Source organism: Nonomuraea cavernae (assembly GCF_014646355.1).
GTDB lineage: Bacteria > Actinomycetota > Actinomycetes > Streptosporangiales > Streptosporangiaceae > Nonomuraea > Nonomuraea cavernae.
In genome coordinates, this window is sequence record NZ_BMNH01000012.1 from 169,455 (window position 1) to 213,264 (window position 43,810).

At 71.4% G+C, this 43,810-nt stretch carries 39 protein-coding genes (1 of these 39 running past the window's edge); 24 read left to right on the top strand and 15 right to left on the bottom strand.

Features of this window, described 5'->3' with window-relative positions; all coding sequences use genetic code 11:
• Positions 1 to 599 carry the 5' portion of an LLM class F420-dependent oxidoreductase gene (locus tag IEY82_RS20755; protein ID WP_225263445.1) on the bottom strand. It extends 301 nt beyond the left edge of the window, so the window shows 599 of its 900 coding nt (coding positions 1-599); its start codon is at positions 597 to 599; its stop codon lies off the left edge, out of view.
• A gap of 13 nt (positions 600 to 612) precedes the next feature.
• Positions 613 to 1,791, bottom strand: a complete 1,179-nt coding sequence (locus tag IEY82_RS20760; protein ID WP_189125813.1) for an acyl-CoA dehydrogenase family protein — start codon at positions 1,789 to 1,791, stop codon at positions 613 to 615.
• A gap of 45 nt (positions 1,792 to 1,836) precedes the next feature.
• Here IEY82_RS20760 and IEY82_RS20765 point away from each other — a divergent pair, with 45 nt between their 5' ends.
• From IEY82_RS20765 to IEY82_RS20790, 6 genes are all read left to right on the top strand, one after another.
• Positions 1,837 to 2,928: an acyl-CoA dehydrogenase family protein gene (locus IEY82_RS20765; RefSeq protein WP_225263447.1), complete on the top strand. Its 1,092-nt coding sequence runs from the start codon at positions 1,837 to 1,839 to the stop codon at positions 2,926 to 2,928.
• 167 nt (positions 2,929 to 3,095) lie between these two features.
• Positions 3,096 to 3,881 (top strand): sigma 54 modulation/S30EA ribosomal C-terminal domain-containing protein, encoded by a 786-nt coding sequence (locus IEY82_RS20770; protein ID WP_189125814.1) that lies wholly within the window; start codon positions 3,096 to 3,098, stop codon positions 3,879 to 3,881.
• Between the two features lie 143 nt (positions 3,882 to 4,024).
• Positions 4,025 to 4,816, top strand: a complete 792-nt coding sequence (locus IEY82_RS20775) for an SAM-dependent methyltransferase (protein ID WP_189125815.1) — start codon at positions 4,025 to 4,027, stop codon at positions 4,814 to 4,816.
• 425 nt (positions 4,817 to 5,241) lie between these two features.
• Positions 5,242 to 5,619: a hypothetical protein gene (locus IEY82_RS20780; RefSeq protein WP_189125816.1), complete on the top strand. Its 378-nt coding sequence runs from the start codon at positions 5,242 to 5,244 to the stop codon at positions 5,617 to 5,619.
• Positions 5,620 to 5,732: 113 nt separating this feature from the next.
• The gene (locus tag IEY82_RS20785) at positions 5,733 to 6,803 is read left to right on the top strand and encodes a hypothetical protein (RefSeq protein ID WP_189125817.1); all 1,071 of its coding nucleotides are present in this window, start codon (positions 5,733 to 5,735) and stop codon (positions 6,801 to 6,803) included.
• 226 nt (positions 6,804 to 7,029) lie between these two features.
• Positions 7,030 to 7,722, top strand: coding sequence for a hypothetical protein (locus IEY82_RS20790; protein WP_189125818.1), 693 nt, complete (start codon positions 7,030 to 7,032; stop codon positions 7,720 to 7,722).
• Positions 7,723 to 7,771: 49 nt separating this feature from the next.
• Here the strand turns inward: IEY82_RS20790 and IEY82_RS20795 are convergent, their stop codons facing one another.
• From IEY82_RS20795 to IEY82_RS20805, 3 genes are read right to left on the bottom strand one after another with little or no spacing between them, the layout of a single operon-like run.
• On the bottom strand, positions 7,772 to 8,938 hold the full coding sequence (locus IEY82_RS20795) for an ABC transporter substrate-binding protein (protein ID WP_189125819.1): 1,167 nt from the start codon (positions 8,936 to 8,938) through the stop codon (positions 7,772 to 7,774).
• Positions 8,939 to 8,996: 58 nt separating this feature from the next.
• Positions 8,997 to 9,827 (bottom strand): ABC transporter permease, encoded by an 831-nt coding sequence (locus IEY82_RS20800; RefSeq protein WP_225263469.1) that lies wholly within the window; start codon positions 9,825 to 9,827, stop codon positions 8,997 to 8,999.
• A gap of 5 nt (positions 9,828 to 9,832) precedes the next feature.
• Positions 9,833 to 10,678, bottom strand: a complete 846-nt coding sequence (locus IEY82_RS20805) for an ABC transporter ATP-binding protein (RefSeq protein WP_189125821.1) — start codon at positions 10,676 to 10,678, stop codon at positions 9,833 to 9,835.
• A gap of 108 nt (positions 10,679 to 10,786) precedes the next feature.
• Here IEY82_RS20805 and IEY82_RS20810 point away from each other — a divergent pair, with 108 nt between their 5' ends.
• The gene (locus tag IEY82_RS20810) at positions 10,787 to 12,013 is read left to right on the top strand and encodes a CaiB/BaiF CoA transferase family protein (protein WP_189125822.1); all 1,227 of its coding nucleotides are present in this window, start codon (positions 10,787 to 10,789) and stop codon (positions 12,011 to 12,013) included.
• Positions 12,014 to 12,062: 49 nt separating this feature from the next.
• Here IEY82_RS20810 and IEY82_RS20815 read toward each other — a convergent pair whose 3' ends face one another.
• Genes IEY82_RS20815 through IEY82_RS20825 form a run of 3 tightly spaced genes read right to left on the bottom strand, consistent with a single transcriptional unit; the run spans position 12,063 to position 17,234 of the window.
• On the bottom strand, positions 12,063 to 14,279 hold the full coding sequence (locus IEY82_RS20815) for a hydantoinase B/oxoprolinase family protein (RefSeq protein WP_189125823.1): 2,217 nt from the start codon (positions 14,277 to 14,279) through the stop codon (positions 12,063 to 12,065).
• Between the two features lie 28 nt (positions 14,280 to 14,307).
• Positions 14,308 to 16,404 carry a hydantoinase/oxoprolinase family protein gene (locus tag IEY82_RS20820; RefSeq protein ID WP_189125824.1) on the bottom strand — a complete coding sequence of 699 codons (2,097 nt, stop codon included), beginning with the start codon at positions 16,402 to 16,404 and terminating at the stop codon, positions 14,308 to 14,310.
• Positions 16,401 to 17,234 carry an SDR family NAD(P)-dependent oxidoreductase gene (locus IEY82_RS20825; RefSeq protein WP_189125825.1) on the bottom strand — a complete coding sequence of 278 codons (834 nt, stop codon included), beginning with the start codon at positions 17,232 to 17,234 and terminating at the stop codon, positions 16,401 to 16,403. The genes IEY82_RS20820 and IEY82_RS20825 overlap by 4 nt, the downstream gene beginning before the upstream one ends.
• Positions 17,235 to 17,307: 73 nt before the next feature.
• Between IEY82_RS20825 and IEY82_RS20830 the strand changes: the two genes are divergently transcribed.
• Entirely contained in the window at positions 17,308 to 19,461 is a 2,154-nt protein-coding gene (locus tag IEY82_RS20830; protein ID WP_189125826.1) for an acetate--CoA ligase family protein, read from the top strand.
• A 24-nt stretch (positions 19,462 to 19,485) separates the two neighbouring features.
• On the opposite strand, the gene IEY82_RS20835 is transcribed toward IEY82_RS20830, so the two are convergent.
• Positions 19,486 to 20,259, bottom strand: a complete 774-nt coding sequence (locus IEY82_RS20835; RefSeq protein ID WP_225263449.1) for an NIPSNAP family protein — start codon at positions 20,257 to 20,259, stop codon at positions 19,486 to 19,488.
• A gap of 118 nt (positions 20,260 to 20,377) precedes the next feature.
• Positions 20,378 to 21,034 (bottom strand): GntR family transcriptional regulator, encoded by a 657-nt coding sequence (locus IEY82_RS20840; protein WP_189125827.1) that lies wholly within the window; start codon positions 21,032 to 21,034, stop codon positions 20,378 to 20,380.
• Between the two features lie 395 nt (positions 21,035 to 21,429).
• Between IEY82_RS20840 and IEY82_RS20845 the strand changes: the two genes are divergently transcribed.
• Both IEY82_RS20845 and IEY82_RS20850 read left to right on the top strand, forming a co-directional pair.
• Positions 21,430 to 23,067 carry a flavin-containing monooxygenase gene (locus IEY82_RS20845; protein WP_189125828.1) on the top strand — a complete coding sequence of 546 codons (1,638 nt, stop codon included), beginning with the start codon at positions 21,430 to 21,432 and terminating at the stop codon, positions 23,065 to 23,067.
• 131 nt (positions 23,068 to 23,198) lie between these two features.
• Positions 23,199 to 24,149, top strand: coding sequence for an alpha/beta hydrolase (locus IEY82_RS20850; protein WP_189125829.1), 951 nt, complete (start codon positions 23,199 to 23,201; stop codon positions 24,147 to 24,149).
• Between the two features lie 69 nt (positions 24,150 to 24,218).
• On the opposite strand, the gene fxsT is transcribed toward IEY82_RS20850, so the two are convergent.
• Entirely contained in the window at positions 24,219 to 26,693 is a 2,475-nt protein-coding gene (fxsT, locus tag IEY82_RS20855) for an FxSxx-COOH system tetratricopeptide repeat protein (RefSeq protein WP_225263450.1), read from the bottom strand.
• Positions 26,694 to 26,901: 208 nt separating this feature from the next.
• On the opposite strand from fxsT, the gene fxsA reads away from it, so the two are divergent.
• From fxsA to IEY82_RS20890, 7 genes are all read left to right on the top strand, one after another.
• Positions 26,902 to 27,069, top strand: coding sequence for an FxSxx-COOH cyclophane-containing RiPP peptide (gene fxsA / locus IEY82_RS20860; RefSeq protein ID WP_189125830.1), 168 nt, complete (start codon positions 26,902 to 26,904; stop codon positions 27,067 to 27,069).
• A gap of 269 nt (positions 27,070 to 27,338) precedes the next feature.
• The gene (locus IEY82_RS20865) at positions 27,339 to 28,037 is read left to right on the top strand and encodes an SIR2 family NAD-dependent protein deacylase (RefSeq protein ID WP_189125831.1); all 699 of its coding nucleotides are present in this window, start codon (positions 27,339 to 27,341) and stop codon (positions 28,035 to 28,037) included.
• A 10-nt stretch (positions 28,038 to 28,047) separates the two neighbouring features.
• A complete protein-coding gene (locus IEY82_RS20870) occupies positions 28,048 to 29,697 on the top strand; it encodes an nSTAND1 domain-containing NTPase (protein ID WP_189125832.1) in 1,650 nt (549 codons plus the stop codon).
• A gap of 7 nt (positions 29,698 to 29,704) precedes the next feature.
• Positions 29,705 to 30,943, top strand: coding sequence for an FxsB family cyclophane-forming radical SAM/SPASM peptide maturase (locus IEY82_RS20875; protein ID WP_189125833.1), 1,239 nt, complete (start codon positions 29,705 to 29,707; stop codon positions 30,941 to 30,943).
• Positions 30,940 to 32,217 (top strand): HEXXH motif domain-containing protein, encoded by a 1,278-nt coding sequence (locus tag IEY82_RS20880; protein ID WP_189125834.1) that lies wholly within the window; start codon positions 30,940 to 30,942, stop codon positions 32,215 to 32,217. Before IEY82_RS20875 ends, IEY82_RS20880 begins: the two co-directional genes overlap by 4 nt.
• An 81-nt stretch (positions 32,218 to 32,298) precedes the next feature.
• Entirely contained in the window at positions 32,299 to 33,084 is a 786-nt protein-coding gene (locus tag IEY82_RS20885; protein WP_189125835.1) for a hypothetical protein, read from the top strand.
• 260 nt (positions 33,085 to 33,344) lie between these two features.
• Entirely contained in the window at positions 33,345 to 33,815 is a 471-nt protein-coding gene (locus IEY82_RS20890; protein WP_189125836.1) for an SPW repeat protein, read from the top strand.
• A 197-nt stretch (positions 33,816 to 34,012) separates the two neighbouring features.
• Here IEY82_RS20890 and IEY82_RS20895 read toward each other — a convergent pair whose 3' ends face one another.
• Positions 34,013 to 34,456: a LysE family translocator gene (locus IEY82_RS20895; protein ID WP_189125837.1), complete on the bottom strand. Its 444-nt coding sequence runs from the start codon at positions 34,454 to 34,456 to the stop codon at positions 34,013 to 34,015.
• Between the two features lie 98 nt (positions 34,457 to 34,554).
• The gene (locus IEY82_RS20900; protein ID WP_189125838.1) at positions 34,555 to 35,145 is read right to left on the bottom strand and encodes a helix-turn-helix domain-containing protein; all 591 of its coding nucleotides are present in this window, start codon (positions 35,143 to 35,145) and stop codon (positions 34,555 to 34,557) included.
• Between the two features lie 97 nt (positions 35,146 to 35,242).
• Between IEY82_RS20900 and IEY82_RS20905 the strand changes: the two genes are divergently transcribed.
• Positions 35,243 to 36,241, top strand: coding sequence for an NAD(P)/FAD-dependent oxidoreductase (locus IEY82_RS20905; protein WP_189125839.1), 999 nt, complete (start codon positions 35,243 to 35,245; stop codon positions 36,239 to 36,241).
• A gap of 6 nt (positions 36,242 to 36,247) precedes the next feature.
• On the opposite strand, the gene lnt is transcribed toward IEY82_RS20905, so the two are convergent.
• Entirely contained in the window at positions 36,248 to 37,780 is a 1,533-nt protein-coding gene (gene lnt, locus IEY82_RS20910) for an apolipoprotein N-acyltransferase (RefSeq protein WP_189125840.1), read from the bottom strand.
• 112 nt (positions 37,781 to 37,892) lie between these two features.
• Here lnt and IEY82_RS20915 point away from each other — a divergent pair, with 112 nt between their 5' ends.
• Together IEY82_RS20915 and IEY82_RS20920 are read left to right on the top strand one after the other, a co-directional pair.
• Positions 37,893 to 38,822: a metalloregulator ArsR/SmtB family transcription factor gene (locus tag IEY82_RS20915; protein ID WP_189125841.1), complete on the top strand. Its 930-nt coding sequence runs from the start codon at positions 37,893 to 37,895 to the stop codon at positions 38,820 to 38,822.
• Positions 38,819 to 39,418, top strand: a complete 600-nt coding sequence (locus IEY82_RS20920) for a dihydrofolate reductase family protein (RefSeq protein WP_189125842.1) — start codon at positions 38,819 to 38,821, stop codon at positions 39,416 to 39,418. The genes IEY82_RS20915 and IEY82_RS20920 overlap by 4 nt, the downstream gene beginning before the upstream one ends.
• 41 nt (positions 39,419 to 39,459) lie before the next feature.
• Here IEY82_RS20920 and IEY82_RS20925 read toward each other — a convergent pair whose 3' ends face one another.
• Positions 39,460 to 39,837 (bottom strand): ATP-binding cassette domain-containing protein, encoded by a 378-nt coding sequence (locus IEY82_RS20925; RefSeq protein WP_225263454.1) that lies wholly within the window; start codon positions 39,835 to 39,837, stop codon positions 39,460 to 39,462.
• A gap of 60 nt (positions 39,838 to 39,897) precedes the next feature.
• Here IEY82_RS20925 and IEY82_RS20930 point away from each other — a divergent pair, with 60 nt between their 5' ends.
• From IEY82_RS20930 to IEY82_RS20945, 4 genes are all read left to right on the top strand, one after another.
• Positions 39,898 to 40,092, top strand: a complete 195-nt coding sequence (locus tag IEY82_RS20930; RefSeq protein WP_225263455.1) for a hypothetical protein — start codon at positions 39,898 to 39,900, stop codon at positions 40,090 to 40,092.
• 179 nt (positions 40,093 to 40,271) lie between these two features.
• Positions 40,272 to 41,819, top strand: a complete 1,548-nt coding sequence (locus IEY82_RS20935) for a carboxylesterase/lipase family protein (protein WP_189125843.1) — start codon at positions 40,272 to 40,274, stop codon at positions 41,817 to 41,819.
• Positions 41,820 to 41,829: 10 nt separating this feature from the next.
• Entirely contained in the window at positions 41,830 to 42,921 is a 1,092-nt protein-coding gene (locus tag IEY82_RS20940) for a sensor histidine kinase (protein WP_189125844.1), read from the top strand.
• Positions 42,918 to 43,523, top strand: a complete 606-nt coding sequence (locus tag IEY82_RS20945; RefSeq protein ID WP_189125845.1) for a response regulator transcription factor — start codon at positions 42,918 to 42,920, stop codon at positions 43,521 to 43,523. The genes IEY82_RS20940 and IEY82_RS20945 overlap by 4 nt, the downstream gene beginning before the upstream one ends.
• The last annotated feature ends 287 nt before the right edge of the window (positions 43,524 to 43,810 follow it).

A 43,810-nucleotide genomic window follows, 5' to 3' on the forward strand; every position in this document is an offset into this window, starting at 1 on the left:
ACGCTGTGGCCGCCGATGTGGATCGGCACCGCGCCGCGCACCGGCTTGGGGTACGTCATGGCCCCGTCGAAACCGAAGAACTCCCCGTGGTGGCTGACCCCGTCCGGCGACTCACCGGACCACAGGGCGCGCATCACCCGGATCTGCTCGTCGGCCCGCCGCCCGCGCGTGGCGAAGTCGGTTCCGCAGGCCTCGATCTCCTCCTTCATCCACCCCATGCCGACGCCCAGGCGCAGCCGTCCGCCGGAGAGCGCGTCGAGGGTGGCGGCGCGCTTGGCCAGGACGACGGGATGGTGGTTGGGCAGGACCAGGACGCCCGTGGCCAGCCCGATCCGGGTCGTCCGGCCGGCCAGGAAGCCGAGCAGGTCGAGCGGGTCGGGGATGGCGCAGTCGTCGGCCAGCTCCATCCGCCCCGACCGGTCGTACGGGTAGACGCTGGAGTATCTGCTCATGACCACGGTGTGCTCGACCACCACGATGGACTCGAACCCGCACGCCTCGGCGTGCCGGGCGAAGCCGCCGATCCACTCGGGGTCGGCGGTGGTGTTCGCGGCGACCGGCGCCAGCACCGCGTATTTCATCGCCCGCTCCCCCTGCATCGCCTACTCCTCTTCATCGCCCGCTCCCGGGACGCGCCTCGCGGGGCAGCCCGAGCACGCGCTCGGCGATGATGTTGCGCTGGATCTCGTTCGAGCCGGCGTAGATCGTGTCGGACCGGGAGAACAGGTAGAGCCGCTGCGCGTCGCTCAGGTCGTACGGCGGCCCGTCGGCGATCATCCCGGCGGCGCCGAGCACGTCCATGGCCAGCTCGCCCAGCTCCCGGTGCCAGACGCCCCAGACCAGCTTGGAGATGGACGACTCGGGCCCCGGCGCGCCCGCCGCGATGCCCGCCATGGTGCGGACCGCGTTGAGCCGCATGACCCGCAGGCCCATCCAGGAGCGGACGAGCCGGTCGCGCAGCAACGGGTCGTCGATCGCGCCGGTGCGCCGGGCGACCTCGATGACGGCCTCCAGCTCGTGACGGAAGCCCACCTGCTGGCCGAGCGTGGCCACGCCGCGCTCGAAGCCGAGCGTGGCCATGGCGATCTTCCAGCCGTCGCCGGGCGCGCCGACGAGGTTGGCGGCGTCGGTCACCGCGTCGTCGAAGAAGACCTCGTTGAACTCACTGGTGCCGGTCATCTGCACGATCGGCCTGATCTCCACGCCGTCCTGGCGCATCGGCACCAGCAGGTAGGACAGCCCGTGGTGGCGGGTGGAGCCGGGCTCGGTGCGGCAGATCACGAAGCACCAGTCGGCCTCCAGGGCGAGGGAGGTCCACACCTTCTGCCCGCTGACGCGCCACCGGTCGCCGTCGAACTCGGCGCGGGTCTGCACGCCGGCCAGGTCGGAGCCGGCGCCGGGCTCGGAGTAGCCCTGACACCACAGCTCCTCGACGTCCACGATCGGCGGCAGGAACCGCCGGCGCTGCTCGTCGGTGCCGAACGCGATGATGGTCGGGCCGAGCAGGTTCTCGCCGATGTGACCGACCCGGGCGGGCGCGCGGGCCAGGGCGTACTCCTCGTGGAAGGCCACCTGGTCCTCGACGCTCGCGCCTCGCCCGCCATACTGCTCGGGCCAGCCCAGGCAGGTCCAGCCGGCCGCCGCCAGGTGCCGCTCCCAGGCCAGCCGGACGTCGAACGCCTCGTGCTCGCGGCCGGGTCCGCCCAGCCCGCGGGCTCCGGCGAACTCGCCCGACAGGTTGTCCTCCAGCCAGGCGCGTACCTCGGCTCTGAAGGTTTCGCTCCGGTTCACAGGTGGCACTCTACCAAACAGTTGTTAGAATAAGGATCCCGACCGTTGACCCTTGGGACGAACGTGATCAGCACCGACGAGCAGGAAGAGCTGCGGCGCACCGTGCGCGCCCTTCTCGCGCGCAACCCCCCGTCCCGGCCCGAGCCGGACGCCGAAGCGGGCTACGACGAGACCATCTGGCGGCTGCTCGCCGACCAGGTGGGGGCCTTCGGGCTGGCCGTTCCCGTGGAGCACGGCGGGGCGGGCTGCACGGCGGCCGAGACCCAGGTGGTGTGCGAGGAGCTGGGCCGCACCCTGGCCACGCTCCCCTACCTCGGCTCCGCCGTGCTCGCGACCGAGGCACTGCTCGCCTGCGGGGCCACCGATCCCCTGCCCGGCCTCGCCGACGGCAGCCGGGTCGGCGCCGTCGCCTGGGCGGAGAACGGCACCTGGGACCCGGCGGCGATCCGGGCGCGGGTGCGCGACGGCCGGCTCACCGGGGTGAAGGAGCACGTGCTCGACGGCGCGCGTGCCGACCTGCTCATCGTGCCCGCCCTCACGCCCGACGGCGACCTCGCCGTCCACACCGTCGAGCCCTCCGCTCCCGGCGTGCAGGTGGAGCCGCTGACCACGCTCGACCGCACCAGGCCGCAGGCGCGCGTGACGTTCGACGGGGCGCCGGCCCGGCTGATCGGCGCCGACGGGCACCGGGTCCTCGACCGGCTGCTCGCGGTCGCCGCCACCGCCCTCAGCGCCGAACAGCTCGGCGGCAGCGCCCGCTGCCTGGAGATGACGCTCGACTACGTGAAGGTCAGGGAGCAGTTCGGCCGGCCGATCGGCTCGTTCCAGGCGGTCAAGCACCGGCTGGCCGACCTGTACGTGCTGGTCGAGTCGGCCCGCTCCGTCAGCCACGACGCCGCCCTCGCGCTCGCCGAGAACGCTCCCGACCTGGGCGTACGCGCCGCGACCGCGCAGGCGTACTGCGCCGAGGCGTTCTCCGCCGTGACCGCCGAGACGATTCAGCTGCACGGCGGCATCGGCTTCACCTGGGAGCACGAGGCCCACCTCTACTTCAAACGGGCCCACTCCGCCGCCAGGCTGTTCGGCGACGCCGCCTGGCACCGCGCCCGCCTCGCCTCCCACGTCCTGGGCGGCTGACCCGGCGCCGAGGACGCCACCACGGGTACGGCCCCGTTCCATGGTCCGCGCGGACCCGAGGAACGCCTAGGGCCGGAGGTCCTTTGGACATGGTCTTTCTCCTCTACCCGCGACCTGCGGCTCAGCGATTGGCTGTGATCGCACGGAACGGCAGAAGGAGGCACGACATGAGACGCCGGAACACGCCGGTCGCCATAGACCCCGCCGACGTTCGCGTCGAGAGGCGCGGCCCGGTCCGCCAGGGAGCCGTCGAGCACGCCCGGCAGGCCATCGCCGCGCTGGCCCGGCTGGCCCACGAGCCCGTGCTGCACGCGCGGATCAAGCTGACGGCCCCCGCCGCCCCCGACGTGAAGCGGCCGTACACGGCACAGGCCAACCTCGACGTCAGCGGGCGCCTCATCCGCGCCCAGGCCGCGGGCTCGTCCATGTACCAGGCGCTCGATCTGCTGGAGGATCGGGTACGCACCCGGTTGCGGCGCACCGCCAGGCACTGGGGGGAGCTGCGCGGGCGCCACTGGCCAGAGCGGGAGTCCTCGCTGCCGGTCCTGCCGCGCCCGCGGCGCGGGCCGGACGCCGAGCAGGAGATCGTCCGGCACAAGACGCTGGGCGCCTACCGCGCCACGCCGGAGGAGGCCGCCTTCGACATGGAGCAGCTCGACTTCGACTTCTACCTGTTCACCGAGGCCGGCAGCGGGCAGGACAGCGTCCTGTACCGGGCCGGTGACGGCTACCTGCTGGCCCAGGTGGAGCCGCGGCCGGAGGCGCTCGGCGAGGTGATGATGCCGCTCACGGTCGATCCCGGCCCGGCGCCCCGGCTGACCACCGCCGAGGCGGTGGACCGGCTGAAGGTCAACGGCCGGGCGTTCGAGTTCTTCGCCGACGCGGAGACCGGCCGCGGCCGGCTGATCTACCACCGCTACGACGACGGCTACGGGCTGATCACGATCGGCTGACCGGGGCCGCGCGCCGGGCGGCGCCGGGACCTCCGCCCCGAGGTCCCGGCGCCTTCTCCGCTCTCCGCTCCGGGATGGAAGACTGACACTTCGGATCTTCCTCGCGTTAGGCTGTCGCGTACCCCCCTCAGGAAGGCACGACGATGACCGACGGTCCGCTCAGCCGTGTGAACACCGAGATCCCGAGTCCGGCCCGGATCTATGACCTGTGGCTGGGGGGCAAGGACAACTACGAGATCGACCGCGTGGTGAGCGCGCAGATCCTCCAGGCGGTCCCCGAGCTGCCCATCCTGGCCAGGACGAACCGCGAGTTCCTCGGCCGGGCGGTGCGCCACATGGCCGCGGAGGCGGGGGTCCGGCAGTTCCTCGACGTCGGCACCGGGATCCCCACGGCCGACAACACCCACCAGGTCGCCCAGTCGGTCTCGGCCGACTGCAAGGTCGTGTACGTGGACAACGACCCGGCGGTGCTGGCCCACGCGCGGGCGCTGCTGCGCACCTCGGGGCAGGGCGACACCTGGTTCGTCGACAGCGACCTGCGCGACCCCGACAAGATCATCGCTGCGGCGGGCGCGCATCTGGACTTCTCGCAGCCGATCGGGCTGGTGCTGCTCGGCGTGGTGGAGTTCCTGCCCGACAGCGACCGGCCCAAGGAGATCATCCAGCGGCTGATGGAGCCCATGGCCCCGGGCAGCCACCTGGCCATCTCCCACGGCCTGGTCGGCAAGCAGCTGGAGAAGGGGGTGCGCAGCTGGAACGAGAGCGGCGGCGCCCCGATCACGCTGCGCACCCACGAGGAGCTGACCGGCTTCTTCGATGGGCTGGAGCTGCTGGAACCGGGCGTGGTGGCGCTGCCGCGCTGGCGGCCCACGCCGGAGACGCTCTACGCCGACCGCGAGGCCGTCTACTACGCGGGCGTGGGTCGCAAGCCCTAGTCAGGAAGAACGCCCCGGCGTCCTCCCCGATCCACTCACGGAAGCTGCAGGTGACGGGACGGGGGCGCCCACCGGCGACAGCTCGATGACACAGGACACGGTCCTGCCCCCATTGGTCAATCTCTGACGCGGGCCTTCCTGCGACGACTGCGGTCGTGGATGCAGCGGACAAAGTGCTCCGCCACCTCTCACCGTTTGTCTGTGAATCTCATTCGGCGCACGAGAACCCCCTCCATGTCATGGAGAACATGTACCGGAGAGCCTCATAAATCTATATCAGGAAAGATGCGGTCCGCACACACTCCTTAACTCAACTTGATCTTCCAGCGACCTGGATCCCAAGTTAGGCTGCGATGATCCACGCGTATTTCAGACCAGCGCAGCTCTGCCGGTCAGCGATACGCCCATCGCCCCAGGGAGAAGAAGTGTTGCGACGCTGGCAAAGCTGCGCCTTATCCATCTCGATCGCAGCCACATCGATCATGGCGACCTCCACTCCTGCCCACGCCATAGAACGCTGCGTGAGCAACACGTGGGCCCTAGGCTGCTATGACGAAGTCGGCTATACGATCGAAGCCTGCGACAAGAATGCGGACGGCAGGCGATCCGGAACATCCATCGACTCTTCCGACGGCTATACGGAAGTCTTTGACACGGACGGCGCCAACAATGGATGCACAGGCGAGAGCGCGTGGTTTGCGGCTCCCTTTCCTGGAACCATCTACACTCTCAGAGCCTGGCGCCAGAACGGCAACTACGGTTCTCAGGAAAATCCCGTCCAAGGCACCTACACGGCGAGCTGAGAGGCAGCAGAGGCGTGCGATCTGAGAAATTACCCGAGGCGCCCCACCGCGAATCCAGCAGGCGGAGGAGGAACATCCTCGCTCCACTCGCCCTGGTCGCAACGATCGCCGTGATGACCGCGGGCGCCGTGACGCTGGTATCCGGCATCTCCCCCGACTCGCAGGCGACCGGCACACGTGCGGCTACGGGCGCGGCGCCCCACGACGATGTGCGCACCGACATGGGCAACGACCCTCCTCGCAGCCTCATCGCCGCCGGACGCGTGGCGATGTCCGCCTACTGGACAGGCTCCTGGCAGGAGGTCGGCAAGGCGGAGCACAAAGTAAGCCGGGGAACGCTCAACACGACTGTCAAGCGGTTGACCCGCACATGGTTTGTATACAGTCCGCTAAACGACACGTACGAACAGACGCAATGGTCATGGGTGGACGTCGCCCCAGGACTACAGAAGGCCGCCGTTCTGGAGGGAGAACTTCCGTCGAAGCGGCTCGGTGTTCTCGACCTGTCCACCCGCAAAGTGCTCTCCTGGATCGATCTCCCACAAGGGGCCGCGAGTGCGACCTGGTCGCCCGACGGAAAGAACATCCTGGCCACCAGCTATGACCGGCACCCCGACGAGATCGAGTTCGTGAACGCCAATACGCGCTACGGGACGAAAGGCGTGAGTCCACGTAGCGGGTTCTTCATCGTGGACGCGACCACGATGACGGCGCGGTTCAATCCAGTGCCACGAGGCGACAAGCAGGCGGCGCATCCGCGAAATGACTTCCGCTGGGCTTCGCCCAACCTCATCACCGGCGAAACCAACGACGCACTCTCCTTCGACCTGGACGGCGAGGCCCGTGCCATGCCCAGCGGCCACGTTGAGCTGTCGGAGGACAAGGCAGGGCGAGCCGGGCTGTCACCGAACGGAAAGCTGCTGGCGGGACCCGCGGGAATGCCGACCAAGGTCATCGACAGAGCCTCCGGCCTCGAAGCCGGAACCCAACCCGTTCTCGAGTTGCTCGCATGGGCCGACGACGAGCATCTGATCGCCCTCGGCTGCGAAGACAGGTGTGCGAACGAATTCCGCAACGCCCTCGTACTGGTCAGTGTGGACGGCAGGGAAGTCACCCGGCTGTCGTCCTATCGCGAGGACGGCGGTTCGGACGCGACGTGGCACCCCGTACTGACCCTCCGCTGACCCAGGCGCTCATTCCTGGTCGTCCATTCCTGGTCGTCCATTCCTGGTCGTCCTGCCTGTGTCGGGTGCACGAACGAGGTACGCGGAGGTCCGTCGCGGACGACGGCTCGCGCGGGGTCAGCTCAGCGGCTGACGGGGGATCAGCCCGGCGGCGGACGCGGCCGGGCGGGAGCGCTGCCTAACATCCAGCCGGACAGTGCCCCTCGGCCGGCCAGGAGGCCCCCGCATGCTCAACAACTCGGTCCGCTTCAGACGCGTCGCGACCGGCTCCCTGCTGATCGTCGCGCCGGCGCTCCAGCTGATCGCGGTCATCGTCGACCCGGGCACCTGGGGCGACGACCGCGAGGCGGTCAGCTTCGGTGACAACCCGGCGCTCGCCCAGCTGCAGTCGGTGCTCTACCACTGGAGCTGGGTGCTCACCGCGATCGCCGCGTTCGGCCTGCTGCACCTGGTGCGCCGCAAGGCGGTCGTGCTCGGCCACATCGCCGGCACGATGACGATCGTCGGCTACATCAACCTGTCCGCCCTGCTGCTCACCGACCCGGTGGAGTGGTGGTTCGGCCGGCGCTACCCGGCCGAGGAGGCCCAGCGGCTGGCCGGCGAGGTCCTCGACCTGCCCGGCGTGATCTTCGGCTTCACGCTGCCGTGGACCTTCTTCGCGCTGCTCGGCCTCCCGCTGCTCATGATCGCCGTGTGGCGGGCCGGCGCGGCGCACTGGTGGATCCCGCTCACCGTCACGCTCGGCGGGCTCGCCGCGCAGTTCGTCCCGTACGGCCCGCTGATGGTCCCGCTGTGGGCGCTGCCCGCGCTGGCGCTCGGCGCGCTGGGCGTGCGGGTGCTGCGCATGAGCGACGACGACTGGATGGCGTACTACCCGGTTCCCGCCCCGCGGGCCGCCACGGCCGGCTCTTCCGCGTGATCCCCGGCGGCAGGTGCCCCGTCACCTGCCGCCGGGGACGTGGTGACGGCTACGAACCGGTGTGACCCACGGCCCGGGCGTAGAAGGAGCGGTCCACGTAGCGATCCTCCGGCAGGATCTCCGTGTACTTCACCGTCTTGAAGGCGATGAACACCTTCTGCTCCTCCTCGCCCGTCCCCTTGCGGATCTCCCAGTCGAAGGTGAGCGCGGGGGTGCGGGTCAGCGACTCGCGGGGCTGCTGGGTGCCGGCCACGATGGCGGCCAGCACGTTCTCCTTCTTGATGTAGTCGCCGTCCAGGTGGGTGTTGATGGTCCGGATGTAGGCGCGGACGAACGCCTGGAGCACCTCCGGCCGCTCCTCCAGCATCGACTTGCCGGTGTAGAAGCCGCCGAGCGGCTCGCCGGGCGCCTGCCCGCCGACCAGCACGTACTTGTCCGGGCTGCTGGCGGCGGTCAGCCAGTACGGGTCCAGCAGCCACGCGGTGTCGATGGCCTTGTTGGCCAGGGCCGGCATCAGGTCCGTCGGCGGAAGCTGCTTGATCTGCATGTCCTGCAGCGAGGTGCCCGCCTCGGTCAGCGCCTTGTTCATCGGGTAGGCGATGGCCGAGGCGGCCCCCACGGTGGAGCCGAGGGTCTTGCCCTTCAGTTCGGCCAGTTTCGGGTTCTGCGGGTCGGAGAAGATGTCGCGGCGGGCCCAGAGCCCGGTCTGCGGCTGGGACAGGTCGGCCGACTTAGGCTCGATGAAGTTGCCCAGGACCCACTTGATGGCCAGGCCCTGGTTCACCGCGTTGAACAGGCCGGCCTCGGTGCCCCCGTAGGAGATGTCGACCCGGCCGGCGGCCAGTTGCGGCATCGCGTCGGCGAACGGCAGCACCGAGAACTCGACCTTCAGGTTCTCCTTCTCGAACTCGCCCAGCTCCATCCCGACGAAGATCGGCGCGAGGCTGCTGGACCTCGACGCGGCCGTCATCCGGATGGTGGCGGGCTCCTTCAGCGGCTGGGGGGCGGGGCTGTTCGCCGCGCACCGCGCGACCCTCCGGGTCGGGCTCAGGTCGGCGGGATCGACGTACGAGTCCGCCCCGCAGCCCTCGACGGGCACGACGGCGCCCAGATCGGCGCGGGCCGCCACCGGCTCGTCGTCAGCGGCGCAGGCGGCCGTCGAGAGCAGCAACGCCCCGACTCCCAGCGCCGCGGCCAGGACACGTAATCTCGACACAGGTTCCTCCAGTTGGGGGGCGTGAAGGCAGGACCGGGCAGCAGGGGCGCGTCGCCGGTCAGGACGGGATGATCGCGTTGTCGTCGGCCGCCCACCGGATGAACAGGCGCCCGACGAGCTTCACCAGCAGGGCGAAGAGGTAGCCGATGGCGGCGACGAGCACGATGCCGACGTAGCTCTGTTCGAGCAGCAGCAGGGTGCGGCCCTGCTCGATGAGGTAGCCGAGGCCCTGGTCGCTGATCACGAACTCGATGCCGACGAGCATGAGGACGGAGACCCCCGCGGCGATCCGCAGGCCGACGAAGATCTCCGGCAACGCGGCCGGGAGCAGCACGTGACGGAACATCTCCCACCGGTTGGCGCGCAGCATCAGGGCCGCCTCGCGGTAGCCGGTGGGCACCGCCATGACCGCCGACATGACCGAGATCCAGACGAAGAAGTACACTGTCATCGCGATCAGAACGACCACCGACGTGTCACCGAAGCCGAAGATGGTCAGGAAGATGGGCAGCAGGGCCAGCTTGGGCACCGTGTACCACGCCCAGGAGAACGGTTCGAACGCCGCGCGCAGCACCCGCGACATGCCCATCAGGAAGCCGACCACCAGCCCGGTGACGGCGCCCAGCAGGTATCCGAGGATGACGCGGCGCACGCTGGTGACGGTGGCCTCCACCAGCCGGCCGTCCTCCCACAGCGCGGCGATGCCCGGGACGAGCCGGCTCGGCGGCGGGTAGAGGAACGGGTCGACCCATTCGAGGACGGCGCTGAGCTGCCACACCGCCACGAACAGCACCGGCACGGAGATCCCGAGCGCGATCTTGGTGGCGCTCCAGCGGCGCCGGGTGCGCACCGGATGCAGTTCGGCGACTCCGGGACGCCGGGTCAGCACGGTGCTCAAGGCCGGTCCTTTCCCGCGTCGAACTGGGCGACGACCTCCGAGTGCAGGCTCGTCCACAGCTCGCCGCGTAACTTGGCGAAGAGGGCGTCGGTACGGATCGCGCTGGACCGGGGGCGTTCGAACGGCACGTGGATGTCGGCGATGACGCGGCCGGGGCGCGCGCTCATCACGACGACGCGGTCACCGAGCAGCAGTGCCTCCTCAAGGCTGTGCGTCACGAACACCACCGTGCGCCGGCGGGCCTGCCAGATCGCCAGCAGTTCGTCCTGCAGCACCTCGCGCAACTGGGCGTCGAGGGCCGCGAACGGCTCGTCCATCAGCAGGACCTCGGGATCGATGGCCAGCGCGCGGGCGATGGAGACCCGCTGGCGCATGCCACCGGAGAGAGCTCCGGGGTAGACGTCCGCGAAGTCGGTCAGTCCGAGGCGGGCCAGCCAGTCGTCCACGATCTCGCGCCGATCGGCGGTCGGACGGCCGCTGAGCCGCAGGCCGAGCTCCACGTTGGCCCGCACCGTCTTCCAGGGATAGATCCCGTAGTCCTGGAAGACCATGGCGATCGGGATGCGGTGATCGCCGGACACCTCGATCGCCACCTCTCCCGCGGAGGGCGCGAGCAGCCCAGCGATGATCTTCAGAAGGGTCGATTTGCCGCAACCCGACGGGCCCACCACACAGAGGAACTCGTCGTCGCCGATGGACAGGTCGACCGGCCCCAGCGCGTGGACGGCCGAACGCCCGGTGGTCACGAAGGATCGGGACGCCTCCCGGACGGTGATGCGGGGCGCCGCCGGCGGCCCCTCGCCAGGTGCACCTGAAGGGGTGAGCTGGCCGATGTGATCCATGGGTCTCCCTGACGGTCCGTCGTCTGCGGAGGTGACTCGTCCAAGCTATCTTGTTATTATATAGAAGATAGTAATCTTGTGAGTTCAAGTCAACGATCAGGAGTCAAAATGGCGGTGCGCCTGCTGGACGGTGTCCGGGTCGTGGAGTTCGCCCTCCTCGAAGCGGGAGGCGTCGGCACCGTGCTGGCCGACCTCGGCGCCGACGTGGTGAAGGTCGAACGTCCCGGCGAGGGCGACTACATCCGCAAGGTCGGCTGGCCGTTCGTCCAGGGCGTGTCCCTCATGCACCATCACCTCGGCCGCGGCAAGCGCAGCGTCACCATCGACATCCAGCGGCCCGAGGGGGCCCGCGTGGCCGAACGCCTCATCGGGGCGAGCGACATCGTGATCGAGGGGATGCGCCCCGGCGTCCTCACCCGGCGCGGGCTCGGCCCCGGCGCGATGCGCGAGCGCCACCCGGCGCTGGTCTGGTGCACGGTGTCCGGCTACGGCACCACCGGACCGTACGCCGACCTCGCCGCGCACGGCGTCGCGTTCGACGCGTGGGCCGGCGGGCTCCGCCTCGGCACCACCGAGCAGGGCTTCTCCTCGGCCGAGCTGAACGTGCCGCTCGGCACCCGGGTGGCGCCGCTGCTGGCCGCGAGTGCGATCCTGGCAGCGACCCTGCGCGCGGGCCGGACCGGGCAGGGCTGCGCGATCGACATCGCGCAGTGCGAGGCCGCGGCCGCGGTGGACTGGCTCACGATCGAGGGGCACCGGGCGCACCTGCGGCCCGAGACGGAGGTGACCGGCAACCCCGCCGACGGCGGCGTGCGCCGCGAACCCGGCACCGCGGGGATGGGCGACAGCGTGCGCTACCAGGTCTACCGCAGCTCCGACGGCCACGTGCTGTTCATGGCGAGCGAGCGCAAGTTCTGGGAACGGTTCTGCCGGGCGGTCGGCCGGACCGACCTGCTCGGTGACCGCGACGGCGAGGAGGTCGCCGACCACGCGCTCGGCGACCACCGGCTGCGGGCCGAGCTCACCGAGGTCTTCCTGACCCGGTCCACCGCCGACTGGGTCGAGGTCGGCCTCACCGCCGACGTGCCGATCGCGCCGGTCAACTCGCCCGCCACGCTGCCCGCCGACCCCCACTTCGCCGCCCGGACGGCGTGGCTGCCCGCCCAGGAGTACGGCGCCGACCTGCTGCCCCTGCCGGTGCACCTGACCGGCGAGGAGATGGCGCGGCCGGCGCCGGCGGCCACGCCCGGCCTGCACACCGACGAGGTGCTGGGCGAGCTGGGCGTGAGCGCCGGCGAACTGACCGCCCTGCGCGAGTCGGGCGTCCTCGGTTAGCACCATCACGCGCACGGGCGTGTAGCACGTACGGTGCAGGCGGCCGAGGTCAGAGCACCTCGATCGCCGCCAGCACCGGGTCGCCGACTCGGCAGACCTGCACGTCGATCTGCGCGGCGCACGCCGGGCAGTAGAAGTGCCGCACCACGAACCGTTCCCCGCCGGCGTAGACGGCGCCGAGCGGGCTGCGTCCCGCGGGCGACACATCGTCGGCGACCAGGTGCTCGTGCACGTTCTCGTGCGCGCCGCACAGGACGGTGGCGCACCTGGCACAGGCCACGACCCCGTCCCGCTCCCGCTGATTCCGTCCGGACACGGCAGTCCCGGCGGACGCGGAGGACGCGGGAAGCAGGTCCAGGGCCGCGGACAGGCGGCGCCCCGCCCTACCGCCGGTCGCCCGGGGCGCCGGTGAGCGGCCGATCCTCAGCCGCCGCCGCTCGGCGCGCAGCCGCTCCGTGGCCGCCTCGTCTGCTGAGACAGGTGAGTCCTCCGAGGCATTGGTGATGACGACGCCGTAGTCACGCCGGGCGCCGGCCACTGAGACCAGACCGTTCACGACGTCGTCCAGGACCGCCGACGGCTCGCGCTCCAGCGGGTCGCCGAGCCCGCCGCCGCCCTGTGACACGGAGATCAGCACGTCGCCGGCGCCGATCTGGATCGTGGACGACGGCATCGGAAGGCTCCAGCCCTCCGACGCCGGAAGTCCTTGCGCCACCGCGAGGTCGTCCGTGCCGGTACGCGGCGTCACCGCGACGACGCTCTGCCCGCCGAACTCTCCCCCGCACACCCCGGCGGCCAGCGGGTGCTGGAGCCCCTGCCCGAACGACATCATCGTCATCGGCGTCCCGGTCCCGTACGGGCTCAGGGCGTGCAGAGTGCCGGCGCCGCCGCGGTGCCTTCCGGGGCCTGCCGTGTCGGCCAGTTCCACCCGCCGCTCGTACAGCAGCGGCAGGTAGGCCTCGTTGACCTCCACGTTGGCGCAGGACGCCCCCGGCGACGTGGTGTAGCCCGAGGAGTCGGCACCGTCACCGAGCCAGGTCGCCCCGCCACCGCCGGTGATCTCGTCCAGGGTCATGGTGGCGTACGCGGTGCCGTCGGCGCGCAGGCCGTGCACCGTTCCCCCACCGCCGCCGGCGGCCTGACAGCTCGCCATCACCAGGGGCGCGAACTCCTCGGACGTCTCCAGCATCCGGGCGACGCAGGAGTTGACCGACACCCGGATCGCCTGGCAGGTGGCGGCGGTGCTCATCGCCACGCCGGCGGGCCACTTGGCGTGTACGACCGTGCCCTCACGGCTGAGGATCCGCACCACCGGCCAGACGCCTCCGGGCACCCACGGAAGCCCTCCGCACAGGTAGATCAGCACGCTGCCGATCGCGAAGTTGGCCAGCGCCGGGTAGGCGGCGTTGATGGCGCCGGGGGCCTGGGGATCGCTGCCGGTGAAGTCCAGTTCGAGGTCGTCGCCCCGCTTGGTCATGGTGAGCCGGACCGCGTAGACGGCTTCGGGCTCGCCGGGCGCGCTGCCGTGCGGCCGGTACTCCACATGGCTCACGTGGCGCCACCGTCCGTCCGGCAGCGCGCGCAGCCGTTCCCGCAGCAGCAGTTCGGTCCGCTCCAGGAGGCGGTCCATCACCGCGCCGACCGTTTCGGCGCCGTACTGGGCGCAGAGCCGCTCCACCTGCTCGACGACGCTGCGGTTGGCCGCCACCTGGCCGAGCAGGTCCAGCCGGTTCAGCTCCGCCGTGCGCGAGCGGGCGAGATACTCCCGCTCGATGTCGCGGCGCATCCGGCCCGCCTCGACGATCCGGACCGGCGGCATCGGGACCGCCTCGTCGAAGATCGACCTGGCGTCGTAGGTGATGCCGCCCGGATTGGGGCCGCCGACGTCGGGCTGGTGCACGGTCGAACCGCACCACCCCACCATCCGGCCCTCGACGATGATCGGCGCCACGACGACGACGTCGGGCTGGTGCAGCGTCCCGACGTACGGGTCATTCGTCACGAACTGGTCGCCGGGCCCGATGCCGGGATTGTCGGTGTACTGCGCCAGGATGTCGCGCACCACCAGGTGCATCGAGACGACCTGGGCGAGCACGTACCGGCCGCAGCAGACCACCCTGCCGTCGGGCGCCATGATCACCGTGTTGAGGTCGCGTGCCTCGGCCGCGAGCTGGGAGCCGGAGAGCCGGGCCAGGATCGAGGCGGCGTCGTCGTTGATCGCGTCGAGCCGATGCCGGAGCACCTCGAAAGTGATCTCGTCAACCATCGTCGTCCTTCCGGCGTCAGCCAGGTAGTCAGCCAAGGTGGCCGAGGTGGAGGTGTCCACTGGGGTCCATGCGCGCCTGCCGCAGGGGTGGCACCACCACGGTGGTCTGCTCCGACTCGATGAACGCGGGACCCTCGATCCGCGCGTCGGCCGGCAGCCGCCGCCAGTCGTGGACGGCGCAGCGGTGCTCGACGCCACCGAACCAGGCCGGTCGCGCGCCGGTCGGCTCGGCCTCGCCGGGCTTGCGGAGGACCGGGGGCGGCACCGGCACCGCGACCGTGAGGTCCACCCGGACGCTGACCACCTCCACCACCGAGCGCGCGTCGGCCGACCCGGGGCCGACCAGATCCTCGTAGCGTTCGCGGAAGGTCGCGTCCAGGCGGGCGAGCTCGGCCGGGCCGGCGGCCGCCTCCACGGCGAGCTCGATGCTGCGTTGCTGCCGGTAGAAGCGCAGGGCGACGGTCCGGTGCGTGATCCGGCCCCGGCCGGACGCCGCCACGACGTCGTCCACCTCGGCGGACAGGCTCGCGTCGAGTTCCCCGGCGAGCTCCGCCAGCGTGGCCTCGATGAGGGGGCCCGCCCGGTCCAGCGGCGTGGGGACGACACCTCTCTCCGCGCCGATGTTCAGGTCGCTGGAGACGGCTCCGTACGCCGACAGTTCCGCGGCCAGGTCAGGGACGACGACGTCGAGCACGCCCAGCTCGTCCGCGTACCAGCTCGCGTACTGCGGGCCCGCCCCGCCGAAGGCGACGAGAGCGAACGCCGACGGGTCGTGGCCCCGCTGGACGGTGGTGCGGCGGATGAGGTCGCGCATCTGGTCGGCGGCGATCCGGACGATCCCCTCGGCCGCGGCCACCACGCTGATCCCGAGCGGGTCTGCGATGTGCTCGCGGATGGCGGCCCGTGCCGCCGCCACGTCCAGCTCGACCGCGTTGCCGAGCCGGTCGATGTAGCCGAGCGCGGCCGAGGCGTCGGTGAGCGTGGGCCGGGTCCCGCCCCGGCCGTAGCAGGCGGGTCCCGGGTCGGCTCCGGCGCTGCGCGGGCCGACCCGCAGGGTGCCGAGCCCGTGGTCGAGCCAGGCCAGGCTGCCGCCGCCGGTGCCGATCGACTCCACCTCGACCACGGGGATGGCCAGGGCGTGCCGGTGCACCATCGGCCGGGTCGCGCGCTGCGTCCGGCCGTCGATGATGAGCCCGACGTCGAAGCTGGTCCCGCCGACGTCGGTGGCGATGACGTTGGGCCGGCCCAGTGTCCTCGCCAGGCCGGCGGTGGCGGCCAGCCCGGCCACCGGGCCGGAGCGCAGGGTGTTGACCGGGGCCCGCAGGGTGTGCTCCACCGGCTCTGCTCCGCCTCCGGTGCGGAGGATCATCAGGACTCCGCCGAAGCCCTGCTCCCGCAGCCGTTCCCGCAGGGCGCTCAGGTAGGTGCCGACGGCGGGCGCGAGGTAGGCGTCGAGCACGGCGGTGGAGGTGCGTTCGTACTCTCCCACGACCGGCGCGATGGCGGCCGAGGAGGAGACGTGCACGCCCGGCATCTCCTCTCCGACGAGCGCGACCAGCCGCCGCTCGTGCTCGGCGTTCACCGGTGACCAGAGCAGCGAGACGGCCACGGCTCCGACGCCGCGTGCGGCGAGCCGGCGGATCGCGGCGCGGGCCTGGTCCTCGTCCAGCGGCCGGACGACCGTGCCGGTGACGTCGATCCGCTCGGCCACGCCGGCGATGTCGGCGCGGGCCACGAGCGGGTCGGGCTTGCGCCAGCGGGTCGGCATGCCGAGGTCGAGCTCGTCCAGGCCGTGGGTCTTGTTCGCCTTGGCGATCGGCAGGGTCGACTCGAAGCCGGCGGTGGTGAGCAGGCCGACCCTGGCTCCGGTGCCGGTGAGCAGGGCGTTGAGCCCGACCGTCGTGCCGTGTGTGAGGATCGCGGTGCGCCGCAGCAGGTCCGGCAGGGTGAGGTCGAGCGCGGCCGCGGCGCGGGTGATCGAGTCGAGCACTCCCTGTTCGACGCGGCCGGGCGTGCTGAGCGCCTTGCCCACGCCCAGTCGCCCGTCGGAGAGGGTGACGACGGTGTCGGTGAAGGTGCCGCCGGTGTCGACGCCGATGAGGGCGCGGACGGATCCGGCCGTCATGCCGGGGCCCCACCGGCGACCGGCAGGTTCACCCCGCTGACGAACGAGGCGGCGTCGGAGACCAGGAACTCCACCGCGGCGGCGAGCTCGTCGGCCGACTGGCCGCGTCCGAGCGGGATGGTGCGGGCGAGCCAGTCGGCCAGCGGGATCCCCTCGCGTTCGGCGAGCTTGGCCAGCCCGGGATTGGGGAATCTCGGGTCGCCCGGGTCCACGCCGAGCGGGCAGACGGTGTTGCAGCGGATGCCGAGCGGCCCCAGCTCGCGGGCGAGCACGGCGGTGAGGTGGTTGACCGCCGCGCGGGCGACACCGACCACGCCGGCGCCGGGCACGGGGGTGAGTCCGGCGTACGAGGAGAGGCTGACGATCGACCCGCCGCCGGCCGCGGTCAGGGCGGGCACGCAGGCCCGCGCGATCAGCCAGGTGGCGGTGAGGTTCCAGGTCAGCCCGCGCTGCCAGGCGACCGGATCCACCTCGGTGAGCGGCCCGTCGCCCTGCCCCTGCCCGGTGGCGCCGACGAAGGAGCAGCAGGCGTCGAGGCGGCCGAGTTCGGCCACGGCCGACTCGACGAGCTCCGTCACGGACGCGGGGTCCGTCGGGTCGACCTCCAGTGCCGGGACGGCCCGCCCGCTGATCGCGGCCACCTCGTCGGCGACGTCACGCAGGGTGCCGGCGCCTGCCAGGCCGGTGCCGGTGTCGCCGGCGACCGGCCCGATCGCGTCGGCGAGAACCAGCCGGGCGCCGGATCGCGCGAGCCTCACCGCCACGGCCCGGCCCAGGCCGGGTGGCCTGGCCACACCGACCACCAGCACCGCTTTCTCACCAAGATCCACGGTTGCCTCCCAGACTGGAGCACTGTCATTCAATCTTATACATATTAACTATCTTTCAAGCTAGAGTCCGGGCATGACATCACGTGGCGACACCGGAGACGCGCTGGACGTCAGCGGGCGTCCGCTGGCCCTGCGCACCATCGACTGGCAGTCACTGTTCGCTCCCGAGACCGTCGCGGTCATCGGCGCGACCGACACCGAGGGCAGCCCACAGCGGGCCCAGTGGAACCAGGCCCGCGAACGCCTGCTGGCACGAGGGACCCGAGCGGTCCACCCCGTTCATCCCACCAAGTCCGCCATCGGCGGGGTGCCCGCGTACCGCAGCGTCCTGGACATCCCCGAAGCCGTCGACGTGGCCATCGTGCTGGTCCGCGACCCGCTCCCGGTACTGGCCGAGTGCGTCGAGAAGGGCGTGCGGTTCGCGTACGTCTTCGCCGCCGGCTTCTCCGAGCTGGGCACGGCCGAGGGGCAGGCCGCGCAGGAACGGCTGGAGGAGATCGCGCGCGGCCCGATGCGGATCATCGGGCCGAACACCAACCTCAACCTCATCGAACCGTGGCGGGACGGGCTGCCCGGCCGCAAGCTGGCCGTGGTCACCCAGTCCGGCAACCAGGGCCGCCCGATCGTGCAGGGCCAGGAGCTCGGCATCGGCATCCACGCCTGGGCGACCCTCGGCAACGAGGTGGACCTCGAGTTCGCCGACTTCGCCGCCTGCTTCGCGCGGACTCCGGGCGTCGGCGCGATCGCCGCGTACGTGGAGGGGTTCGTCGACGGCCGCACCATGCGCCTGGCGGCGGACGAGGCCGTGCGGGCCGGCGTGCCGATCGTGTGCATCAAGGTCGGGCGGACCAGCCAGGGCCGGACGATGGCCCAAGCGCACACCGGGCACCTCACCGGCCCCGACGCCGTGCAGGACGCCGTGTTCCGCCACTCCGGCGTCATCCGGGTGGACGACATCGACGAGGCCATCGAGATCTCGGGCGCGTTCTGCCACACACCGCCCCTCGCCGGCGACCGCGTCGCGTTGTGCGTCATGTCCGGAGGGACGGGCTCGCATGTGGCGGACCTGTGCGGCATGGCCGGTCTGCCCCTGCCACGGCTGGAGGAGCGCACCCTCGCGCGGCTGCGCACCCTGCTGCCGGGCTACCTGCACATCGACAACCCGGTCGACACCGGTGGCGTGGCGACGGCCCGTCCCGAGGGCCGCAAGGTGCTCGAAGCGCTGATGGAGGACGCCAACACCGACGTCCTGCTCGCGCCGATCACCGGCGTGTTCCCCGGGATGAGCGACGCGATCACGCGTGACCTCATCGCGCTGCACGCCCAGGGCGGCAAACCGATCGTGGTCGCCTGGACGTCGCCGATCCGCGACGCCGATCACCGGGCTCTCTGCGAGGCGGGCATCCCGGTGTTCCACTCGTTCCGCACCGCTGTCCGCGGCATCCGGGCGATGGCGGACTTCTGGGCGCTGCACCGCGACTATCGCAGCCCGTTCGCCGACGTGCCGCGCGAGGATTCCGCCGCCGCCGCCGACGCGAGGCGGCTGCTCGGCTCCGGCCCCGGCGCCGGTTCCGCCCTGGACGAGGTGGCGGCCAAGCGGTTGCTGCGCGAGTACGGCATCCCGGTGGTGGAGGAGGCGGTCGCCGCGTCGGCGGACGAGGCGGTCGAGGCGGCGGACCGGTTCGGCTACCCGGTCGTCCTCAAGGCGCTGGCCACCGACCTGGCCCACAAGTCCGACCTCGGGCTGGTGCGCGTGGGAGTCGGCGACCCCGCCCAGGTCCGCGAGGCCTACGCGCGGATCGTCGCCGACGCCGGCGCGGTGCCGGGCCTGCGGTTGACCGGCGTCGTGGTGCAGCCCCAGGTCACCGACGCCGTGGCCGAGATCATCCTCGGCGTCAGCCACCAGCCGCCCTTCGGCCCGACCGTCACGTTCGGCCTGGGCGGTGTGTTCACCGAGGTCATGGCCGACGTGTCGTTCCGGGTGCCGCCGTACTCCCGGTCCGAGGCGCTGCGCATGATCGGGGAGACCCGGGCGACGGCGGTGCTCGGTGGCGTGCGCGGACGACCGGCGGGCGACCTCGACGCGCTCGCCGACACGGTGATGCGACTGCAGACGCTGGCCCTGGAGCTGGGCGACCAGGTGCGGGAGCTCGACATCAACCCGCTGCTGGTGCGTCCGCGCGGGCACGGCGTGGTGGCGGTCGACGCGCTCGTGATCCCGGCCTGACCCCGAGCGCGCCGGCCTCCGTCGCTACTCCGCCCAGTCGCCGGCGCGGTCGGCGCGGCCGGGCTGGCGGCCGATCCGCATCGGGGACAGCGGGGCGTCGGCCAGCAGGATCCGCTGGAACGACCTGGCCGACGCCCGCAGGCGGGCCTTCCACCCGCCGGTGGCCCGGTCGGCGTCGTAGGCCGCCTCGAACTCGGCCCACCGTTCGAGATCGGGCACCGCCCACAGCAGGAAGCACTCCGAATCGTCGCCGAGCGCGGTCCGCCACGCGCCCGCGAGCACCCAGCCGAACCGTCCGTAGTAGGGGACGGCCTCCTCGCGGACCCGCTCCAGGAAGTCGGCCGCCTGGCCGGGCGGCACCGTGATCTGCTCGTGCGCGTACACCTCGCCGCGCACACCGTCGGCGCACAGCTGCTCGATCGTACGCGTCCACGGCGCCGGCAGCAGCAGCCGGTCGACGCCGCCGGAGCGCATGTCGGCGGCGGCCGCCCACCAGGACTCGAGCTTGGGATCCTGCAGGGCCGGATGACTCAGTTCGTGGCGGAACGAGGACGCCAGCCCGGCGAATCCGTCTTCCTCCCACAGGTTCACCACGCCGGGCCACCACGCGGTCGAGCCCACGATGCCCCACACGCCGTAGCAGAGCTGGTGGCGCTCCTCCTGCGCGATCGGGCTGAAGTTGGCGGTCATGTGCTGCATGTACCGGGCCCGGTTGTGCCTGGTGATGGTGATGAACTCGTGGATGTAGATCTTGTCGTTGATGGGGGGACCTCCAGACCCTCGTGGGCGACGGCTCACCTCGGCCGCCGTCCGCGGTGTCAGGGCCGGTCCGTGACCGGCCGCGTGACGGGCTCCACCCTGCACCACTTCGGCGATCCGGAGATCGGCGGGGCCCTGATCGGGCGGGCCGGGAGCGTCAGCGATCCCCGTCGAACAGCAGGGCCGCCACCCGCCGCCGGTAGTCGCGGTAGATCTGCCGGTAGCGCTCTACGGCCCCTTGGCGGTCGCCCCGTTCGAGGAGCTGGAGAGTCTCGCGGTAGCCCTCCAGCCAGACCTTCCACACGTCGCTCTCGGCGGTGAGGGCCAGCACCCGCAGGGTCCGGGTCACCACCAGGTCGACATGGGTCTGCAGCTCGCGGTTGCCGCTCGCCAGGATGACCACCGTGCTGAAGTCGGCCCCGGCGGCGGCGGCGACCGTCGCGTTGCCCTGCCGCAGCCCGTCGGCGAACTCGTCGAGTTTGACGCGCAGGGCGGCGAGGTGCTCGTCGGTGATGTTGTCCACGCCCCACTCGAAACCGGCGCAGGCCAGCACCATCATCACGTCGATCAGCTCGAGCGCGCTCTTCTGGGTCACCTGGGTGACCTGGCGGGTCCGGTTGGGCGAGATGTCGATCAGCCCCTCGGCGGCGAGCTGGGTGATCGCTTCGCGTACCGGGGTGATGCTCACGCCTAGCCGGGCCGCGATCTCCGCGTCCTTGATCAACGCGCCCGGTTTCAGCAGACCGGTGATGATCTCCTCGCGCAGCTGCCGCAGCACCGCTTCTTTCCGCGTCAGCGGTACCGCAAAGGACATGGCGACGCCCTCGCTCGGAGGAATCTGACGCGGCCATCCTACGAGTTCTTGACCGGCATGGTCCGCCCCGCCCGGAGGCGAGGATCGTTCACAACGCGGGAGCCGGAGCTGTTGACGTAATGCAGAATGCATTTTACATTCATGGCACTCAGATGACATGTGCGTGATGTTCGCCCTGATCACCGCGGTTGCAGGGCGCCCGCCCCACCCTCCCGGCACTCCGTGTCGCGCGACAGGGGCCAGATCTCCAGACGACGGCTCACCCCCCCCCGAGGGCACTCTCCCGCCCCCGCCGCGGGGCCATGCCCCGCGATCCTCACGGCCGGGTGGCGCCGTGAGACCGCCGCGTCCGCGCGGCACCACCGACGCATGACTCCACCGCCCCAGGAGGACGAATGTCCGCACCCAGCCACGCCCCGCAACCCGACTCGCGCACCGTGCCCTCCTCCGTCGATGTCGCCGTCGTCGGCGCGGGCTTCTCCGGGATGTACCTGCTGCACAGACTCCGCGAGCTGAACCTGTCCGCGATCGTGTTCGAGGCGGGCGGCGACGTCGGCGGCACCTGGTACTGGAACCGCTACCCGGGCGCCCGGGTGGACGTGGAGAGCCTGGCCTACTCCTACTCGTTCTCCGAGGAACTGGAGCAGGAGTACGAATGGCAGGAGCGCTACCCCACCCAGCCGGAGATCCTGAGCTACGCGCGGCACGTCGCCGACCGGTTCGACCTGCGCCGGGACATCTTCTTCGAAACGCGCGTCACCGCGGCCTCCTACGACGAGCAGGACAAAACGTGGCTGGTGCGCACCGGGCACGGGGACGAGGTCACCGCCCGCTTCCTCGTCATGGCCACCGGCTGCCTGTCGTCCTCGAAGCTGCCGGAGATCCCCGGCCTCGACCGGTTCGAGGGCCCCACCTACCACACCGCGCACTGGCCGCACGAGGGCGTCGACTTCACCGGCATGCGGGTCGGGCTCATCGGCACCGGCTCCTCCGGCGTGCAGTCGATTCCCGTCATCGCCGAGCAGGCCGCCGAGCTCACCGTCTTCCAGCGCACCCCCGCCTACAGCCTGCCGGCCCGCAACCGCACACTGCGCCCGGACGAGATCGCCGACATGAAGGCCAACTACCGGGCCTTCCGCCAGGCCCAGCGGGAGTCCGGATTCGGCGTCCCGACACCGATCCCGGAGAAGTCCGCGCTCGAGGTCTCCGAGGAGGAGCGCGACGCCGCCTTCGAGCGGGCCTGGGAGAGCGGCAGCCTGGTCAACCTGCTGACCGCGTTCCACGACCTGAGCATCGACCAGGCGGCCAACGACACGGCGAAGCGGTTCATCCACCGCAAGATCCACCAGATCGTCGCAGACCCGCGCACGGCCGCCGACCTCTGCCCGGAGTACCCGGTCGGCACCAAGCGCCCGTGCCTGGACACCGACTACTACGAGACCTTCAACCGCCCCCACGTGCGGCTGGTCAACCTGCGGCGCACCCCGCTCGTGGAGATCACCGACCGGGGCGTCCGCACCTCCGACGAGGAGTACGCGTTCGACGCGATCGTCTACGCGACCGGATTCGACGCCATGACCGGGGCGCTGACGAACGTCGACATCCGCGGCCGGGGCGGCGCCTCGCTCAAGGAGGCGTGGAGCGCCGGTCCCCGCACGTATCTCGGGATCGGCTCCGCCGGCTACCCGAACCTGTTCATGATCACCGGACCGGGCAGCCCGTCGGTGCTCTCGAACATGGTCGTCTCGATCGAACAGCACGTCGACTGGGTGATCGACGCGATCGAGCACCTCGACCGGCAGGGCCTCAGGACGATCGAGCCCACCGAGGAGGCCCAGGACGCCTGGGTGGACCACGTCAACCTCATCGCCGGCGCCACCCTCTATCCCAAGGCGAACTCCTGGTACATGGGCGCCAACGTCCCGGGCAAGCCACAGGTCTTCATGCCGTACGCCGGCGGTGTCGGAGAGTACCGCAAGACGTGTGACGAGGTCGCCGCCCAGGGCTACAAGGGTTTCGCCCTCTCCACCTGACCGCCCGGCCTCCCCGGTGGTGATCGCCCCTTGCCGCGGGGCGGTCACCCGGTGACGCTGAAGGCGACCACCGCCCCCCCCACGCGGCACCCCACGAGCACCCGGATCCATGCCCCCCTCTGGAGGACTCCATGTCCCGTCTTGACCTGATCGACCCCGAGAGCCGCACTCCCCTGGACGCGCTGCTCGGCATGCTGCCCGGCGGATTCAACGCCATCCCCGACATCGTCCAGCGCCGAGCCACCGTCCAGGGCATGATGGCCGCCCTCGACGTGCCCGACAACCCCAACGTCACCAAGGAGGACCGCACCGTCCCCGGCCCTGACGGCGAACCCGACATCATGCTGCGGATCTACCGGCCGGTCGGCGCGTCCGGCACGCTGCCCGGCATCTACTACATCCACGGCGGCGGCATGATCCTCGGCGACGTCGACGGCGAGGACGCCAACGCCACGATGATCTGCGACCAGGTCGGCGCCGTGGTGGTCTCGGTCGAGTATCGCCTGGCCCCCGAGCACCCCCACCCCGCCCCGGTCGAGGACTGCTACGCCGGGCTGGTGTGGACCGCGAAGAACGCGGCCGACCTGGGCATCGACCCGGGCCGGCTGGCGATCTACGGCGCCAGCGCCGGCGGCGGGCTGACCATCGGCACCGCGCTCCTGGCGCGCGACCGAGGCGGGCCGGCGCTCACCTTCATGATGCCGATCTACCCGATGATCGACGATCGGAACGAGACCCCGTCGAGCCACGAGATCACCGACGTCGGCATCTGGGACCGGGCCGGCAACATCGAAGCCTGGGCCTGGTATCTCGGCGGCAAGGACCCCGACCAGTACGCGGCGCCCACCCGCGCCGAGGACCTGTCGGGCCTGCCTCCGGCCTTCATCGACGTCGGCACCGTCGACCTGTTCCGCGACGAGGACATCGCGTTCGCGCAGCGGCTCATGCAGGCGGGCATCCCGACCGAGTTGCACGTCAACCCGGGCAGCTACCACGCCTCCGAGACGTTCGCGGCCGAGGCGGCGCTGTCCAGGCGCATCTGGGCCCGGCGCATCGACGCCCTCAAGCGCGCTCTCGCCTGATCGGGTGGGGCGTCCGGTGCCGTGGGTGAGGTGAGATGCCGCCCACGGCACCGCCCGCGCCGCTCCGCGTCAGAGCACGGGCGGGTCGAAGTCGAAGTCGAGTCGCCGGGTGTCCTGCGCGACCATGACGTCCGGGTGATCGGGACCGAGGACGCGGACGTAGCGGCTCAGCGTGTCGGCCTTCAGCTCCTCGGCTTCGCTCCGCGCGCTGAGCAGCATCAGGTCGACGACCAGGTTGGCGGCTCCGGCGAGCGTCAGCGGGTGGTCGGCGCCGAGCAGCGCGCGCAGCCGGTCGAGCGTGCTCTCCCCCAGCCTGCGCGCCTGCTCGTACTCGCCGACGGCCGCGAGGTCGCTGGCCAGGTTGATGGCGCAGGTGAGCGTGAAGTGGTGCTCGCGGGTCAGCCTCCGGTCGAGGCCGGCCAGCGCCCGCCGGTCGAGGTCCACCGCCTCGTCGGCGCGCCCGTTGATCCGCAGCAGCAGGGCGAGGTTGGTGTCGCAGCCGAACTTGAACGGGTGCTCGTCGCCGTACATCAGCGGGTAGCGCGGCGTCATGTCCGCCAGCAGGTTGAGCGCCTCGCCGACGTCGCCCGCGGCGCGCTGCGCGTTGGCCAGGCACAGGCCGGCGGCGAGCGTGTCGGGATGGTCGAGGCCGGTGCCCCGGACCTGCAGCTCGAAGGTGCGCTGGGCGAGCTCCAGGGCCTCCTCCATCTGGCCCGCCCGCCGCTTGGCGATGGACAGGTCCTTGGCGGTGCGCAGGGTCCACGGGTGCTCGGCGCCCAGTTGCTCCACGCCGAACTCGTAGGCGTCCTCGCCGATGTCGCAGGCTTCCCGGTATTCGCCGTTGAGCCTGACCACCCGGGCGAGGCCGTTCCATGAGGCCAGCACGTTGACGATGCTCGCGCCGGATCCGGCCTGCCGTTGCAGGGCGAAGGCCCGGGCCTGCAGGTCGCGGGCGGTCGCGTACTCGCCGAGCAGCAGGTAGTCGAGTGCCAGGTTGTTCATCGCGCGCAGCGTGCGGCGGTGCTCGGGGCCGAAGACGGCCTCGTGCCGGCGCAGCGAGTCGATGTCGTGTTCGAGCGCCGCCGCGAAGTCGCCGCGGAAGCGCAGGTCGGCTCCGTGACTGTTGATGAGCAGCAGCGTCTCCTCGTGGTCCTCGCCGAGGATCTCGCGCATCCGCGCCATGGTCCGCTGGTTGAGCTCGAACGACTCCCGGATGTTGCCCAGCTCGCGGATGATGATCGCCTGGTGACGCTCGGCCGACAGGACGCCCTGGTCCTCGTCGCCGCTGTCGGCCCGCCACTGCACGATGAAGCGCTCGACGAGCTCACGCGCCGACTTGAAGTCGCCCGAGGAGTAGAGGTAGCGCACGATGTCGAGGGCGAACGCGCGGATGCGCGGGTCGCGGCTGCGTTCGACCAGCGACGGCGTGACATGCCCGAGCAGGCCGCCGTAGCGGGGCCAGGCGGCGATGTCGTCCGGCTCGTACGGCGCCGCCGCCGAGGCCAGCAGCAGGTGCGCCTCGCGCCGCATCGCGGTGCGCTCCGCGGGCGGCAGATCGTCGCGGAGCAGCGCCTGCACCAGCCGGTGCACCTGCAGCGTGCGGTTCTCGGAGTCCATGCGGACCAGGGCGTAGCGGCCGAGCTCGCGCAGGACGCTGCTGGTCTGGATCGGGTCGGCCAGTGTCTCGGCCAGCCTGGACCGGCCGGCGAACTCGGGCGGCAGCCGGTCGAACAGGTCGCGCGGGATCGGCTCGGGCCCGAAGAACGCGCAGCAGCGCAGCAGCTCGACCGCCACGGGCATCTTCGTGGTGAGCTGTGACACCGACAGCGCCCAGGCCGCCGACATCGACAGCGGATAGTCGGCCGGCTTGTTGGCCCCGAGCAGCCGGGTGGTCTGCTCCTCCAGCAGCCTGAGGTATTCGGCGACCGACATCCCGGCCTCGACCTGCAGCGCGCCCGCCTGTTCCAGCGCCAGCGGCAGGTCGCCGAGCGCGTCGGCCAGCTGATCGGCCTCGGCGCCGCTGATGCCGCGCGGCACCCGCTTGAGCAGGAACTCGACGCTCTCCTCGCGCGGGAAGACGTTGACCGCTACGGTCTCGGCCACGCCCTGCCAGCCGTGGTTGCGCGAGGTGATCAGCACGTGGCCCGGCCCTCGGGGCACGATGGAGTTGATCTCGTCGATCTCGTCCGCGTTGTCGAAGATCAGCAGCCATTTGGCGTACGGCTCGCCGCGGCGCAGGGCGTCGAGCACGGCCTCGACGGCGTCCTCGACGCCGGCGGACGCGCTGATCGGCAGGCGCAGCTCCCGGGCGAGCCCCGCGAGCGACGACTTCACCAGCATCGGCTGGTCGGCGGGGATCCACCAGACGAGGTCGTAGTCGCGGCGGAATCGGTAGGCGTACTCGATCGCCAGCTGCGTCTTGCCGACGCCGCCCAGCCCGTGAAGGGCGTGCGGCACCACCGCGGTCACATCGGACATAAGGCCCGAACGCAGCTTTTCTAGCAGGTCGGTCCGCCCGGTGAAGTTCTTGTTCTTCTGTGGCACCCGTCCCCAGATGGCAGGAACATGTCCAGAGTCCGGCGAATAGTGCGAAATCGACACGATACTGCCCCAACTCAACCAAGTCTTTTAGATCAGCTTAGACTTCACGTCATCTTCGGTGAACCCTGTTGGGCAAGCCACTATCGCCATGCCACCGTCGGCCGTGCGAAGATGAGATCCACGTGGTCATCTTTACAGGTCAAGGAGAGCTATGGGCGAGAAAAGCGCAGGCGAATACGGTGGCGGCCTCATCGACGTAAGCGGGATGAGCCTGACCGACCTTGACGCGCTCGACCAGTCGAGCCTGGCGACCGCGTTGCGCCGCCTGGTCGAGGAGGCCGGCTCCGGCCCCGTCGCGGGTTTCCAGTCCGCGCTTTGAATCCGCCTTGACAAGTTCTAACCTTGACGGACGAAACTATTGCGGGGGCACTAGATTCTCTCCGGACACAACGGGTGCAATGGTCGGGATGACGCGTGAGGGATGCGGACTGGGACCGACTCGTCAAACAGCTCCATCGGGGTGACTGCACACCCCTTCTTGGTGCGGGGGCGGGTTTCGGACGACTTCCCATCGGCAGTGAGCTGAGTTTATATTTCGCCGAGCGCTACACATATCCGTTCGCCGATCCGGATAATCTCGCGCGTGTCATGCAGTACGCCGCATCGGTCAGCCAGGACACGGTGGAGTTGAAGCACGAGGTCTGCACCTTTCTCAAGGAGTACGTGCCCCGCTCCACCGTCCCGGCGATCGACCCGCACGAGGTGCTCGCCGAGTTCCCGATCCAGACGTTCCTCACGACCAACTATGACGACCTCATGATGCGCGCCCTGCGACACGCCCGGACCAGCCGCAAGGATCCGATCAGCGCCACCTCGACCTGGTGGGACATCACGGCCGACGAGTCCCCGATCGACGAGCCGAGCGACCAGGAGCCGCTGATCTACCACCTGCACGGCCAGTGGGACGACCCCGCCTCCCTGGTGCTGACCGAGGACGACTACCTGACCTACCTGGTCAACCTGGTCGAGGCGCGCGCCTCGGGGGCCCGCCTGTCGCTGCCGGCCACCGTGCTCGCCGCCATGACCGCCCGCCCGCTGCTCTTCGTCGGCTACAGCCTCCAGGACTGGACCTTCCGGGTGCTGTTCCACGGCCTGATCAGGAGCATGCCGGTCAACAGAAGACGGCGTCACGTGAGCGTGCAGCTCATGCCCGACCTCAACACGTCCATGGCCGACGCCGGCGTGCGCGCACAGGAGTATCTCGAACGCTATCTCGACGGCTGGAGCATCTCGATATTCATTGGTGATACGCAGGAATTCTTCGGTGAGCTGCGGCGCAGAATATGAGGACCGCCAGATGACAGAGCCCGCCCCGCACGTCCGGCCGTACGTGGGGCTACGCCCTTATCGCCGTGATGAGGACATCCTGTTCTTCGGCCGCGATCGTGAGGCCCGTGAGGTCGCCACGCTCTGGCAGGCCGCCGGCCTGACGGTCCTCTACGGCGCCTCGGGGATCGGCAAGACCTCGCTGCTGCACGCCGGGGTGCTGCCCCGGCTGGATCCCGAGCGGGCCGACGTGCTGCCCGTCGCCCGGGTCGCGCCCCGCCTGAACGGCCCCCAGACCGCCGGCAACCCCTACGTCATGGCCCTGCTCTCGTCGTGGGCGCCCGAACGCGACCCGCGCGGCATGTCGGGCATGACGATCTCCGAGTTCCTCGACTCCAGGCCCGAGCGCACCGACCGCTACGGCGACCCGGTGCCGATTCTGGCGGCCATCGACCAGGCGGAGGAGATGTTCCACGGCAGCCCCGTCCTCGAAGGCGAGCGGGTGGTCTTCCTCGACCAGGTGGCGCGGGCCGTGCGCGAGCACACCGGCCTGCACGTGCTGCTGTCGCTGCGCGAGGAGTACCTCTTTCTCGTGCTGCCCTACGAACGCCCGATCGGTCAGGGCTCGCGGACCCGTTTCCACCTGCGGGCCCTCAGCCCGGACAGCGCCCTGGAGGCCGTGCGGGGGCCGCTGCGGCACAGCGGCAGGACCATCACGCCCGCCGCCGCCGAGCTGCTCGTCGAAGACCTGCGCACCGCCGTCATCGTCGACGAGTCCGGCCACACGTCGAGCTTCACGCTCGACACCGTCGAGCCCGTCCAGCTCCAGGTCGTCTGCTCCGCGTTGTGGGAGTCGCTGCCGCCCGACGTGCGCGAGATCACCGAAGACCACGCCCGGCTGTACGCCAACGTGGAGGAGTTCCTCTTCGAGTTCTTCAAGCGCACGGTCGCCGACGTCGCCGACGAGCACGCCCGGCCGGCCGCGGAGATCCGGTTCTGGCTGCGCAACACCTTCATCACCGAGCACGGCACCCGCAACGCCGTCTACGAGGGGCTGGAGCAGACCCAGGGGATGCCCAACACGGTGGCGCGCGCGCTGGAGAACCGCCACCTGCTGCGCGCCGAGCACCGCCGGGGCATCCGGTGGTACGAACTGGCCCACGACAGGCTCATCGCGCCCATCTCCCGCTCCGACTCCTCCGAGTCCTACCTCCGCGCGGCCCGCATCTCGCTGGCCAAACGCAACTGGGAGAGCGCCCGGCGCCTGGCCGACGCCGCGATCCGGGCCGCCGACCCGGGCGAGACCTGGGTGCGGGCCGAGGCGGCCGAGATCTTCGCCGACGTGGCGGCGGCCAACGGCGAGATCGAGGTCGCGCGCCGCTACTACGAGGAGGCGGCCGAGATCTTCGCCGAGCGCCAACGCTTCGACGGGGTCGCCCGCGCGCTCACCGCCGACGGGCTGCTGTGGCTCGCCCAGGGTGATTCCGCCCGGGCCATCGAACGCATCAGCGCCGCGCTCAACTGGGCGCCCAACGACATGTCCGCGCAGGTGGCGCTGGCCGAAGCGCTGCTGAAGTCGGGCACCCCCCGGGCCGCCGCGACCGTCATCACCGGGGTGCTCGCGCTGCTCCCGCCACACCTGCTGCAGCAGGCACAGAAAATGCTCCGGGAGTCGGCGTGAGGTGATTATGCTTGGCGCCCATGAGTCTCGACGTGGAGGCTGGTCGGCTTTGCCTGAATGGCCACTGACTCTCGACGTGGCGGCGTTGCACGCCGCTGGTTGGCGGCCGACCCCGTTCAGGCAGTTCATCCTGAAAATTCACAGTAGATGCGATCTCGCGTGCAGCTATTGCTACATGTACGAGATGGCCGACCAGAGCTGGCGGTCACGGCCCCGGCGCATGCCGGCCGAGGTGGTCGCCGCCACCGCCGCGCGGATCGCCGAGCACACGCGGGCCCACGACCTCACCTCCGTGGAGGTGATCCTGCACGGCGGTGAGCCGCTCCTCGCCGGCGCCAAGGAGATCGACGAGCTGGTCACGACGATCCGCGCGGTGGTCGAGGCCCAGGTCACGGTGAGCCTGCAGACCAACGCGACCCTGCTCGACGAGCCCTACCTGCGGCTGTTCGACCGGCTCGGGGTCGGCGTCGGCGTGAGCCTCGACGGCGGGCGGGAGGCGCACGACCGCACCCGCCGCACCGCCGACGGCCGGGGCAGCCACCACAAGGTCACGGCCGCCCTGCGGCTGCTCACCGAGCCCCGGTTCCGTCACCTGTTCCGCGGTCTGCTCTGCGCGATCGACCTGCGCAACGAGCCGCTGGAGACCTACGAGGCGCTGCTCGCGTTCGGCCCTCCGGCGATCGACTTCCTGCTGCCCCACGGCACGTGGGCGCAGCCGCCCCCGGGCCGCGCGCCCGCCGACCCGGCCACGCCCTACGCCGACTGGCTCATCACCGTCTTCGACCACTGGTACTCCATGCCCGCCCGCCCCACCGGCGTGCGGCTGTTCGACGAGATCATCCTGCTGCTGCTCGGCGGGGCGTCGGCCAGCGAGCAGATCGGCCTGTCGCCGGCGGCCATGGTGGTCGTCGAGACCGACGGCGAGATCGAGCAGTCCGACATCCTCAAGTCCGCCTACGCGGGCGCGCCCGGCACGGGCCTGCACGTGTCCCGCGACAGCTTCGACGACGTCCTGCGCCTGCCGTCCGTCGCCGCCCGCCAGATCGGCGAGCTCGCCCTCTCCCCCACCTGCGCGGCCTGCCCGGTGGGCATGGTCTGCGGCGGAGGCCACTACGCCCACCGCTACCGGCCCGGCAACGGGTTCCACAACCCCTCGGTCTACTGCTCCGACCTGCTGCGGCTCATCAGCCACATCGGGAGCACCATCCAGCGTGACATCTCCGCAGTAGTGAAGGACGCACCATGAACCTGGCAGAACACCGCATCCCGGCCGAGGCGTTCGACGAACTGGCCGCGGGCGCCGGCGGGGTCGACACGGTCGAACGGCTGATCTCCGCCCAGTACAGCAAGCATCTGCTGCTCCTGCGCGGCGTCCTCGAGGCGGTGCGCGGCGCGGGCCATCCGGCCTGGCCACAGGCCCGCCGGGCCTACGACCTGCTGGCCAGCATCCAGTCGTCGCACCCGGAGGCGGTCGACGCCGTGCTGCGCCACCCGTCGGTGGGCGCCTGGGCGCGCCACACGATCGTGACGCTCGAAACACCCGAGCAGATGGCCGCGCTGGCGGCGGCCGCGGCGATCCACGCGGGGGTGACCTGCGAGGTCGACGTCGGGGTGATCGACCGGGTGATCAACCTGCCCTCCCTCGGGCAGCTGACCCTGGATCACGACGCCACCGTGGCGACGGTGCACTGCTTCCCCGGCGGCAGCGAGGTGACCACCGGCCACGGGTTCGTCCGGATCGGCGGCGACGCGCCCGGCTGGCGAGGGCTGCGCTCGCTGTCGGCCGAGACCGACAGCCGGCGGCTCGACGTGCTGGTCGACGATCTCGACCCCCATCGGATGCCCGGCTCCGACGCGTTGCGCGGCCCCCTCACCGCTCAGGAGGCGGGCCACTGGCAGGAGCTCCTGGAGGACGGGTGGGGGCTGCTGGTCCGCAACCACCCGTCCGTCGCCGAGCAGGTGTCGGTGGCGATCAGCGTGTTCACGCCGCTGGCGCCACCGTCCGGTGGCATGTCCAGCGCCACCTCCCGCGAGACGTTCGGCTGCGTCGCCATGTCCACCCCGCCCGACGGCCACGCGCTGGCGGTCACGCTGGCGCACGAGACCCAGCACGCCAAGTTGTCGGCGCTGCTCGACATCGTCCCGCTGACCAAGCCCGACGACGGCTCGCGCTACTACGCGCCCTGGCGCGACGACCCCCGTCCGGCGGCGGGTCTCCTGCAGGGGGCCTACGCCTATGTCGGCGTCACCGACTTCTGGCAGCGTCAGCGCCACCACGAGGACGGCGAGGCGGCGATCCGGGCCAACGCCGAGTTCGCCCGCTGGCGGTCCGCCGCCCGTCTGGTCACCACCACTCTGCTCGACAGCGGCGCGCTGACCGCACCCGGCGTGACGTTCGTCGGGGGTATGGCGCGCCGGCTCGACCAGTGGGCGGGCGAGCCGGTGCCCGCCGCGTCCACCGTGCTGGCGGCCGGGGCCGCCGACCGGCACCGCTCACTCTGGCGCGAACGCAACACCTGACGGGCTCCGCCCGCCTCCGCTGGTCGGAGCACCCCTGTCGGCCCGCAGGAGCGGCGATGCCACCTTCGGATGGGGGAATTCATGCTCCGAACAGCACGGCGGGTTCTTCGGGACGTACGCGAGCGCCGGAACATCGACGCCTACGTCATCGCGCTGCTGTCCGTCGTGTTCGCCGCCCTGACGCTGGTCGGCGACCGGGTGGACGACCAGTACAAGTGGGCGGTGCTGCTGGCGGGCATCGGCGTGCTGGTGCACCGGATCACGGTGCCCGACGCCGGCCCGCCGCCTGGGCACATCCTCGGCGACCGGACCTCCCTCCAGCGGATCCCGCTGAAGGACCGGCTGAAGGCCAGCCGCGAGGTGTGGATGTTCGCCCCGTCGGGCGTCAACCTGCTGTCGGAGGACCACTGCGCGGCGATCCGCACGACGGTGCTCAACCGGCACGACGGCGTGGTCAAGGTGGTGATCCTCGATCCCGGGGCGGACGCGTCCCTCGGCATCGCGACCTTACAGCTGGACGGCGGGCTGGAGTTCCCGCTGCAGAGCCTGGCCGACAGCATCGCCACCACGCTGCTGCGGATGGACGCGATGGCGTCCTGGCAGGTGCCGGGGAGACGGGAGTTCAGGCTGTTCGGCTACAACCCCGGCTTCAGCCTGGTCGCGTTCGACCCGGGACGGGCCGACGGCACGGTGATCGTGGAGATGCACGGCGTGGGCAACACGTCCACGCCGAGCAGGATGCACCTGGAGCTGACCCGCCAGACCGACCCGCACTGGTACCAGTACTGGCTCGACCAGTTCGGCCATATCTGGCGCGCGTCGAAACCGGTCGGCGACGACCCGCCGCCCGCGGACGACGGCCGCTGACGGCGCGCCGGCCGCGGACACCCGGACGGTGGCGGGCTCCCTGAACGGCGGGTCAGCGCCACGCGCCGGCCGGCCGCCCGCGGCGTTCTGGTGTACGTGCCGGCGCTCACGGTGCTCTTCGGCGGGATCGCGACTACCCAGGGTTTCACCGCCTCGCGCACCTCGGTTTCACCCGGTTCTCGGACACACAGTTACAAATAGGAGTCAGGGGGTACGGCCGGACATAAGGTGCAGTAGACCACCATTCAGGAGGTGCACCCATGACGCACCACACGGATATACGGCAGCATCCGGACATCATGGAGATGCGAGCCCGATACGAGGCAGCCGCCGCTAATCCCACCGCCCAGCTGACGGACGGGATCACGCTGCTCGCCGGCATATATCTGGCGGTGTCGCCGTGGATCGTAGGATTCAACGGCCTGAGCAATATAACGGTCAACAACCTGATCACCGGGCTCCTGGTCGCCCTCCTGGCGCTGGGCTACAGCTCCGCCTTCGGCAGGACGTACGGCCTCGCCTGGGTCGCGCCCATCATCGGCGTGTGGACGATCATCTCGCCCTGGGTGATCAGCGGCCCGAACAACACCACCGGAGTCATCGTCAGCAACGTGGTGGTCGGCGTGATCATCCTGCTGCTCGGGCTCGCGAACATGCAGACACGCATGGCCGCCGGCAAGCGGCACACGCCGGGATTCGGCAAGGGCACCACGCCGGACACCGGTCGCTGACGAGTGGAGTCCGCCGACGGCGCTCTCCCTTGCCGTTCGCCCCGGTGACCTTCGGTCTTTATGGACCGATGGTGGCCGGGGAACCCGGGAGTGCGCCTCGGCGTACCCTCTCCCACGAGTTCGCGCACTCGTGCTCGTCGGAGCGGAGAGCCCGCGAGGCTCTGGTCCCGCGCGCGAGGCTCGATCCGCGGGGCCGGTCAGCGGTCGGTGAAGGCCAGCCGGGCCCCGAACGCGAGCAGCAGGAGCCCGCTGAGCGCGTCCAGGGTTCGCCGCACGGCCGAACGGGCGAACCACGCCCGCGCCCGGTCGATCGCGAGGCTGTAGAGCGCCAGCCAGGCGAAGGTCAGCAGGCCGCCGCCCCGCCACGCCGAGCGCAGCGACTGCAGCCCCAGGTAGCACAGGTACGCCACGCCGGCGTACTTCAGCACCAGGAACGCCGGCTCCGAGGCCTGGATGAGGCCGGCGACGCCCAGGCTCGCGGCCACCGTCCAGACGGCTTGGCCGAGCGCGACGCCCGCCGCGGTCCACACTCCGCTGCCGCCGCCGCCGGAGAAGGCGTTGCGCACGGTCAGCACGGTGTCGGGCCCGGGCGTGCAGATGACGACGACGGACACGCCGATGAAGGCGATCAGAGCTGTCACCGCCCCAGTATGCGATCCCGAGGAAGCTCGGGGGAACCCATCGTGCGACAACGGCGAGATCCCGGTCGCGGACGTCCTGCGTCAGCGAGGCGGCCGGATCATCGCGCCGGGCGGCTCACCTCGGAGATGTCCTCGCGGGTCTGGTGACCACGGCGGGCGTCGCGGTCGAAGATGCCCAGAATCTCGGCCGGGCCGCCGGCGGCGCCGATGGCGTGCGGGAGCATGGTGGGGAACTCCGCGGCCTGGTTGGTCTCCACGCGAAAGCGGCGATTTCCCAGGAGCAGGACCACCGTGCCGGACAGGACGACCAGCCATTCCCGGCCCGGGTGGGCACGCAGACGCGAAGGACCGTCCGGCGGGTCCACCAGGCGCTTCCGGATGACGGTGATGTCGGGGTCCGCGCGCACCGTCCACCGCAGCTGCTGAAGGGCGGCGTCGTGCACCGGGCTGCTGACGACGTCCTCAGCGGCCGTCTCGACCAGGCGGTCGAGAGAGGTGTCCAGTGCGCGGGCGAGCGTGACGAGCTGGTCCAGAGCGAGGCGACGCCGGCCGTTCTCGATCCGGCTGAGCGTGGAAGGACTGAGCCGCGCACGGGCGGCCAGGTCATCCAGGGACCACCCCTGCGCCATCCGCAGGGCACGGATCCGTTTGCGCACCAGGCTGTCGAGTTCGGCATCGTCTTGCGTCATAGGCAAAATCTTATGCGTTTTGCTCAAGGCCGCTTAGCGTCGTCGCCAAGAGGGACCCCGCCCGGGGCTCCGTCAGCTACGAGGAAAGGCCACGCCCATGCCGGAAAACGCGACCGACGAGTCGCCGCGCGAGACCGTCGACGCCGTGGTGATCGGCGGCGGCGCCGCGGGCCTGAACGGCGCGCTGATGCTCGCCCGCTCCCGCCGCTCGGTGCTCGTGATCGACAGCGGCGCCCCCCGCAACGCGCCCGCCGATGGCGTGCACGGTCTGCTCGGCCTGGAGGGCATCCGGCCGGCGGAGCTGCTGCGCATCGGCCGAGAGGAGGTGCGCGGTTACGGCGGGCGGATCGTCGCCGGCGAGGTGGTCTCCGCCGCCGCGGCCCAGCCGTCCGCCGAGGGCGATCTCCGCTTCACCGTCACTCTGGCCGACGGCGGCACCCTGCGGACTCGCCGGCTGCTGGTCGCCACCGGCCTGCGCGACCGGTTGCCCGATGTTCCCGGCCTGGCCCAGCACTGGGGGCACGGCGTGGTGCACTGCCCGTACTGCCACGGCTGGGAGGTGCGCGACGAGCCCATCGGCATCCTGGCCGTCGGCCCGGCCTCGCTCCACCATGCTCTGCTGTTCCGGCAGCTGACCGGCGACCTGGTCTACTTCACTCAGGGCACCGAACCGGACGAGGAGACCCGCGCGCGCTTCGCCGCCCGCGACATCCGGGTCGTGGACACGCCCGTGGCGCGGGTCGAGTCCACCGAGGACGGCATCACGGGGGTCCGGCTGTCCGACGGGCAGGTCGTGCCCCGCCGCGTCATCGCGGTGGCCACCACGCTGCTGGCCCGCACCGACGGCCTGACCGGCCTGCGGCTGCCGATGGAGGACCTGCCGAACGGCATGGGCCGCCACTTCGCCACGGGCCTCGCGGGACGCACCTCCGTGCCGGGCGTGTGGGTGGCGGGCAACGCCGCCGACCCGACGGCACAGGTCGGCGCGTCCGCCGCGGCCGGCGCCCTGGCAGGCGCGCACATCAACGCCGACTTGGCAGCCGCCGACACCGACGCGGCCGTCGCCGCCGCGCGTCGCGGCGAAACCGCCGCGTGAGCGGGTTCAGCGCGGCACTTGGCCTCGGCTGCGGCCGGTGAGCCGCCGGGCGGCTGCCACGGCCCCGGCGCCGAGCGCGATCCCGCCGGCCAGGGCGGGCACCCAGTCGCCCAGCCGCAGGTACGGCGTCTCCTCGGCGGACAGCGGCACGTCGACCACGAACGCGCCGCGGAACTCGGGCGGGAACCAGGCCAGCCGCCCGCCGCGCGCGTCGAACACCGACGAGGTGCCGTCCATCTCGACCAGCACCGCCGGCCGGCCGGACTCCACCGCCCGCAGCGCCTCGAAGCTCGCCTGCTGCGCGTGCGCCCAGCTCCCGTGGAACGTCGTGAGCGACCCCTGCGTGATCGTCAGGTCCACGCCTCTGCGGGCCAGGTCTCGCCGCAGGTCCGGAAAGGTCGACTCGTACGAGATCAGCGGACCCACCCGGCGGCCCGCCACGTCGAACACGGCCGGCCCGGCACCGGCGACCCGGTCCTCCTCGGCCGCCTCGGTGTGCCCCGCGATCCAGCCGAGCACCGGCCGCAGCGGGACATACTCGCCGAACGGGACCAGACGCCGCTTGACGTAGACGTCCACGACCCCGTCCGGCGTGTACTGGCGGGCCGACTTGGAGATCCGGCCGGAGGAGTCCGCGGCGTCCACGTTCACCAGCAGGTCGGCGCCCGTCTCGGCGGCCGCCCGGCGCAGCAGGCGGTCCACGTCCGGGCGCCGGGCGGGATCGAGGGCGACGCTGCTCTGGCCCCAGACCACCACGTCGGGATCGCGGCCGGCGATCTCACCGGTCAACCGCAGGTGCGTGGCCACCCGCCGCTCCGGGCCGGGCACGGGACCGGGCTGCACGCCCGCCACGCGCATGACACCCGTCACGACGGGCTCGGGCCGTACCAGGCCGGAGCACACGGCGAGCGCGGCCAGCGCGACGGCGGCTCCCCCTCCGGCGAGCCTGACCCGCCGACCCGCCTTCGGCAGCACCGCGATCGCGAGCCCGGAGTTGACCGCGACCAGGGCGAAGCTGATCAGCCACACTCCGCCGAGCGCGGCCAGCCCGAGCACCGGCCGCGCCTGCCACTGGCTCGACCCGAGCAGCCCCCACGTCCCGCCGAGGTGCCGCCATGAACGCAGCGCCTCGACGGCCACCCAGACCGAGGGCAGCACCAGCAGCGCCGCCGCCGTCCTGAGCGGGGTGAGGCGCCGCAGCAGCCCGTACGCGACCAGCCCGAACGGCACCCACACCAGCCCGAGGACCAGCAGCGCCAGCGGCCAGAACACGCCCAGGAACGGCAGCACCCAGTGATGCAGCGTCCCGAAGAAGCCCGCCGACGCCCACCAGCTCCGCCACCCCGCCTCCCGGAACGTCCCCGCGCCGGCCACCAGCAGCAGGAACGGCACGAGGCCGGACCATGCCCACCACCAGGCGTTCACGGCGGGGAAGGCGAGGGCCAGGCCCGCGCCGGTCACGGCGGCCAGCAGGCGCGGGATCCAGCGGCGCGCCGGGCCGGCGCGCTCGGCCGTGACGGTGACGGACGCGGTCGGCACACCGCCCCGCTACCCCACCCGGCGCCCGCCACCACCCGGGCCGCCGCGTGTCGGCCTGCCCGGGCAAGGTATTCCTTGACACGAATATTCTTCGTGGTGAATACTCGCAGCCATGGACGCACTCCTCACCGCACTGGCCGACCCGGCCCGCTGGCGGCTCGTGAGCCTGCTGGCCGAGCGGCCCCGGCCGGTCGGCGTCCTCGCCCAGCTCGCCCAGGCGCGCCAGCCGCAAACGACCAAGCACCTGCAGACCCTTGAGCGCGCCGGCCTCGTCACCTCGCGCCGCGTCGGCCAGCGCCGCGTCTACGCGCTCCAGCCCGCCCCCCTGCGGGACCTGGCGGCCGCGCTCAGCCGGCTCGCCGACACCGCCGACCAGCCCGGCGGCCCGCGCGAGACCTACGACCGCCACGGGCTCAGCCTGCACGCGGAACGGCTCGCCGCGAAGGAGCCGGGGTGGGCCGACGGCCGCTCGTTCCGGTTCCTCCGGTCGCTGGCGGGACACCCCGAGCTGGTCTGGCGCCACCTGACCGAGGCTCCGCTGCTCGCCCGCTGGTGGACACCCGACGACCTGCGCGTCTCCGAACTCGTCTTCGAGCCGCGCCCGGGTGGGCGGATCGTCCACGAGTACCGCGACGCCGAGGACGCCGACGGCTCCGACGTGGTCGCCGGGCGCGCGGAGGGTGTCGTCGACGACGTACGCCACGGCGAACGCCTCGTGTACCGGCTCTCCCCCTTGCTGCCCGGCGGCGGCCTCGCCTTCACCGCCCACGTCGACCTCGACCTCCGGCCGACCGGCACCGGCACCGACCTCGACGCCCGCTGGCAGATCACCGACAGCACCGTCGACTCCGCCGACTTCATCGCGGGCATCGAGATCGGCTTCGGCCAAAGCCTCGACAAGCTCGCGGCGACCCTCGCCGCGGATTCGCACGACACCGAGCACGACACCGAGCACGGCACCGAGCACGACACCGAGCACGGCACCGAGCACGACACCGAGCACGACACCGAGCACGACATCGATAAAGAGGACACGCCATGACCAGCTCGACCGGCCGCAAGGTGACCGCGAACCTGAGCCTCACCCTCGACGGACGTTACAACGGGCCCGGCGGGCCCGGCGATTTCAGCGCGTTCGCCCCGTACGTGACCAGCGACGTCGCACGAGACCACATGACCCGCATCTGGGAGAGCGCGACGACGGCGGTGCTCGGCAGGCTCAACGCCGAGGGGTTCATGGCGTACTGGCCGTCGGTCGCCCAGGACGAGAACGCCGATCCGCGTGATCGCGGATACGCGAGCTGGCTGGTCGGCACGGAGAAGGTGGTCTTCTCGACCACCTTGACCGAAGCCCCGTGGGAACGCGCCCGCGTGGTGAACGCCCCCGCCGCGGACGTCGTCACCGAGCTCAAGGCCACCGGTGAGGGCGACATCCTCGTCAACAGCAGCGCTAGCGTCATCAAGCCGCTCCTGTCGGCGGACCTGCTCGATCGGCTGTACCTCATGATCTTCCCCGAGATCGCCGGCGGCGGGCAGCGCCTGTTCGGCGACGGCCTGCCGGCTTCGACCTGGACGCTCACCCACCAGGAGACCGGCGAACTGGGCGAGCTCGCCATGGTCTACGACCGAGCCCGCTGAGCCGGGACACCGGTCTCATCGCCGGAGGGCGGCGGACCGGCTCACTCGCCCGCAGCCTGCGCCATGGCGATCGCCCAGAAGCCGGCGTAGCGGCCACCGCGTCGCAGCAGCTCGTCATGGCCGCCTTCCTCCACGACTCGGCCGCCGTCCAGGAAGACGACCCGGTCGGCGCGCTGGACGGTCCGCATCCGATGCGCCACCATCACCACCGTACGGCCCGCCATCAGGCGCTCGATCCCCTCGTGGACGGCCGCCTCGTTCACCGGGTCCAGGGCGGACGTCACTCCGTCGAGCAGCACGATGGGCGCGTTCTTCAGCAGCGCCCGCGCGATTGAGACCCGCTGGCGCTCGCCGCCCGACAGCAGCGCGCCGCCCTCGCCGACGTTCGCCGCCCATCCGCCGGGCAGCCGCTCGATCACCTCGTCCAGTTCAGCGACGCCGTCAGCGATCCGGCCCTGCGCGAGATCCTGTCCGCGCGGTTGCAGGACCCGTACCGGCTCGCGCTCCAGGACGCGCTCGGCGCACCGGAGAAGCGGGTCCTGCTGCTCATCGACGTCGTCGTCGGAACCTTGCTCCACCGGATGGGCATGACCGGCGAGCCGATGGACGACGCCGACGTCGCCGCACTGGCCGAGATGGGGCCGGCCTACTTCGCCGGCGCCGACCCGGCCTGAACCCGCTCCCGCCTCCGAACGTCATCCCCCTGGTGGCGAGCCGCAGGCCACTCCGCCCTGGCTGGCTACCGCCGCAGGATCTCCGGACAGCGCCCTGAGGGCTCGTCGGTACTTTTGTCCTGGGTGATCCCGTATCAATGGACCTTCTGACTGGGGCAGGCGTCCAGCAGCGTAGAGGCATGCGAACCCTACGTGCGTCACTCGCGGCGGCCGTGGTCCTCCTGGGCGCCGCGGAGCTCCGGCCGGCTCCCGTGATCGCCGCGACCGGCGCCGACCCCGCGGTCGTCAGGACCGACACGGGAGCCGTGCGCGGCACGGTCAGCGACCATCACCGTCTCTTCCAGGGCATCCCCTACGCCACCGCGGGCCGCTGGGAGGCTCCCGTACCCGCCAGGAGCTGGAACGGCGTCAAGGACGCCACCGAGCCAGGCGCGATCTGTCCCCAGGTCGGCACCGTCTACGCCCCCATCTCCAGCGTGGAGGAGGACTGCCTGTTCCTCAACGTCACCACCCCGCTCGCGCCGGGGAAGAACCGCCCGGTCATGGTGTGGATCCACGGCGACGGGGCGGTCGGAGCAGGCCACTTCTCCGACGCGCGCAAGCTCGCCTCGCGGGGCGCGGTGGTCGTCACGATCAACTACCGGCTCGGCGTGTTCAGCGGGTTCGGGTTCCCGGGCCTGAAGAACTCCGGAACGTACGGCCTGCAAGATCAGCAGGAGGCGCTGCGCTGGGTGAAGCGCAACGCGGCGGCCTTCGGCGGAGACCCGTCGAACGTCACCGTGTTCGGCCTCTCCTTCGGCGCTCTCGCCATCGGCGGCCATCTCACCTCCCCCGGCGCCAAGGGGTTGTTCCGGCGAGTGGTCATGCAGAGCGGCGAGACGATGATGGACATGCCGGCCAACAGCATCGTCCCCGGCTTGCCGGCAGCCCCGACGTTCGCCTGGCGGAGCGCCGAGGAGACCCAGGCCGTGGGCCGGGTGTACGCCGAACAACTCGGCTGCGAAGACCTGGCATGCCTGCGCGCGCTGCCCGTGAAGAAGATCCTCGCGGTGCCGCAGATCATGAATGTCTTCCAGATGTACGCCTACGGCAACAGGGTGCTCCCCGTCCTGCCCTCCAAGGCGATCCGCGAGGGACGCTTCCACCGGGTGTCCGTGCTGGCGGGCGCGACACGCGACGAGCACCGGATCTTCGTCGGGATGAACTACGACGCGGCCGGTAAGCCGGTCACCGCCCAGCAGTACGGCACCCTGCTCAAGGAGGCCTTCGGCGACGACGCCGGGCGGGTGATGCGCAGATACCCGCTCGCCTCCTACGCCTCGCCCAGCCAGGCGTGGGCGGCCGTGATGACCGACCGGTTGTGGGCGAGAGGCACCCACGAGCAGAACACCCTGCTGGCCAAGCATGTCCCCGTCTACGGCTACGAGTTCGCCGACCGCGACGCGCCGATGTTCCTGCCGCTGGAGACGGACTTCGACTGGGGCGCCTTCCACGCCGGCGACCTGCCCTATCTCTTCCCTGACAGGCAGGCGCCGCTGACACCCGCCCAGAAGAGGCTGTCGGACCAGATGGTCGGCTACTGGACCAACTTCGCCCGCACCGGCTCGCCCAACGGCTCGGGTCTGCCCACGTGGCCGCGGCTCTCCCAGGGCACCCAGTCACTGGCTCCCGGCGCGGTGCGGCCGATCGACTATGCCGCCGAGCACCAGCTGAGCTTCTGGAACTAACGTGGCGCACGTGCGCAGAGTCTGGCAGCCGGGGCCGTCGGTGTTCTCCTTCTGGGCGGCGCTGGCCTACTTTCCCGCCTCCGACCTGATCAGGCGGCCTGACTGGCTCGGCGTCCTCGGCCTCGCCGTGGCCGTCGCCGCCTACCTGCTGACCATCCGGGCCTCCTTCGCCGGGCGGCCCCGGGCCGCGGTCCTCGGCCTGACGGTCCTGGCCGTGGCGATCCTGGCTCTGTGCGCGGCCTACGGCGGCAAGTGGCTCTACCTGGCTCCGGTGCTCTCCATCGCCTGCGGGGTCGTACTGCGCGGCCGTGTCCTGTCAGCGGCCCTCGCCATGGTGACGCTGACCCTGATGTTCATCACGTACCGGCGCGGCGGCGGCGAGGACGCCGTCGCCGCCGTCGCCTGGGGCACCTTCACGGCGGGGCTCGTCGTCCACGTCACGCTCAAGCTCTTCGCCACCATCGCCGAACTGCGCGCGACCCGGCAGGAACTGGCCCGGGCCGCGGTCGCCGACGAGCGGCTGCGTTTCTCCCGCGACCTGCACGACCTGCTGGGTCACACGCTCTCACTGATGGTCGTGAAGGCCGAGGCGGTGCACAGGCTCATTCCCCGCGACGCGGCGGCCGCGGCGGCGCAGGCCAGCGACATCCAGCGGATCGGCCGCGAGGCGCTGGCCGAGGTCCGCGCCGTCGTGGCGGGCTATCGCGGGCGCGGCTTCGCCGACGAGCTGGCCGTCGCCCGCGTGGCCCTGGAGGACGCCCAGGTACCCGCCGTCGTCACACTTGAGGAGGTACGGCCGGCGCCGGACGCCGACGCGCTGCTCGGCTGGGCCGTACGCGAGGGCGTGACGAACGTGATCCGTCACGCGAAGGCCACCCGCTGCGAGATCACGCTGATCGGCCGGAGTGAGGAGATCGTGCTGAAGATCGGCAACGACGGAGTTCCCGAACGGGGACACGGACCCGAGGGGGGCGCCCGACCGCGCGGGCGAGGACACGGGCTCGACGGGCTCGCCGAACGCGCGGCCGCGGCGGGCGCCAGGTTCGAGGCGAAGGCGCTGCCCGGGGGCAGGTTCGCGCTGACGATGGCGGTTCCACGATGATCCGGGTCATGATCGCCGAAGATCAGGGGATGATGCGTGACGCGCTCGCGCTGCTGCTGGGCCTTGAGGACGACCTTGAGATCGTCGCCCAGGTCGGCCGCGGGGACCAGATCGTCGCGGCCGCGCTGGCGGCGCGGCCCGACGTGGCACTGCTGGACATCGAGCTGCCCGGCCGCAGCGGACTCGACGTCATCGGCGAACTCCAGGCGGCACTACCGGACTGCGTGGTGCTGATCCTCACGACATTCGCCCATCCCGGCTACCTGCGCAGGGCGATGGAGGCGGGCGCGGCCGGCTTCCTGGGCAAGGACGGCCCCGTCGGCGAGCTGGCCACCGCCATCCGCAAGGCCGTCGCGGGAGAACGGATCATCGATCCGGCCCTGGCCGCCGCCGCGCTGAACGCGGGCCCGAGCCCGCTGACCGGCCGTGAGCGCGACGTACTCGCCGCGGCGCTCGACGGCGCCACCATCGCCGACCTCGCGGCTCGCCTGCACCTGTCGACGAGCACCGTGCGCAACCATCTGTCCTCGGCGATCGGCAAGACGCACACCCGCAACCGCATAGAGGCCGCCCAGCTCGCCCGGCACAACGGATGGCTGTGACCGTCAGACCTGCTTGAATGACGAAATCCGGTCATTCCAGTTGACTCCCCCGGCGCCGTAGCGGAGGTTCCAGTCCGTCAGCTTCTCGGTCGTAAACGACTTTGTTGGTCGATTCGGTTCACGCGGCTAGGCCGAGTTCAGCGCCGAGTCGTTCCAGGTGAGAGGCGCGAGTGCCGCGGATCGGGGTGTCGGTCCACCAGGCGTCCAGGCGGATGAGGTTGATCGCGGTGGCGGTCAGCAGATGCGCGAGTCGGGTTTTGAGCAGTCCTCGATAGCGGGTGCGGCGG

Coding starts and splice junctions, on each gene's coding strand:
- IEY82_RS20920 (WP_189125842.1), top strand. CDS start 38,819: ATGACCAGCTCGACCGGCCGCAAGGTGACCGCGAACCTGAGCCTCACC.
- IEY82_RS20810 (WP_189125822.1), top strand. CDS start 10,787: ATGGCGGTGCGCCTGCTGGACGGTGTCCGGGTCGTGGAGTTCGCCCTC.
- IEY82_RS20935 (WP_189125843.1), top strand. CDS start 40,272: ATGCGAACCCTACGTGCGTCACTCGCGGCGGCCGTGGTCCTCCTGGGC.
- IEY82_RS20900 (WP_189125838.1), bottom strand. CDS start 35,145: ATGACGCAAGACGATGCCGAACTCGACAGCCTGGTGCGCAAACGGATC.
- IEY82_RS20915 (WP_189125841.1), top strand. CDS start 37,893: ATGGACGCACTCCTCACCGCACTGGCCGACCCGGCCCGCTGGCGGCTC.
- IEY82_RS20885 (WP_189125835.1), top strand. CDS start 32,299: ATGCTCCGAACAGCACGGCGGGTTCTTCGGGACGTACGCGAGCGCCGG.
- IEY82_RS20815 (WP_189125823.1), bottom strand. CDS start 14,279: ATGGTTGACGAGATCACTTTCGAGGTGCTCCGGCATCGGCTCGACGCG.
- IEY82_RS20945 (WP_189125845.1), top strand. CDS start 42,918: ATGATCCGGGTCATGATCGCCGAAGATCAGGGGATGATGCGTGACGCG.
- IEY82_RS20850 (WP_189125829.1), top strand. CDS start 23,199: ATGTCCCGTCTTGACCTGATCGACCCCGAGAGCCGCACTCCCCTGGAC.
- IEY82_RS20830 (WP_189125826.1), top strand. CDS start 17,308: ATGACATCACGTGGCGACACCGGAGACGCGCTGGACGTCAGCGGGCGT.
- IEY82_RS20805 (WP_189125821.1), bottom strand. CDS start 10,678: ATGGATCACATCGGCCAGCTCACCCCTTCAGGTGCACCTGGCGAGGGG.
- IEY82_RS20870 (WP_189125832.1), top strand. CDS start 28,048: ATGACAGAGCCCGCCCCGCACGTCCGGCCGTACGTGGGGCTACGCCCT.
- IEY82_RS20770 (WP_189125814.1), top strand. CDS start 3,096: ATGAGACGCCGGAACACGCCGGTCGCCATAGACCCCGCCGACGTTCGC.
- IEY82_RS20840 (WP_189125827.1), bottom strand. CDS start 21,034: ATGTCCTTTGCGGTACCGCTGACGCGGAAAGAAGCGGTGCTGCGGCAG.
- IEY82_RS20790 (WP_189125818.1), top strand. CDS start 7,030: ATGCTCAACAACTCGGTCCGCTTCAGACGCGTCGCGACCGGCTCCCTG.
- IEY82_RS20785 (WP_189125817.1), top strand. CDS start 5,733: ATGACCGCGGGCGCCGTGACGCTGGTATCCGGCATCTCCCCCGACTCG.
- IEY82_RS20905 (WP_189125839.1), top strand. CDS start 35,243: ATGCCGGAAAACGCGACCGACGAGTCGCCGCGCGAGACCGTCGACGCC.
- IEY82_RS20880 (WP_189125834.1), top strand. CDS start 30,940: ATGAACCTGGCAGAACACCGCATCCCGGCCGAGGCGTTCGACGAACTG.
- IEY82_RS20845 (WP_189125828.1), top strand. CDS start 21,430: ATGTCCGCACCCAGCCACGCCCCGCAACCCGACTCGCGCACCGTGCCC.
- IEY82_RS20865 (WP_189125831.1), top strand. CDS start 27,339: ATGCAGTACGCCGCATCGGTCAGCCAGGACACGGTGGAGTTGAAGCAC.
- IEY82_RS20820 (WP_189125824.1), bottom strand. CDS start 16,404: ATGACGGCCGGATCCGTCCGCGCCCTCATCGGCGTCGACACCGGCGGC.
- IEY82_RS20775 (WP_189125815.1), top strand. CDS start 4,025: ATGACCGACGGTCCGCTCAGCCGTGTGAACACCGAGATCCCGAGTCCG.
- IEY82_RS20890 (WP_189125836.1), top strand. CDS start 33,345: ATGACGCACCACACGGATATACGGCAGCATCCGGACATCATGGAGATG.
- fxsA (WP_189125830.1), top strand. CDS start 26,902: ATGGGCGAGAAAAGCGCAGGCGAATACGGTGGCGGCCTCATCGACGTA.
- IEY82_RS20875 (WP_189125833.1), top strand. CDS start 29,705: ATGCTTGGCGCCCATGAGTCTCGACGTGGAGGCTGGTCGGCTTTGCCT.